The organism is Ruegeria sp. BK1, assembly GCF_056535645.1.
In genome coordinates, this window is the sequence record NZ_JBQFIS010000002.1 from 57,672 (window position 1) to 114,825 (window position 57,154).

General features: G+C 56.8%; 53 protein-coding genes and 1 pseudogene (2 of these 54 only partly in view). 33 read left to right on the forward strand and 21 right to left on the reverse strand.

Going from position 1 to position 57,154, the window contains the following annotated elements:
* Positions 1–801 carry the 5' portion of a sugar ABC transporter ATP-binding protein gene (locus tag ACR3E7_RS18780; RefSeq protein WP_480503949.1) on the reverse strand. 705 nt of this gene lie to the left of the window's left edge, so only the first 801 of its 1,506 coding nucleotides appear in the window; the start codon lies at positions 799–801; its stop codon lies beyond the left edge, outside the window.
* 127 nt (positions 802–928) lie between these two features.
* Between ACR3E7_RS18780 and ACR3E7_RS18785 the strand changes: the two genes are divergently transcribed.
* From ACR3E7_RS18785 to ACR3E7_RS18795, 3 genes are all read left to right on the forward strand, one after another.
* A complete protein-coding gene (locus ACR3E7_RS18785; protein ID WP_480503950.1) occupies positions 929–1,978 on the forward strand; it encodes a LacI family DNA-binding transcriptional regulator in 1,050 nt (349 codons plus the stop codon).
* A gap of 419 nt (positions 1,979–2,397) precedes the next feature.
* Positions 2,398–3,081, forward strand: a complete 684-nt coding sequence (locus ACR3E7_RS18790) for a DUF1989 domain-containing protein (RefSeq protein ID WP_480503951.1) — start codon at positions 2,398–2,400, stop codon at positions 3,079–3,081.
* 197 nt (positions 3,082–3,278) lie between these two features.
* Positions 3,279–3,533 carry a hypothetical protein gene (locus tag ACR3E7_RS18795; RefSeq protein ID WP_170771785.1) on the forward strand — a complete coding sequence of 85 codons (255 nt, stop codon included), beginning with the start codon at positions 3,279–3,281 and terminating at the stop codon, positions 3,531–3,533.
* A gap of 53 nt (positions 3,534–3,586) precedes the next feature.
* On the opposite strand, the gene ACR3E7_RS18800 is transcribed toward ACR3E7_RS18795, so the two are convergent.
* Positions 3,587–4,798 (reverse strand): DUF3179 domain-containing (seleno)protein, encoded by a 1,212-nt coding sequence (locus ACR3E7_RS18800; RefSeq protein ID WP_480503952.1) that lies wholly within the window; start codon positions 4,796–4,798, stop codon positions 3,587–3,589.
* Between the two features lie 391 nt (positions 4,799–5,189).
* Positions 5,190–5,432 (reverse strand): annotated as a pseudogene (locus ACR3E7_RS18805) (IS5/IS1182 family transposase); the annotation flags it as partial.
* Between the two features lie 101 nt (positions 5,433–5,533).
* On the opposite strand from ACR3E7_RS18805, the gene ACR3E7_RS18810 reads away from it, so the two are divergent.
* A complete protein-coding gene (locus ACR3E7_RS18810; RefSeq protein WP_480503953.1) occupies positions 5,534–5,875 on the forward strand; it encodes a TniB family NTP-binding protein in 342 nt (113 codons plus the stop codon).
* A gap of 912 nt (positions 5,876–6,787) precedes the next feature.
* On the opposite strand, the gene ACR3E7_RS18815 is transcribed toward ACR3E7_RS18810, so the two are convergent.
* On the reverse strand, positions 6,788–7,483 hold the full coding sequence (locus ACR3E7_RS18815; RefSeq protein WP_480503954.1) for a superoxide dismutase: 696 nt from the start codon (positions 7,481–7,483) through the stop codon (positions 6,788–6,790).
* A gap of 155 nt (positions 7,484–7,638) precedes the next feature.
* Positions 7,639–8,565 carry a LysR family transcriptional regulator gene (locus ACR3E7_RS18820; RefSeq protein ID WP_480503955.1) on the reverse strand — a complete coding sequence of 309 codons (927 nt, stop codon included), beginning with the start codon at positions 8,563–8,565 and terminating at the stop codon, positions 7,639–7,641.
* Between the two features lie 248 nt (positions 8,566–8,813).
* Here ACR3E7_RS18820 and ACR3E7_RS18825 point away from each other — a divergent pair, with 248 nt between their 5' ends.
* From ACR3E7_RS18825 to ACR3E7_RS18840, 4 genes are all read left to right on the forward strand, one after another.
* On the forward strand, positions 8,814–13,151 hold the full coding sequence (locus ACR3E7_RS18825) for a CHRD domain-containing protein (RefSeq protein ID WP_480503956.1): 4,338 nt from the start codon (positions 8,814–8,816) through the stop codon (positions 13,149–13,151).
* A gap of 67 nt (positions 13,152–13,218) precedes the next feature.
* Positions 13,219–14,970, forward strand: coding sequence for a type I secretion system permease/ATPase (locus ACR3E7_RS18830; RefSeq protein ID WP_480503958.1), 1,752 nt, complete (start codon positions 13,219–13,221; stop codon positions 14,968–14,970).
* A complete protein-coding gene (locus ACR3E7_RS18835; RefSeq protein WP_170771769.1) occupies positions 14,963–16,261 on the forward strand; it encodes an HlyD family type I secretion periplasmic adaptor subunit in 1,299 nt (432 codons plus the stop codon). The genes ACR3E7_RS18830 and ACR3E7_RS18835 overlap by 8 nt, the downstream gene beginning before the upstream one ends.
* A 49-nt stretch (positions 16,262–16,310) precedes the next feature.
* On the forward strand, positions 16,311–17,210 hold the full coding sequence (locus tag ACR3E7_RS18840; protein ID WP_480503959.1) for a LysR family transcriptional regulator: 900 nt from the start codon (positions 16,311–16,313) through the stop codon (positions 17,208–17,210).
* Positions 17,211–17,596: 386 nt separating this feature from the next.
* Here ACR3E7_RS18840 and ACR3E7_RS18845 read toward each other — a convergent pair whose 3' ends face one another.
* Positions 17,597–18,748, reverse strand: coding sequence for an enolase C-terminal domain-like protein (locus ACR3E7_RS18845; RefSeq protein ID WP_480506619.1), 1,152 nt, complete (start codon positions 18,746–18,748; stop codon positions 17,597–17,599).
* Between the two features lie 48 nt (positions 18,749–18,796).
* Positions 18,797–20,068 (reverse strand): replication initiation protein, encoded by a 1,272-nt coding sequence (locus tag ACR3E7_RS18850; RefSeq protein ID WP_170783229.1) that lies wholly within the window; start codon positions 20,066–20,068, stop codon positions 18,797–18,799.
* A 579-nt stretch (positions 20,069–20,647) separates the two neighbouring features.
* Between ACR3E7_RS18850 and ACR3E7_RS18855 the strand changes: the two genes are divergently transcribed.
* Positions 20,648–22,033, forward strand: a complete 1,386-nt coding sequence (locus ACR3E7_RS18855; RefSeq protein ID WP_480503961.1) for an AAA family ATPase — start codon at positions 20,648–20,650, stop codon at positions 22,031–22,033.
* Positions 22,026–23,093, forward strand: a complete 1,068-nt coding sequence (locus tag ACR3E7_RS18860; protein ID WP_480503962.1) for a ParB/RepB/Spo0J family partition protein — start codon at positions 22,026–22,028, stop codon at positions 23,091–23,093. The genes ACR3E7_RS18855 and ACR3E7_RS18860 overlap by 8 nt, the downstream gene beginning before the upstream one ends.
* A gap of 248 nt (positions 23,094–23,341) precedes the next feature.
* Here the strand turns inward: ACR3E7_RS18860 and ACR3E7_RS18865 are convergent, their stop codons facing one another.
* The 4 genes from ACR3E7_RS18865 to ACR3E7_RS18880 form a co-directional block, all read right to left on the reverse strand.
* The gene (locus ACR3E7_RS18865; RefSeq protein ID WP_480503963.1) at positions 23,342–23,896 is read right to left on the reverse strand and encodes an aromatic ring-hydroxylating oxygenase subunit alpha; all 555 of its coding nucleotides are present in this window, start codon (positions 23,894–23,896) and stop codon (positions 23,342–23,344) included.
* 9 nt (positions 23,897–23,905) lie between these two features.
* Positions 23,906–24,169, reverse strand: a complete 264-nt coding sequence (locus ACR3E7_RS18870; RefSeq protein ID WP_480503965.1) for a hypothetical protein — start codon at positions 24,167–24,169, stop codon at positions 23,906–23,908.
* Complete coding sequence (locus ACR3E7_RS18875) at positions 24,166–24,756, reverse strand: TetR/AcrR family transcriptional regulator (protein ID WP_480503966.1); 591 nt, start codon at positions 24,754–24,756, stop codon at positions 24,166–24,168. The genes ACR3E7_RS18870 and ACR3E7_RS18875 overlap by 4 nt, the downstream gene beginning before the upstream one ends.
* Before the next feature lie 288 nt (positions 24,757–25,044).
* Positions 25,045–25,677: a TetR/AcrR family transcriptional regulator gene (locus tag ACR3E7_RS18880; RefSeq protein WP_480503967.1), complete on the reverse strand. Its 633-nt coding sequence runs from the start codon at positions 25,675–25,677 to the stop codon at positions 25,045–25,047.
* A gap of 126 nt (positions 25,678–25,803) precedes the next feature.
* Between ACR3E7_RS18880 and ACR3E7_RS18885 the strand changes: the two genes are divergently transcribed.
* Genes ACR3E7_RS18885 through ACR3E7_RS18910 form a run of 6 tightly spaced genes read left to right on the forward strand, consistent with a single transcriptional unit; the run spans position 25,804 to position 31,282 of the window.
* Positions 25,804–26,856, forward strand: coding sequence for an extracellular solute-binding protein (locus ACR3E7_RS18885; RefSeq protein WP_480503969.1), 1,053 nt, complete (start codon positions 25,804–25,806; stop codon positions 26,854–26,856).
* A 2-nt stretch (positions 26,857–26,858) separates the two neighbouring features.
* Entirely contained in the window at positions 26,859–27,704 is an 846-nt protein-coding gene (locus ACR3E7_RS18890; protein WP_170789365.1) for an ABC transporter permease, read from the forward strand.
* The gene (locus ACR3E7_RS18895) at positions 27,701–28,474 is read left to right on the forward strand and encodes an ABC transporter permease (RefSeq protein ID WP_480503971.1); all 774 of its coding nucleotides are present in this window, start codon (positions 27,701–27,703) and stop codon (positions 28,472–28,474) included. The genes ACR3E7_RS18890 and ACR3E7_RS18895 overlap by 4 nt, the downstream gene beginning before the upstream one ends.
* Positions 28,471–29,520 carry an ABC transporter ATP-binding protein gene (locus tag ACR3E7_RS18900; protein ID WP_480503972.1) on the forward strand — a complete coding sequence of 350 codons (1,050 nt, stop codon included), beginning with the start codon at positions 28,471–28,473 and terminating at the stop codon, positions 29,518–29,520. Before ACR3E7_RS18895 ends, ACR3E7_RS18900 begins: the two co-directional genes overlap by 4 nt.
* Positions 29,520–30,254, forward strand: coding sequence for an MBL fold metallo-hydrolase (locus ACR3E7_RS18905; RefSeq protein WP_480503974.1), 735 nt, complete (start codon positions 29,520–29,522; stop codon positions 30,252–30,254). Before ACR3E7_RS18900 ends, ACR3E7_RS18905 begins: the two co-directional genes overlap by 1 nt.
* 26 nt (positions 30,255–30,280) lie before the next feature.
* A complete protein-coding gene (locus tag ACR3E7_RS18910; RefSeq protein ID WP_170789369.1) occupies positions 30,281–31,282 on the forward strand; it encodes an alcohol dehydrogenase catalytic domain-containing protein in 1,002 nt (333 codons plus the stop codon).
* On the opposite strand, the gene ACR3E7_RS18915 is transcribed toward ACR3E7_RS18910, so the two are convergent.
* Positions 31,272–32,930: an amidohydrolase gene (locus ACR3E7_RS18915; protein ID WP_480503976.1), complete on the reverse strand. Its 1,659-nt coding sequence runs from the start codon at positions 32,928–32,930 to the stop codon at positions 31,272–31,274. The two genes, ACR3E7_RS18910 and ACR3E7_RS18915, sit on opposite strands and share 11 nt — an antisense overlap.
* Before the next feature lie 15 nt (positions 32,931–32,945).
* Positions 32,946–33,728 (reverse strand): carbon-nitrogen hydrolase family protein, encoded by a 783-nt coding sequence (locus ACR3E7_RS18920; RefSeq protein WP_170789371.1) that lies wholly within the window; start codon positions 33,726–33,728, stop codon positions 32,946–32,948.
* Between ACR3E7_RS18920 and ACR3E7_RS18925 the strand changes: the two genes are divergently transcribed.
* The 9 genes from ACR3E7_RS18925 (at position 33,727) to ACR3E7_RS18965 (ending at position 41,316) form a co-directional block, all read left to right on the forward strand.
* On the forward strand, positions 33,727–34,767 hold the full coding sequence (locus ACR3E7_RS18925) for a LysR family transcriptional regulator (protein WP_480503977.1): 1,041 nt from the start codon (positions 33,727–33,729) through the stop codon (positions 34,765–34,767). The two genes, ACR3E7_RS18920 and ACR3E7_RS18925, sit on opposite strands and share 2 nt — an antisense overlap.
* A gap of 93 nt (positions 34,768–34,860) precedes the next feature.
* On the forward strand, positions 34,861–35,823 hold the full coding sequence (gene speB, locus ACR3E7_RS18930; protein ID WP_480503979.1) for an agmatinase: 963 nt from the start codon (positions 34,861–34,863) through the stop codon (positions 35,821–35,823).
* A gap of 22 nt (positions 35,824–35,845) precedes the next feature.
* Entirely contained in the window at positions 35,846–36,922 is a 1,077-nt protein-coding gene (locus ACR3E7_RS18935; protein ID WP_170755829.1) for an ABC transporter substrate-binding protein, read from the forward strand.
* 72 nt (positions 36,923–36,994) lie between these two features.
* Positions 36,995–38,053, forward strand: a complete 1,059-nt coding sequence (locus ACR3E7_RS18940) for an ABC transporter ATP-binding protein (RefSeq protein ID WP_480503981.1) — start codon at positions 36,995–36,997, stop codon at positions 38,051–38,053.
* Positions 38,054–38,063: 10 nt separating this feature from the next.
* Positions 38,064–38,903: an ABC transporter permease gene (locus ACR3E7_RS18945; protein ID WP_480503982.1), complete on the forward strand. Its 840-nt coding sequence runs from the start codon at positions 38,064–38,066 to the stop codon at positions 38,901–38,903.
* Entirely contained in the window at positions 38,900–39,685 is a 786-nt protein-coding gene (locus ACR3E7_RS18950; RefSeq protein ID WP_170789375.1) for an ABC transporter permease, read from the forward strand. The genes ACR3E7_RS18945 and ACR3E7_RS18950 overlap by 4 nt, the downstream gene beginning before the upstream one ends.
* 7 nt (positions 39,686–39,692) lie before the next feature.
* Positions 39,693–40,280 (forward strand): nitrile hydratase subunit alpha, encoded by a 588-nt coding sequence (gene nthA / locus ACR3E7_RS18955; RefSeq protein ID WP_170789376.1) that lies wholly within the window; start codon positions 39,693–39,695, stop codon positions 40,278–40,280.
* Between the two features lie 9 nt (positions 40,281–40,289).
* Positions 40,290–40,952 (forward strand): nitrile hydratase subunit beta, encoded by a 663-nt coding sequence (nthB, locus tag ACR3E7_RS18960; RefSeq protein WP_170771719.1) that lies wholly within the window; start codon positions 40,290–40,292, stop codon positions 40,950–40,952.
* Positions 40,939–41,316 carry a nitrile hydratase accessory protein gene (locus ACR3E7_RS18965; RefSeq protein ID WP_170789377.1) on the forward strand — a complete coding sequence of 126 codons (378 nt, stop codon included), beginning with the start codon at positions 40,939–40,941 and terminating at the stop codon, positions 41,314–41,316. The genes nthB and ACR3E7_RS18965 overlap by 14 nt, the downstream gene beginning before the upstream one ends.
* A gap of 185 nt (positions 41,317–41,501) precedes the next feature.
* Here ACR3E7_RS18965 and ACR3E7_RS18970 read toward each other — a convergent pair whose 3' ends face one another.
* The 7 genes from ACR3E7_RS18970 to ACR3E7_RS19000 form a co-directional block, all read right to left on the reverse strand.
* Positions 41,502–42,710, reverse strand: coding sequence for an iron-containing alcohol dehydrogenase (locus tag ACR3E7_RS18970; protein ID WP_480503984.1), 1,209 nt, complete (start codon positions 42,708–42,710; stop codon positions 41,502–41,504).
* A 5-nt stretch (positions 42,711–42,715) separates the two neighbouring features.
* The gene (locus ACR3E7_RS18975; protein ID WP_480503986.1) at positions 42,716–43,165 is read right to left on the reverse strand and encodes a hypothetical protein; all 450 of its coding nucleotides are present in this window, start codon (positions 43,163–43,165) and stop codon (positions 42,716–42,718) included.
* A 212-nt stretch (positions 43,166–43,377) separates the two neighbouring features.
* Positions 43,378–44,637, reverse strand: a complete 1,260-nt coding sequence (locus tag ACR3E7_RS18980; RefSeq protein WP_480503987.1) for a TRAP transporter large permease — start codon at positions 44,635–44,637, stop codon at positions 43,378–43,380.
* A 1-nt stretch (position 44,638) separates the two neighbouring features.
* Positions 44,639–45,073 (reverse strand): TRAP transporter small permease, encoded by a 435-nt coding sequence (locus ACR3E7_RS18985; protein ID WP_480503989.1) that lies wholly within the window; start codon positions 45,071–45,073, stop codon positions 44,639–44,641.
* A gap of 43 nt (positions 45,074–45,116) precedes the next feature.
* Positions 45,117–46,115 carry a TRAP transporter substrate-binding protein gene (locus ACR3E7_RS18990; RefSeq protein WP_480503990.1) on the reverse strand — a complete coding sequence of 333 codons (999 nt, stop codon included), beginning with the start codon at positions 46,113–46,115 and terminating at the stop codon, positions 45,117–45,119.
* A 484-nt stretch (positions 46,116–46,599) separates the two neighbouring features.
* Positions 46,600–48,324 (reverse strand): phosphoenolpyruvate hydrolase family protein, encoded by a 1,725-nt coding sequence (locus ACR3E7_RS18995; RefSeq protein ID WP_480503991.1) that lies wholly within the window; start codon positions 48,322–48,324, stop codon positions 46,600–46,602.
* A complete protein-coding gene (locus tag ACR3E7_RS19000; RefSeq protein WP_480503992.1) occupies positions 48,321–48,962 on the reverse strand; it encodes a phosphoenolpyruvate hydrolase family protein in 642 nt (213 codons plus the stop codon). The genes ACR3E7_RS18995 and ACR3E7_RS19000 overlap by 4 nt, the downstream gene beginning before the upstream one ends.
* Before the next feature lie 189 nt (positions 48,963–49,151).
* Here ACR3E7_RS19000 and ACR3E7_RS19005 point away from each other — a divergent pair, with 189 nt between their 5' ends.
* Genes ACR3E7_RS19005 through ACR3E7_RS19040 form a run of 8 tightly spaced genes read left to right on the forward strand, consistent with a single transcriptional unit; the run spans position 49,152 to position 56,258 of the window.
* Complete coding sequence (locus tag ACR3E7_RS19005) at positions 49,152–50,018, forward strand: branched-chain amino acid ABC transporter permease (RefSeq protein WP_480503993.1); 867 nt, start codon at positions 49,152–49,154, stop codon at positions 50,016–50,018.
* On the forward strand, positions 50,015–50,983 hold the full coding sequence (locus ACR3E7_RS19010; RefSeq protein ID WP_480503994.1) for a branched-chain amino acid ABC transporter permease: 969 nt from the start codon (positions 50,015–50,017) through the stop codon (positions 50,981–50,983). The genes ACR3E7_RS19005 and ACR3E7_RS19010 overlap by 4 nt, the downstream gene beginning before the upstream one ends.
* Before the next feature lie 27 nt (positions 50,984–51,010).
* Positions 51,011–52,249 (forward strand): ABC transporter substrate-binding protein, encoded by a 1,239-nt coding sequence (locus ACR3E7_RS19015; protein WP_480503995.1) that lies wholly within the window; start codon positions 51,011–51,013, stop codon positions 52,247–52,249.
* A complete protein-coding gene (locus ACR3E7_RS19020; RefSeq protein WP_480503997.1) occupies positions 52,240–53,013 on the forward strand; it encodes an ABC transporter ATP-binding protein in 774 nt (257 codons plus the stop codon). Before ACR3E7_RS19015 ends, ACR3E7_RS19020 begins: the two co-directional genes overlap by 10 nt.
* Complete coding sequence (locus tag ACR3E7_RS19025; protein ID WP_480503999.1) at positions 53,003–53,719, forward strand: ABC transporter ATP-binding protein; 717 nt, start codon at positions 53,003–53,005, stop codon at positions 53,717–53,719. The genes ACR3E7_RS19020 and ACR3E7_RS19025 overlap by 11 nt, the downstream gene beginning before the upstream one ends.
* An 11-nt stretch (positions 53,720–53,730) precedes the next feature.
* Positions 53,731–54,939, forward strand: coding sequence for a Tm-1-like ATP-binding domain-containing protein (locus ACR3E7_RS19030; RefSeq protein WP_480504000.1), 1,209 nt, complete (start codon positions 53,731–53,733; stop codon positions 54,937–54,939).
* Between the two features lies 1 nt (position 54,940).
* On the forward strand, positions 54,941–55,801 hold the full coding sequence (locus ACR3E7_RS19035; protein ID WP_480504002.1) for a phosphoenolpyruvate hydrolase family protein: 861 nt from the start codon (positions 54,941–54,943) through the stop codon (positions 55,799–55,801).
* A 58-nt stretch (positions 55,802–55,859) separates the two neighbouring features.
* Positions 55,860–56,258 carry a cupin domain-containing protein gene (locus ACR3E7_RS19040; protein ID WP_170783197.1) on the forward strand — a complete coding sequence of 133 codons (399 nt, stop codon included), beginning with the start codon at positions 55,860–55,862 and terminating at the stop codon, positions 56,256–56,258.
* 215 nt (positions 56,259–56,473) lie between these two features.
* Here ACR3E7_RS19040 and ACR3E7_RS19045 read toward each other — a convergent pair whose 3' ends face one another.
* Positions 56,474–57,154 carry the 3' portion of an ABC transporter permease gene (locus ACR3E7_RS19045; protein ID WP_480504003.1) on the reverse strand. The gene runs 108 nt beyond the window's last position, so only the last 681 of its 789 coding nucleotides appear in the window; its start codon lies beyond the right edge, outside the window; it ends in the stop codon at positions 56,474–56,476.

Here is a 57,154-nt window from a genome sequence, read left to right on the forward strand (position 1 = left end):
GTTCAGGCCAGACACCTCAAGCAACGTTGCACCCGGCGGCATGTCTGGTTTCATCACCTGCCGAGTCTTGCGGCCGACGATCATATAAACCAGTTCTTCGGGTGTGGTGTGGTCAATGCTACGCAGCCCAACCATCTCTCCGTCTCGTAGTACGGCAACCCGATCAGCAATCTGAAAAATCTCATCCAGCCGATGCGACACATAGATCATACCGACGCCTTGTTCCTTCAGCGGGCGCAAGGCTTCGAACAATCGTTCGACCTCATCCGCAGGCAGGGATGCGGTTGGTTCATCCAACACCAGATAGTCGCAATCAACGGCCAAAGCGCGGGCAATCGCGACCAGAGACTTCTCGGTCCGCGACAAGTCCTGAACCCGCGTAGTCGGGTCGAATTCACATCCCACCTTGTCCAGCGCGTCCTGTGCAAAGCTCTCCACGGATTTCCAATTGATCAAACCGCCCTTTCGCGAATAGCCCAGAGCAAGCGCAATGTTCTCGGCCACGGTCATCCATTCGATCATGCCGAGATCCTGATGGATAAACGCCACGGACTGACGCTCGCCGAACCCGCCTGGACGATGTTCGTAGGGTTCACCGTTGATCAAAACCCGCCCTTCATCCGCTTTGTGAATTCCGCCGAGGATTTTGATGAGGGTCGATTTCCCGGCTCCGTTTTCTCCCAGTAGGGCAACAATCTCTCCGCGTTCGACATTCAGTGACACGTCGCGCAGCGCATAGGTACCTCCGAAATGCTTCTTTATCCCGTCAAAGAACAGATTGTTTTGCGCTGTGCCGGGCACGGCTGTCTCCTCCTAGGCTTGGGTCACCCTGATGCTCCTCAACATCGTATTGAGTTACCCGTAACGTTACGCTAGCATTCGCACAGACCCGCCCATTGTCAATAAAAAAGAGTTACCCGTAACGTAAATGAGCAGCGACACTGATAAATCAAGTAAAAACAATAAAGTAAGCCTTGCCGAGGTGGCAAAGGCTGCGGGTGTGTCTAAGATGACGGCCAGTCGAGTCCTGCGCGATGAAGGCGGGTTTTCGGAAAAAACGCGCGCTAAGGTTATGGCCGAGGTGGACAGGTTGGGCTACCTACCGAATCGGCTAGCGACGGTTTTTGCGGGCGACAAGAAGTCCACTTTTGTCGGGGTCAGCATCCCTGAACTGGGCAACGAAATATTTGCGCAGGTTCTGGAAGGCATCGACCGAAAACTTGGTGCATTTGGCCACCAGACGGTGCTGGGACTGACCGAGCATGAAATCGACCATGAGGAAAAGTGGATTGAGACCGTATTGTCCTGGCAACCTGCCGGGCTGATCATTACCGGTCGCTCACACAGCCAGAAAGCGATCCAGATGTTGCGCGGTGCTGGCATTCCTTTGGTCGAAATCTGGGACTTCAATTCCAGCCCTTTGGACATGTGCGTCGGGCTGAACCACTTTGACAGCGGCTATAGCATGGGTCGTTATTTGGCCGGAATGAATTACCAAAAATTCGGCTATGTCGGCACGTCTCATGACGTGGCGAACGCGGCAACCGCACGCCTTAACGGCTTCTCTAAAGCCATCGAGGATGCAAACGGCCGACTGGAAAAACAACTGCTCCTAAAAGATACGCCGGGGTTTTACACCGGGTTCTACGGCACCGAGCAGCTGCTTGCCTCGCATCGCGATATCGAAGTCATATTCTATCAGAACGACAACATGGCGATTGGCGGGCTTCACTATGTCCAGAAAATCGGCCTGAGCGTTCCGGAAGATATCGGCGTCGCCGGATGGGGCGATTTGCCAATTTCGGCAATACAACCTTATCGGCTGACATCAATCGCAGTTCCCCACCTTAAGATTGGCCAGATCGCAGCCGAGATGGTTCTGGCTCAGATCAACGGTGAACCAGCCAAGTCCACTACGGATGTCGGGTTTCGACTTATTCCAGGGAGCACAGTAAGGAAGTCGAGATCGGCTGAGTAAACACCGAAGCGGTGCGAGGAATGTATGCCAGTAATCGGCCCTCTACTTCCGTTGATCGGCGGGCATCGTCGAGGAGGCGCAGCGAACCAAAGGAAATATTCGCAGCACGCATGCTATCAAAGCGAAGGTGTGAGTGAACTGAAGTCTAAGCCCGAACCAGCGGGGCTATGGTGTTGTTCACAGCTTTGAAGGCTCCAACGTGGCATAGTGCCAAGCCTCGCTATTGCCCCTCAAACCACAGCAAAATTGCGCTCCAGTTCTTTACTGCCTTAGTCAACGCCTGAATCTTTCTTGAGTTAAGAACAAAGTACCCACCGGTAGCAGTAAGAAGCAAAATGTCAGGCAACCGGAACGCGAACTAAATAGCACTTCGCAGCTGAATGAATCGGTCTTATTGTTCCTAGAAAAGGGGGATTGACGTGAGCAGAGCCGATATTTCGATCCCGGACGGGTCAAACCAGAGCCTTGATATCGCCATCTCAGCTGACGGGGCTGCGGAAGTGGGGCGAACCTACAAAATACCTGCCCGATGCGGTATCGCTGTCAGGCTTGCGCGGGGGCAGGTTCTAAACATCGTAAATCCAAGTGGTCATCAGGTCTGTGACTTCTTCGCCTTCGCTGCCGAGAACCTAAACGAACATCTTTCGATGCCGCATCTGCACACTTCGATTGCATCAATCTTCCCAAAGGTTGGCGACGCCCTTGTCAGCAACCAGCGGAGGTCTTTGCTGACTATCGTCGTGGACACTTCGCCAGGCGTGCATGACACAGTTATCGCCTGCTGTGACCACGCGAGGTACCGCGAACTGGAATGTGAAGGGTATCACGACAATTGTGCGGACAACCTGCGCATGGCGCTTATCGCTATCGGGCTGAAAGCGCCGCTCATCCCCGCCCCGTTCAACATCTGGATGAATGTGCCGCTCAAACCGGACGGATCAACCAGTTTTGAAACTCCGGTCGCGCGGGCGGGCGATCGAATATCTTTGCGGGCCGAAGCCGATCTGGTCGCCGTGATGTCGGCCTGCCCTCAGGACATGACGCCTGTAAACGGCGAAGGGGTTGCGCCGGACAAGCTGGAATTCTTTGTGTCAGCGGGCTGAACCGACAGCGCAGAAAAACTAGTTCTGAAGACGAGTTGTCAAAGCATAGGCGAGCGCCGTCCGAAATATCGGGTGAAGTATTAGAGCACTTTGTGGCCACACCTCGCGAACGGGGGCCTCGTGCAAAACACAGTATCCTGTGAAACGCGCGATATCTTGAAATCTGTTTCAACGATCATTGTGTTAAGGTGACAGAGATGGTCGAACTTATCGCTCTCTTAAGTATTTATTACAAATGCACGGCTCTTGCTGTCGATGACAAATTGACTCAATCAGAACGCTTTGCATGCAATAACGCCTATCAAGAAGCCAAACGGATATTTGTCCATGATAGTTTGGACAGCGAAGAAACGCGTTTGACAGCGCAGCAGAACATCCTTGCCTACAGACGCTTCAAGAGTTGGGAGTTTGAAAACGCTGATCTGGTTCGTGAGTTGCGAGCCGCGGAATAAGAAGCGACCCAATTGAGGATGAAGGCGTTTCAAAAGACGAACCAAAACACCCGCTACCGTTGCCACAATTCTGTATCGGGGTGGAATTGAGACCAAGCAAACCAAAAGGCTTGGTGGCTGCCAAGGTCTGATCCGTCTTTGCCTACGGCCCTAATCCCGCCGGCCGTAATTTCCAACCGAACGTTTTCGACAACAATCTCCTCTCCGCGTTGCAAAGCCAAAAGCGCGGTGCTTCTTTGAAATGCAACAGGCTTGCCCGAGGCTGTCACCACACCAATGATATCCTCGTGAACGGGCAAACGCGGGTCGACATCACCGATCGGAAAGATGGGGCCGTTTGCGTCTCGTCCGTTGCGGAAATCGGGATCGCGACCCAACGCATAGCGCTCAAGCAAAACCGTGGTATCCGGATACTCCGCTTTCCACGTGCCCCAGTCGGTAGTGATGACTGTGGCTTGATCAAGCTGCAAGCCTTTTTCGGCCAAGGGACCCGTTACGGCGTGACCCAAGAACGTGTCAAACACAGAGTAGGTGTTCAGGTCGTACATCACTTTGTTGGATCGGTTCAGCAACCCCGAAGTCCGCAGAATCGGGCGCTCGATCCCCTCGGGCAAACCGTCGGTAAAATAAGCCTGCGCAGCCCCACACAAAGTGCAGTACGGAATACCGAGATCGCGACCACCCAGAGTGTCGTTTACCATCTCGCGCACTTCCATAATATGACGCGGATAGGCCCGATGTTCGCCATTTATAGAAATGCCAAAAACGACGTCGTCGTCTTGCAACCAAGTTGCGTCTTCGGCACTGCTGGTCTGTGGGTTGTCGGCGGCGGGGATACAATTGCATCCATTGTCAGTCGTGTCATAGGGGCGGTCATCAATAAGCACTCCGCCCCAGGATACCATCCTCCAATCGATGTCGCCTTCGACAAAGATGCGTTCCCATCCGGGTACGATATTGGTGAAAATCGACCGTTTGTACGAAAGATATTCAGGCGGTGCGGGAATGTCCCACGCAATAAGATGGTCCGTCAAATCACCCCAGCTGTTATCCAGCCTGATCTCTTTCCCCAAGAGCGCTGAGGCGGCAGTCGTCAGTTCTGTGTTCAACTGTTCTGAGGGCACAAATCGCATCAAATCGCTGATGATCCACGCCAATCGCGGGTCACCAGAAGATGCGATTTCAGCTAGTGCAAGCTTTTGATTTTCATCCCATGTCGACAGAACAACGCTGTCAACGAACGCAACCCGAAGCGCAAATTGCATCGCAGGGCTCAGCGGGTCCGTCGGCCGATCTGGTGGGTGGCCGAACTCTTCTATCACGTATTCAGGCAACTGCTTTGCCGTTTGTGCCTGCAACGGCTCCGAGTAAATAAAAGTCAAAATAAGAAACGACGCTGCAAAAAGAAGGCACCCAAAAGCATGGCTTTTGCGTGTCATCAACAAAGCTTTTTGATCAATCGTCTCCATAACCCCACCCATTGTCTGAGCACATACGCGCCTGAATGTCGTTGTTTCAGCAATACGACCCTGCGTGGCGCCCCGCGAAAGGTTGGACGATCTGCGCACGCAGGCAAAATCACTTTTGCGCCAAGCTTTGTGAACCGAGGCAAGCGGGCCAATCCAAGGCCCCAGCAGAGCCTTCAATACAGCGCGCCAATCTGCCAAACATGATCTTGATCCGATTGCGTCTCTTGTCGTATCGGACGGCAGTGTTGCGCTGTTTGCGACCCGGGACGCTCGCGCCAATCCCTATTTCTTTCACCGTTTCTCTGATCCAATCGGCACGATAGCCGCGGTCACCCAGCACCCATTCGACATTTGACAGACTGCTGATTAATGCTTTCGCACCAGTTTTGTCGCTGACCTGACCCGCGAAGACAAATAGTTTCAAAAGGCGTCATTCGCCCTTGTGCTTAAACCAATGGCGCACCATGGCTCATCTGTCACAAACCGCATGTCACTTTGCGTTCATGCCACCCTTGGTGCGCCCGATCTGACATGTTCAACGCTCGTTTCGAACGCGATGAATCACGCAGCAAATCGAAGTCAATTGGTCCTGAGCCTAGACAGCCCCGGATGGCAGGCCTCATGGTTTACTGCAGCTCAGAGATAGGAAAGACCATGATCGCGAAGCGAATGGAAGACCTGTACCAAACAAGATACGAAGCAGATATTGGCGTCACCCTTACACCGATCCTGTCAATACAGGCGCCTCCTGCACTCGATAATGGGCGCCTTGGTCAGCACGTTCTGGCAGCGATCGGCGCCCATGTGCGGGCGACACACGGTGTCCAAACTGGGCGCGCGTGCCCTCAGCCATTTGCGCGACATAAGCTCTGAAGACGATCATGATCGACGAAGTCCACAACTAGCTCGCGGGCGGCTGTCGCGAGCAACGGCGTTTCCATTCGAATGTGTATCCTGCTCAGACAGTTTCACAACTGTCCGACTTGCACGCAAAAAGTCCCTGGTATCTCTCTGCGTCATTGGCGCTACGCTAGGTCTATGACCTGTAAGTCCTGTGCTACTTGCTTATTACCTCTCAGCACAGCGTCAGGCGAAGAGTTTCAAGTTCCCATGCGGTTGAAAGTCCGAGCTTTGAAAGGCGCAACCTGGTTGGAGCAACTATATTGCCTCGGAAGTCAGCAAGTTGGTCGGTGAGTGGACTTGGCGCTACAGGTCGTATGGGTAGAACTTCGTCACGCGAGGTTCTGCTCCAAGTCTGGCCATGACCAGTTTGCTATGCTCGCTGCTGTGCACCTAGTGATGACGCGACCATTGGCGACTGTATCTATTGCGATGTGTCTTAGTCCCACGGCAGGTTTGGCATTCGCTGATCGACGCAACTTATTCGATCAATTCGTTCACCTTTCATGCAGTTCGCTAGCCCCGGCAAAAGATGATCGCACATTTCAGAAGACCCGGTTGCCAGCACGAAACTCTGAGAACCTAACGAAACCCGATTTTCTGGCAGCGGTGAAAAAGGCAATCGAACAAATCGGTGTAAAGGCGGATCGCACCTTCGAAATAGGTCGCCGGTGGCCTGTGGATACCCGTGAATTAAGGGAAAAAACCGGGCCAAATGCCCGGCAATGTGTCTGCGACTAGCAATCTAGGTGTCGCGGCTAAATGCGTGAACGGCCATATTGATGCAAATATGGCCGTTCAATTGATGATTAGTTCGGTTAAGACACCCGCCACAAGGCACAGCAATCAGGAGGATCGCCTGCTTTTGGCAGTCCGCACAAAAAACTATGCGTTGGCCAGGCGGGCGTTCACGTATTCCCAGTTGACGATACTTTCGACGACAGCAGCAACGTATTCTTTGCGGCGATTGCGGTAGTCGACGTAGTAGGCATGTTCCCAAACATCGATACCCAAGAGTGAGACCATGTCGTGCACAAGCGGGTTTTCACCGTTTGGCGTCGACAAAACGACTAGTTTGCCCGAGTTGTCTATGGCCAGCCAGCCCCAACCAGAACCGAATTGTTTGCTGGATACATTGACCAACTGCTCGCGGAATTCTTCAAAACTTCCGAAATCACTCTCGATCTTTTTCTGCAGGCTGCCGGGCACGCCGGTGCCGCCCGGAACCAGCATTTTCCAGAATTCGGTGTGGTTCCAGTGCTGGCCTGCATTGTTTAAAACGGTCTGATATGTCCCGCGATCCGCAGCCGCGGTCTTGATGATATCTTCCAGAGACTGGCCCTCAAGACTGGTTCCGGGGATCAGTTTATTCAGGTTGCGGGCATAACCGGCAGCATGTTTGCCGTGGTGCAGCTCCATCGTTTCTGCTCCAATTACAGGCTCCAGCGCACTGTGGCTGTAATCAAGGGACGGGAGTGTGTAGATTTCGGCGGCATTTGCTTTTTTTGCAAAAGCCGGGGCTGCGGCAACCAAAAGACCCGAGCCGGCAGATGCAAGAAAACCGCGACGCGTGAGAGACATTTTTCGATCCTTTCCATTGCCTGCCGATTGAGCCGACAGATGTCTCAAAAACACCTGTCTGAGGCTTTTATTCGAAAGAGTTGGTGTACAAATCGCCGCACAGCTCGTTTGGGACAAGGCGATTGCGGATCACGGTAGGCCGTCTACCGCGCGGGTTACTCAGGTTCTACAACCTTGCTGCACAGGTCGACCAGAAATTCGAGCGTAGTCTGGACATGTGGATAGGGGGCGATGTCGCTATGGGTCAGAACCCAAAGATCCAGTGATTGCGTCAAAAAGCCAGGCAGGGCTTCGATCAAATCTGGATTGTCCCCGGCCATAAACTTCGGCAGCGCGGCAAACCCCAGTCCGCTTTTGACTGCAGAGAGTTGAGCGTTTACGTTATCTGTTCTGGCCGCAATATTGCACTGATCCGTTATTTTTCGGAACTCGGTTTCCTGGACCGTGTTTCCGAGTGCGCCAGTGGCGACGACCACGTTATGCCCCAGAAATTCGTCCAGCGTATGGATCGGCTCAAGGTCGCACAGGTATTCCCGTGACGAGTAAATACCAAATTTTACTGTCCCAAGCTTTACCGCATTCACTCTGTACGCTTCTGGCTTACCCAGACGAACGGCAATGTCAGCCTCGCGGTTGTGCAAATTTACCTTCTGATTGGACAAAAGGAGGTCGATCTTGATGTTCGGATTCAACGTGTGAAATTCGATCAGTTTGGGCGCCAGCACCGACGCACCGAACCCTTCGGGCGCAGCGACCGACACCCTGCTGCCTTTGAAGTCACGATGCCCGCGCGCCACTTCGCCCATATGGCAAAGTTCCGTTTCAATCCGTTGCGCGATTTTCAGAATATCCTCGCCAATTGGTGTAAGCGCGACGCCCGTTGTCCCGCGATCAAACAGCGGCAGGGACAGCGCTTTTTCCAGGTCTCTCAACTTTCGCCCGACCGTTGCCGGGCTTTCGGACAATTGCGACGAGGCGCCTGCGATGCTTCCTGATCTCGCGACCGAAACGAGGAAGCGCAACAAGTCCCAGTCCTGTACCGGAATCTTTTCTAATGCGTCTGTCGCCGCGTTGTTGCTCATCTGTCCACACCCTTATTCTTTACTTACTTTTTCACAATTCAACAGAAAAAAAACCGTCTTCAACTTTACTTGTTGTTTCGTGATTGGAAAAAAATTTCACAATTTTTTCTGAGACTTAACGTTTTATCCGAGGTCCCTTCTCAATTGATGATCCACCCTTCATTTTTGAATGGTTGAGACGAGTTTTCCCAAGCTCAGGTAACGCCGCGTGAGCGCATCAGCGTTTGCTTATTAGCTTGGAGTGTAAAATGAACCCTGATGAAATAATGATCCCGATTATCGAGGGCGACGAGAACGACAATATGCTGATGGGAACGCCCGAAGACGACATTATCAACGGTCTGGGCGGCGATGATCAGATTGAAGGTCTCGGAGGCAACGACGTTCTGACTGGCGGTTTGGGCAATGACATGTTGGATGGTGGCGAAGGTATCGACACCGCAGCCTTCAATGACATTGACGTGCCCGTCGACGTTGATCTGGTCGCAGGTGAAGCAACGCGTGAGACAGGATTCTCGGTTTCGATCGTAGATCAGCCTTTCGTAAACTTTGGTGATCCTGAAGACAGCCTGGTTGACGAAGCGCTGGCCGGAAATCTGTACTACAACATCCACACAGCCGATTTCCCCGGCGGTGAGATCCGTGGTCAGTTGGTGGTTGACGAAAACAACCTGGATCAGGACGGCAACGGTACGCTGACTCTGACCGCAGTACTGGATGCTGCACAAGAGCCCGGCCCGCTGTCGGATTCGTTCGCAACAGGTACAGCCAGCGTCACTGTCACTGTTGTTGACGGTGTCGCAACCTACTCGTCCGAACTGTCGGTAACCGGCCTGGCCGTATCCGACCTGCTGACCCCGATCCCAGGCGTGATTTCGGCGATCCACCTGCACAACGCACCCGCCGGCCAGAACGGCCCGGTTGTGCGCGACTCGCTGGTTGATGCCGGTGGCGAACTGGCAAGCGCCGAAGAGGTTTCGGAAAACCCGTCGGGTGTTCTGAATGTCGAAGAAGTGACCACTCCGGATTCGGAAACTGACACTCTGACCAGCATCGAAAACATCATCGGTTCGGATGACCCTGACAACCTGATCGGTGACGAGAATGACAACGTTCTGACCGGCGGTCTGGGCGATGACACGCTGGATGGCGGCGAAGGCATCGATACTGCAGCCTTCAATGACATCGACGTTCCTGTCGAAGTTGATCTGGGTGCAGGCACAGCAACACGTGAGACAGGGTTCTCGGTTTCGATCGAGGATGCACCTTTCGTGAACTTCGGTGATCCTGAGGACAGCCTGGTCGACGAAGCGCTGGCTGGAAACCTGTACTACAACATCCACACCGAGGATTTCCCCGGTGGTGAGATCCGTGGTCAGTTGCTTGTTTCTCAAAACAACTTGGACCCTGAAGGGAACGGCACACTGGTTCTGACCGCACGGTTGGACGCAGCTCAAGAGCCCGGCCCGTTGTCGGATTCAGAAGCAACCGGCTTGGCGACCGTGACCGTTACTGTTGAAAACGGTGTCGCAACCTACTCGTCCGAACTGTCGGTAACCGGTCTGGCCGTATCCGACTTGCTGACCCCGATCCCAGGCGTGGTTTCGGCGATCCACCTGCATAACGCGCCCGCCGGTCAGAATGGCCCGGTTGTGCGCGACTCGCTGGTTGACGCTGGTGGCATCCTGGCAAGTGCCGACGAAGTCTCCGAGAACCCCTCGGGCGTGACCAACATCGAAGAAGTGACCTTTGCTGTATCTGAAACCGATAGTCTGAACAGCATCGAAAACGTCATCGGATCGAATGACGGTGACGTACTGATCGGTGACGCGAACGACAACGTGTTGAACGGCCTGGACGGCGACGATGTTCTGAGCGGTCTGGGTGGCAACGATACTCTTAACGGCGGTGCAGGGGATGACACTCTGATCGGTGGCGGCGGTACCGATATCATCGATGGCGGCGAAGGCTTCGACACCAACGACTTTTCGAACATCAACGTGGGCGCCGCAGATCCGACGATCGCAGGTGTTCGTGTCACGCTGGCTGCTGATGGCAGCGGTACGGCCGAATACAATGGCGGTGGCGGAAATGGTCCTCTGATCCAAGAAACCTTTACCAGCATCGAAAACATCACCGGTTCGTCCAACGATGACGAGATTGTTGCGACAGGTGCTGCTCCGAACACCATCGACGGTGGTGCGGGTGATGACTTCATCGCTGGTGGCGGTGGTCTGGATGACCTGAGCGGTGGCGAAGGCATCGACACCAACAGCTTCCAGGGCATCGGTGCCGAAGTGATTGCGGATCTGGCAACAGGAAGCGCATCTTACGCGCCAAATGAAAACGTCACGATCTTCGAGAACTTCGACGGGTTCGAAAACCTGGATGGGTCTGCCAATGACGACCAGCTGTTTGGTGACAGTGGCGCCAACACCCTGACCGGCAATATCGGCAATGACCTGCTGGTTGGCCGTGGTGGCAACGACATCCTGCGAGGCGGAGAAGGCAATGACGTCCTGCAAGGCGGCGGCGGTAACGACATCACCGATGGTGGTGAAGGTATCGACACTGCTGATTTCCAGGACATCGGGTCTTCGGTCACAGCCAACCTGGCGAACGGTACTGCGACCTATGCAGCGCCGAACGGCAATGCGGTTGCGGACCAGCTGATCAGCATCGAAAACCTGACCGGGTCGGTCAACGACGACTTCCTGACTGGTGACGATGGTGACAACCTGTTGGCAGGCGCCGCTGGTGACGACGTCATTAACGGCGGTGCGGGCAACGATATCATCCGCGGCGATGCTGTCGGTGAAGGCGAAGCTATCACGGTGTCGGTGACCAACACACTGGGTGAAGGCGGAACCTTCCTGACACCCGTCTGGTTCGGTTTCCACGATGGCGCCAACTTTGATCTGTTCACAGTTGGTGAAGAAGCCAGCCTGGGTCTGGAACGTCTGGCCGAAGACGGCAGCGTCGAAGGTATCGCGGCTGAATTCAACCAGCAGGTTGGTGACAACGGTGTTGATGCGACAATTATCGGCGGCATCGGTGCTCCGGGACCGATTGATCCGGGTGAAACGGCCAGCTTCACGCTGAACGTCAATCCTGATCAGGTTGGGCAAGGTTTCTTTACTTGGGCAACCATGATCATCCCTTCCAACGACGCCTTCCTTGCCGTACCGGATGACGCGCTTGCTGATCCCATCTTTGACGAAGAAGGCAACTTCATTGGCCCGATTGTCATCGAACGCTTTGGCAACGATGTTCTGGATGCGGGAACCGAGGTCAACAATGAAGAAGGTGCAGCCTTCCTCAACCAGACCGCGCGCGATCAGGGTACTGCCGAGAACGGCGTCGTGGGTGCGCACCCGGGCTTCAACGGCTCGGAAGGCAATCCGGATGGAGAGCCTGTCAACATTCTGGGTGGAACAACCGCTGCCAACACGATTGTTGACCCGATCGAAGGGGACTTCACCCGCAACAATGGTGAAGAGCAGCTTCTGCGGATCGTGATCGACATTGCAGAAGGTGGCAATGACGAACTGTTCGGTGGTGCCGGCGACGACATCATCGATGGTGGCCGTGGCGACGACATCCTTGATGGTGGTGCCGACAACGATACCCTGATCGGTGGGTCTGGCCGCGACACGTTCACGTTCCGTCGTGGAACGGGCTTCGACGTCGTGGCGGACTTCTCGGCCAGCATCGAAGACGGTGACTTCCTGGATGTGTCAGACTTCGGTGTCACGCAGCTCGAAGAGCTCAGCATCACAGCCGATGGTGAGAACACCGTAATCGACCTGGGCAATGGTGATCAGATCACTCTCGAAGGGGTTAGCCCCGATGAGCTGGTGGCCGAGAACTTTATCTTCGCTGAAGAAGAAGTTGTCGCTCCGACCAATGGTGATGACGATCTGGTTGGCGGCGTTGGTGACGACGAGATCGAAGCTGGCAACGGCGACGATATCGTTGAGGCCGGTGCTGGCAACGACGTGGTCGACGGTGGCAATGGCGATGATGATCTGGACGGCGAAGCCGGAAACGATCAACTCATCGGCAGCAACGGCGACGATGATCTGGTCGGTGGTCTGGGTGACGACAACCTGGATGGCGGCAACGGTGATGACCTGCTGGAGGGCGGCGATGGTGCCGACACTCTGGACGGTGGTCGCGGTGACGACATCCTGGACGGCGGCCTGGGCAACGACATGATCGAAGGTGGTCGTGGCAATGACGTCATTGATGGCGGCGAAGGTGATGACGACATTTGCGGTGGTACCGGTGATGACATCATCAACGGTGGTGCTGGCAATGACCGTCTGGAAGGGAACCGCGGTGCGGATACCTTTGTCTTCGAAGCTGGCTTTGGCGACGATGTCATCGCTGACTTTGAAGCCTTTGCCAACGGCGACACACTGGACCTGACCTCGGCAGCGTTCGACCTCGACGACTTCGAGGATCTGGCCGCAGTCGCGTCGCAGGACGGTGATGACGTTGTCATCGACCTGGGTGCCGAAGGCAGCATCACGCTGCTGGGTACTCAGCTTGCCGACCTGAACGAAGACAACGTTCTGGTTTAACCCAAACACGGCGGCGGCCCAGACGGTCGCCGCCGTTCCATTCCTTTATGTCAGAAAGAGGGCCACCATGTCCCATAGTCCCCTCAAACGTACCGAGCTTGAGCAAGCGTTCCGTGCTGCTCGCCCGGGTCTTTTTGCCACCGGTGTCATCAGCATGGCGATCAACCTGACGATGCTGACCGGTCCTTTGTTCATGATTCTGGTTTATGACCGGGCATTGCCCAGCCAGAGCTACCAGACCTTGCTGGGTCTGAGCGTGCTGATGCTGGGGCTGTATTCTGTGTTTGGCCTGCTGTCCCTGGTGCGGTCCCGCATTCTGGTGCGTATCGGCAACCGACTTGGCAACACGTTGGAAAAACGCGTTTTCGAGGCGCAAATTGAACGCTCGGTCAAGGAAGGCGGCGCCAAGGGGCGCGATGCCGTGGGCGACTTGGGCACGTTGCGCGACTTTATGGGCGGCTCGACCCCAGCAGTTATTTTTGATGCCCCCTGGACCCCGATCTATCTTGGCTTTGCCTATCTGCTGCATCCTTGGCTGGGCTATGCCGGTCTTGCCGGTGTGGTGTTTTTGCTGGCGGTGGCCATGCTCAACAACGTGCTGACGCAGCGCGGCGTAGCACGTGCCAACCAGTTTCAGGTCCGCAGCAATCGAGTCCTGAACGACGTAAACCGCAACCATGAAGTCGCCCACGCGATGCGGATGCGCGATGATCTGTATGATCACTGGCACGGTCTAAACGGTCAGGCACAAGTGAAACAGAGCCAGATCAGCGACATGGCGTCGACACTGTCATCCATCTCGCGGACCGTGCGCTTGATTTTGCAATCCGCCGTTCTGGGTTTGGGTGCCTATCTTGCCATTTCGGGTGATCTGAGTGCCGGTTCGATCATTGCGGCCTCGGTTCTGGTTGGGCGCGCGCTTGCACCTGCCGAACAGGCGATCGGCAGCTGGCGGCAATATGTTCTGGCCAGCGCTGCGCGCAAGCGTCTCGACAGCTTGCTGGAAGACTATCCTCCTGCCAGCCCATCGGTTCAACTGCCGCAACCGCGCGGTGTTCTCGAGCTGAAAAACGTCTTTGCGACCACCCCGAACGGCGGTGCAACGGTACTGCGAAACGTCTCCCTGTCGCTGGACCCTGGTGAGGTGCTTGCGGTTATCGGCCCCAGTGGATCGGGGAAATCCACGCTGGCCCGTGTGATCGTCGGTACGTTGGAACCCAGTCGGGGCAGCGTGCGGCTTGACGGCGCGGACATGAGCTATTGGAACGCCCTGCAACTGCGCGACTCTGTCGGCTACATGCCGCAGACGGTCGAGCTGTTCGACGGTACGGTCCGCGAGAACATTGCCCGTTTCCAAGCCGATGCCAGCGACGCCGATGTTGTCGCAGCGGCCCAAGCGGCAAATGCGCATGACCTGATCCTGAAGCTGCCCGATGCCTATGACACGTCTCTGGGCGAAAGCGGTAGCGCGCTGTCGGGTGGCGAGCGTCAACGGATCGGTTTGGCCCGTGTTCTTTACAAGAATCCGTCCCTGATCGTGCTGGACGAGCCGAACTCGAACCTGGATGCGGCTGGTACGGCGGCTTTGTCGATGACGATTGATCGCCTCAAAAGCGAAGGACGAACCGTTGTCATGATCGCGCATCGTCTTGGTGCCTTGAATCAGGCGGACAAGGTTCTGGTAATGGATGGCGGCACGGTCTCGGCCTATGGCCCGCGGGACGAAATCCTTCGGACCTACTCGGAAAACCGCAACAAGAAAGCCAGCGCAGACGCAGAGACTGCTGCGCCAAAACGTGAGGGTAAGACCAATGCGTAACGCAAAGACAGCTCCGGCAGACGGAATTGGAAAGTGGGTTCTGCTTGGAACCGCGATTATGGGTCTGATGGTAGGCGGGCTAGGTTATTGGTCCGTTGCGACCCGCATCGACGGCGCGATCGTTGCCCCCGGCATGGTGGCGCTTGAGACGGATCGCCAGACGGTCCAGCACCTTGAAGGTGGCATTATTTATGAGATCCACGTCTCGGAAGATGATGCCGTGAAACAGGGGCAGGTTCTTGTCAGCTTGGACACGACGCGCGAACAGGCGGAACTGAATGCGCTGAGCAGCCAGATTGCAACTCTGACCGTTCGCAAGGCGCGGTTGCAAGCTGAATTGGCCAACCTGGACTTCCTGTCTTTCGCCTCGGAATTTGATCACAGCGAAGATATTCGCGAGATTTTCGAAAGCGAAGCGCAGCTTTTTGAAAGCCGTGCGATGGCAAAAGCTGCCAATATCGCTCAGCTTGAAACCCAGAAGGACGCGCTGTTGGCTCAGGTGGCAGGCCTGCGCAGCCAGATCAAATCGCAGGAAGCCAACCAGAGACTGACCCAGGAAGAGCTTGAGACTGTTTCGGTCTTGAACGACAAAGGTCTTGCAAACGTGACACGACTGCTTCAGGTGCGCCGCGCTGCGTTGGATATCGAAGCAAGCTTGTCCACGAACACAGCTCAGATCGACAGTGTCCGGGCCCAGATCGCCGAGGTCGAAAGCGCACTGATCAGCAATGCGGCCACATCCCGTGAAGAAGTCTCGACCGAACTATCCGACGTATCTCAGCGGTTGCGCGAAGTCTTGGAACGTAAGACAACAGCTCAGGACCGAATTGCTCGCAGCCAGATATTGGCGCCGCTGGACGGTCGGGTTCTGAACCTTGGATTCCACACTAAAGGTGGCGTTGTCGCGCCCGGGCAGGCGATCATGGATATCGTTCCGGTCGCCGAGCAGCCCATTCTTATGGCGAATATTCCCGTCACCGAAATTGACAGGGTCGTTCCCGGTCAAGACGCGCGGGTTCGTCTGACCGCGTTCAATTTCAACCAGACCCCAGAGTTGAATGGGTCAGTGAAATGGGTGTCGGCTGACACGTTGTCAGACCCTGCGACAGGCGCTGTTTACTATAGTGCCGAGGTAGAGATTCAATCCGAGGAATTTGCCAAGATCAAGGACAACGAGTTGGTTCCCGGTATGCCGGTGGAAGTACTGGTTTCAACCGGGGAACGACTGGTCATCTCATATCTGTCGCGGCCCATTCGGGATGCCATGTCCAAAACGTTCCGGGACGAATGAAACGGTAATTCCGCCCGAGAGGGCGGAATTTGTTTAGCAGGCAAGAACAATGAGAATCTCACTCGAGGCAATTGAGTCGTTTGCGATCCTGTGTAAGGTCAAGTCCTATTCGAAGACGGCTAAAGAGCTGGGTCGATCTCAGCCAGCCATAAGCAACAGGATCCGATCGCTTGAAACTCTGGTCGGGGTCAACTTGTTCGAAAATGGTGACCCCAATCTAGCGTTGACGGAAAGCGGCCGCGAACTTCTGGATTGCAGCGAGAAAATACTGCAAAACATACATCGCATACGGAACATCTCAGACAGTAGAGGCAGCCAGCCTGTTCGCATCGCGTTTTTGTCAACGATCGAAGCTTTCCTGAATCCCTACAATTTATTTCACACGGCCCCCGATATCGCCCGGTCCTCGTTATTTATAGAAATGCAAAACTATGATGACCTCGAAGATCAAATTCGTTTCATCGAGGGGAATGTCGCGTATTCGGTCGTTCGGGACGAAAACTTGCCGTCACTCCGGAAAAGCTGGCCATTCACTATGCGCTGGATCGCCAGCTCTGATTTTCCATTAGAGAATTTCGGGGGCAGCACTCAGCTTCCGATAGTAGAGCTTTCTGAATTTGTTAGGTTTTCCAATGTCTTTTATTCAAAACTCGAATCCTTGGGCGTCGGATATAAGGTCGTATGCCGCGCGGCGGGCATCAACTCTTATCTGAATGCGATTTCTGCCGGTCTTGGCATCGGTTGCATCGGCGATTTGTTCGTCGTGCAAAAGATGAAATCCAGAAACCTGCGCTTTCTTGATAAAAGTTTGGGAGATTTTGGGCGCTTCCATTTGGGTAGGTTCAACGTTGGAGATCTTTCCTACGACGCCGCAAAAGCGACGGGTATTTTTGACAAAGCAATCGACAATCAAAACCGGGTAATGCGGGAGTTTTTGTCTTCGATTTGAGCTGAAGTGTCCCCATCGGATTGGAAAGGACCTTCTCGCATGATTGTGTTTCACACTTTTCACCGGTGACCTTGAAGTACATCTTTCGAACAAGCTGAATGCAAAGGCCGTTTTCAAGGCGGCATTGCCCTTATGTGCGCAAAATAAACACAAAATGACCACTTCACCGCCAACCCAGCAAAACTGGACAATCGCAGCACCTGATTGCTTAGCACCGGCATCGTTGAAGCGTAGGATTTTTCAACATCGAAAGCCCCTTAAAGCCCAAGGCACAGACGAAAGTTTGTCGGTATTACATCGCGGGTTCCAAGTAGCGGCCACCTAACTTCGAACGCAAATCAAAAGTCCGTTCCGCGCAGATTGCTAAATCTAGGCTTGGGTCGACGTTAACCTATGGCGTATTGTGCCACTTTACCCTCGTCCCATTCCAAACCCATTCCCGGGCGATCGGGCGGGGTTACTTTGCCGTTGACCACTTCGTATGGGTCTTTGAGGATTGGATTCGCCCAATCGACCCACTCCAACCAATGTGCGCCCGGATCCGCACACATCAGATGCGCGCTAACCTCGGGGAAAAGATGCGACGATACCGGCCATCCTGCGGCGCGTGCAAGGCTTGAAGCCTCGAGCCAACCCGTTACCCCACCGATTTTCATGGCGTCTATCATGACCAAATCAAGCGCCCCCGCGCTTGTCGCTCGCGCCATGTCACCCGGCCCCCAATGGTTCTCACCCCCTTGAATAGGAATGATAGAAACTGCACGCAGTTCGGCCAGCCCATCATAATTGTCGAACGCAATCGGCTCTTCGATCCATCCCAACTTCTGCCCGGCCAAGGCGGTTAGCCGCTGTTTTGCCTCAGCTACTGACAGCCCCTGGTTATAGTCAGTCACAATTGTCGTCGCTTCGCCAACCGCGGTCCGCACTTCGTCCAAAACAGCCAGATCAGTATCTACGTCGGGATAACCCAGCCGAACTTTCAAGGCTGAGAATCCACCCTCTGCCAACAAGTCCAGGGCCTCGCCCGCAACCTTACTGGGCCCAATCAAGCCCATTCCATTCGAGTTGTAAGCAGAAAGAGCTTTCGCAGCGCCGCCCAGAACCTGATACAAAGGTCTGCCAATAGACTGCCCAACAGCGTCCCATGCTGCCATGTCAATCCCGGCTATGGCCATCAGTGTAACCCCCTCGGCCCCCAGCAGTTTGAACTGCCCCAAGATACGCGTGTGCAGTCCACGCGGTTCCGCAGGAGTTCCTTCCACTACTGGCGCCAGATCGCGCAATAGAGCCGCCGTGGCTTTTAAGGCAATCGGAGAATACGTGAACAGGTAACTGCGGCCAACGGACCCATCACTTCGTTCGAGATCAATCAGCACCAAAGGGGCCATCGTAACCTGCCCGGTCATCACAACGACAGGGCGTCGCAATGGAACCAATACAGGGCAGATCTTCAGCTTTGTGATGGTGATTTCTGACACAACAACCAAGCCTTTCTTTTGCAGATTTGGAAGGCCACAGCGACCAGTTCTTTCGTTCACCAAAACCTACGCACAGAGCCGCTTCATCGCAATCACTGACCCCGAGCCTTACACCTGTTCCTCAAACGCTCCGGGTTCCAATTCATCCCAGAACGCAAAGATAGCAGTCGCGTTCAATCCGGATCGCCACCCATGCGCGCGAAAATGCTCGCGATCCAGATCATCTGACAAGCCCGATAGAAAGAGCCTTTTATCTGCGTCGCGTTGCGTGGGGTTTCGCCGCGAAACCAAATCTTCAACCACCGACAGTTTCCGCGCCCGTTCCGTGCGCTCGGCCGCGCGACTTTCATATGCCTGATCTTCTTGTGCCTGATCAGCCTTTCGCTTCCGAGCGGCCTCCAAAATCTCGGGGCTGGGATCGGAAGGTACGGGCTTATCCGGAACTTTGTAGTCATCGCGCAAAGCCGCAGACAGATACCCTATCGTCGACTTTACGCCCTGTTGCCGTTCATTCATGTAATCCAGTTTTTGCTGAACATAGTCCTCACCATGTTCGGCGATCCATTGTCGGGCCAACCGATCCGCGACCCCCTGTTTACGCAGTTTTTTGTAAACCGGAAGATTACGGACCCCGTCGCCGTCATCAATTTGGAACATGGCCATCTGCGGATTTTCCCGGATCAGAAACCGAATATCCGTGACCGCCCTGCCCTTTTTGCGAAACTCTGGTTCAATCACGATGTCCGAGCTTTTGTTCACCTCGGCCACTGCTGGCTTTATGATCTTGGCGTTCAAATGCTTGAAGCTGCCGTAATAGTCGCTGCCATCCACGCCCATCAGTTTGCGAAATACATCCAGCGCCCACCATCCCGTCGACCCGGTGCGTACAAAACGGTAGCAATTTTCGTATAAGGCCAAGCCATGGCCTGAGCTGAAATTACGTTGGATATGTACATTGATCAGTGCATAGATCTTCGGATCGAACAGCTTTTGCGCCAACGCCGGAGAGTAAGCGTATTCGCAGATACCATTCTTGAGTTTGGCGAAACTCAAAAGCGACGAAACACCCCATTCCTGCCGCCCTTCTTCATCCAGCATGTCCCATTCGGCCACCGTCTCGGCAAGGGCGCGCAAGCTGGATCTGAGTGTGTCAAAATCGTTGGAATTATATCCGACCATCATGGCCAGCGTCCGCGCATCAATCGTGTGGGTCGCAGCTGATGTCAAAGTGTCGTAGGCATTTAGCAGCAATACATTTGACAGTTTACGCTGTAATAATGTGAGCTTGCCGCTGATATGAATAGCGGCAACGTTCTTTTTCACGGTCTCACGCCGCAGCGCGCCCGTGAGAGTATCCATATTGACCTGTGTCTCTGGCATTTTCCTGCCTGACTGCTCGTTTGCGTTAGTCTGTCACGAAAGGTACCTTGATTTCAATTCTTATTGGGTGCCCAAATACAGGATGAGATACGTCCTGTAGACAGGTACCTTACTAGGTTGAACGGCGTGTCTTTCAGAGTTGATCTAAGGAATAGAACAACAGCGATCATCACGTGACGCTGAAACTAGGGGCTAAACGGCAATAATAGACTCCTTTTTCAGCCATTTGTGACGTCCCGAGAATCGGCGCTCTTGTTCCCGAGAACGGCAACCTTTCATCCCGCATTTGGGTTCCATTGATCCCGTATACAGGCACCCAACAGCCTGAATTCGGGCACCCAGTTGCGTCTACCCTGTTGATAATAAATAATATTACAGCTGCAAAGTTTCTAAATACCCTAAAGAATCAAAACTATTTGTCGCTGTTTTTTTCTCGAATCCTACAGGTTTCGTAGCGAAACTGATTCCACAACCGCCTAAAACCCGAATAATTTTCAAACAAGGATAGCCCAAGAACAGAATGTACGTTAGATTGATGAATATACGCTGATAAGGCGAACATTTTCTGAGGCACCGACAGTGAACAAACCTGCACAACCTAGCCTGCCCCCCTATCTGAATCTTGATCCAGAGGCTGCGGCTGACCGATTACCGGATCCTATTGGGACTCAGCGATTCGCGAAAGCCGCCGCTTTTTGCGCCAAAGGTCGTGATGATCTTGCCCGTCGTGGATACGCGCCCGATGGTGAAAAACGCTTGCGACGGTTTTCCACATGGGAAATCACCAAATATCTCATCCCTGTCGCTCCCGCCCATCTCCGGCGTGTACTCAAGGCCAATCCAGAACTCCCCCAGGGCGAGGGAGAGGGCGGGTCCAAGTGGTTCACGTTGGAAGAAGTGCTGGCCCTACGCAAGTTCTTTGCCAGCGAAGGGGTCAGCACTAAAGAATACCTGCCCTATCGTCCCGAAGGTCTGCCCGCCAAGGTGGTTTCGGTGGCCAATTTCAAGGGTGGCGTTGGCAAAACCAGCACCGCCGCGCATCTGGCCATGTCAGCCGCGTTGGACGGCTACAAAGTTCTGGTGATCGACTTGGATAGCCAAGGCTCGATGACTTCGATTTTGGGCGGCAATGTTGCAGATGAATGGCAAACCGTGTTTCCGCTGATCGCCAAGGACTATGCGCGTGCTGTTCAGCAGGAAAATCAGGTTCGTGCCGCAGCTGAGCAGCCGGAAATTCAGCTGGATGAAACGTTGCGAGAGGCGCTGACCATTCAGCCGCATGACGTCATCCAGAAAACGCATTGGCCCAATATTGATCTGATCGGTGCGCAGTTGAACCTTTACTGGGCCGAGTTTCAGATTCCCGTCTGGCGTATGGGATTGCGCAGTTGGCCTCTGTGGGATGGATTGACCAACTTTTTGAACGATGACGGTGTTCTGGATGCGTATGACGTCATCTTTCTGGACACACCCCCTGCCCTTGGCTACCTGACCATCAATGCGCTGGCCGCGGCCGATATCTTGCTGGTGCCGCTTGGGGCGTCTTTTCTGGAGTTTGATTCAACCGGCCGGTTCTTTGACATGCTGTATTCGACATTTGCCAGTATCGAAGATGGCGAAAACGCAGCCCACCGCGCTGCTGGATTGCCTGAGATGAAGTTCGAATGGGACGTGGTCCGCGCGATCATTACGCGGTTTGATGCGAGCCAACAGACCGATATGGCCAATGTGATTCAGGCCTATTTCGGCGATTTCATGAACGCTTATCGCCAGGATTATACCGCTCTGGTCGGGCAGGCCGGCGAGCAAGTGAATGGAATCTACGAAGCGGATTACCGTGAATTTAACCGAGAAACATATGTCCGCGGACGCGAGACATTCGACAGAACCTATGCCGAGTTCAAAGAGCTTTTGATCGGATGCTGGTGGCGGGACGCCCAGATGGAGGAGCAGGCAGATGGCTAAGCGCAGAAGATTGACCGCACCGGACGCCACCGCGTTGCAGGAGATGGAGGAGGGTTTCGCCGCGAAACCGCAATCCAATCCGTTTGAGACCAACTCACTGACGCCCCCAATTGCACAGGTTGCGGCCGAGGCCGCAGCCCTCTCGGGCATGGCCGCTGTCACGGATCGCGCTGCCTTGGCTCAGGATCAGGGCGATGCTGAGCGTTGGCGCGTGGCGCAAAGTGACGGGTTGGTTGCACATAAGGTTGCTCTGGATGAGGTCGAGCCCGACTACATTCGGCGCGATCGACTGGACATCAACGAAGAGGAAATGGCGGAGTTGATCGAGTCCATCCGCGCGCATGGTCTTCGCACACCGATCGAAGTCACCGGGCTTGAGGACGGGTACGGATTGATCTCGGGGTATCGGCGGTTTGAAGCGTTTCGGCGTTTGGCTGCGACGGATTCGAATTTTGCAGAGATCCCTGCATTCATCCGCGATGCCGGAGCGGGGCAGGGTGCCTATGTCTCGATGGTGGAAGAAAATGAGTTGCGCTCGAACCTAAGCCACTATGAGCGGGGGCGCATTGCGGTGTTGGCTGCAGGGCAAGGTGTGTTCGACTCGGTTGAAGACGCGGTCAATGCCTTGTTCTCGACTGCGTCCAAAGCCAAGAGATCTAAGGTTCGCAGCTTTGCGGTAGTGCATGAGGCCCTGGGCGACCTGCTTCAGTTTCCGACGGAACTGACGGAGAAAGCGGGCCTCCAATTGGCGGCAGGGTTGCGCAACGGTGCTCAGGCACGGTTCCGTGAGGCGCTAGACGGGGCCGAGGTACTGGATGCCCGATCGGAATGGAAGCTTCTGGAGCAGGCGGCAAAGGACGCGCCCGTGCAGCCTGTCATCAAGTCCCGAGGGGGACGTCCGCAACAGGTCGAACGCATTGACCCTGTGGCCTTGGCAAATGGAGGTTCGTTAAGCGCCGAGGTCGCACCGGGCGAGGTGCGTATCCGGGTAGAAGGGCGAAGCCTGGATCGTGAGGCCGTTGAAGTGCTGCTGCGTCAGCTTGCAGATCACATCGGTTAGTTTCGCTGCGAAACCCGCGTTTCAACGCTCGTTTGAAGCGATGTCTAGGGTGTCGGGTTTGTCTTGGGTGGGGCAGGGAAGGATTCTTGAGTGTGGTGTCAATGTGTGCTTCATTTGAATTGATCAAACTACCGGCAGGGCAGGGCTTATGACCCGACGGTGTAGTGACATCGACTTTGTTCACGGAAATCACCAGTAGAAAGTAGTGCGCAAAAAGATTTATTAATGAGTATTAAGTTCCAGAGATGCTAGAATACAGGACTATGCCGGAGGACTCTGTTGCAGCAGATCCCGACCAACTCTTCAGGCTTGTGTGGACCGAGCAAGGGATCAACTTCTCCGAACCACTCTGCCAAAGTCGGTGCGTCTGGGTCGGGGTGCACAAACATCATGCCGCGCCAGACATCGACACTTGCAGGCTTTAAACCAAGGCAAGACTTATCGACACCATTAGGGAACTCGGACACCTCATCAGGGACGGAGATCAGGTTGCCTTCCAGGTCATAGGTCCAGTCATGATACGGGCAGGTCAGCGCCTTTTGCGTTTTTCCAACTGCGCGGATCAGTTGGGTGCCCCGATGACGGCAAATATTGTGAAAAGCGCGCAGACGGTGATCACGCCCCATGACAATGAACAGGTTGTTCAGGCCTGCCTGAACGGAAATGTAGTGCCCCGGGCCCTCGACATCCTCGACCAATCCCGCGAACCGCCAGGTGCGCGAAAAGATTTGCCGCTGTTCCCGATCGAACCAGTCCTGCGAGGTATAAGCCGAGACCGGCAGGTGGTGGTACATTTTGGTCATGTCAATTCCTCAGGCAAGCAGGTGGGCGTATTGCGGAAACAGGCTGGCGGCGATCATCATCAGTCCCGACAAAGCCCACAGGCAAACTATAGCCCAGTAGAGCAAAGGGTCGTCATCTCGGTTGATCTCGAAGACCAGAAAGGCTTGCCGGTTCAGAACGGTTGGGACGATCCACCAAACAAAAAGCAGCCCCCATACCCAGTAGAGCTCTAAGACGGTGGTGATCAGCAGGATAGGCAAAGCAATGTAATTCGCCGTTCTGGCATGGCTCATGGCGTTGCCTCCAGAGTGGAGGCCAGCAAAGAGGCAGCCAGTTTCAATTCCGCACGCCAGACTTTGGGTGGGTCCAGCGGCGACAGGGCGTCCATACTGACAAAGATTGCAGAAATTCCCTGAGTCACGGCGCGAATGTGTGTATCTGGCGCGTTAGGGGTCGCACGCCTTAGGATATCCTCGGCCACATCGAAAAACTCCGTAAGGCTGTCCATCAGATCTTGCCTCAGATCCGGACGATCCGGAACCGCGACCACCAATGCCTGATAGGCCAGCATCAACCGTGGATCGGTCCCGCTATCGTCGGCAAACAGGGCGTCTACAAGGTCAGACGGCGTTGCTCCGCCTGGCAGCGCCTGTCGGAGTCCTTCCAGCGATTCATCAAAACCTGCAATGACGTAGCCGGCCAAGGCGGTTACCATTTCGTCCTTGTTTCCAAGGTAGTGACGCAGAAGCGGTCGTTTCACGCCAGCCATCTCAGCGATCCGCTCTTGTGTCGCACCGTCAAGCCCGAACCGCGCCACACATGTGAGATAGGCGTCCAGAATTTCCTGAGATCTTTGGTCTTTTAACGAAGGTCGCGGCATATTGGCCCCATAAATTGTCACTGATGACAAATAACTATGCACATTAGTTTGTCAATGGTGACAATTTAACTTTTTCGTCTCAGGAAAGGTCGCAATTTTCAGGCTGACACATAGGAAGCGACGCTAAGCGTGTGAGGCTTGCCTTCCACCAATCTCCGCATCGCGTCGGGGTCCAAGGGCAACGACTTCAGAATGCTGCCGAGCCACTTAAACTTCTGCCTGGCTTCTATTCATTGGAACCTAGCGACAATGACCAAAAAAACCTTTGCGAACAACAGGCCTTAAGTCTTAAACCGATGGTGAAGCATCTGCGGAAATGAGGTTCGCGACTGGAACAATCTGTGCGGTTATTTGATCTCTAAGCTGAGTGAGAGTCATCTCATCCTGTTTGATGAATTCGATAAACGCCTGATTTAATGCACTGAAGACAAGCGCGCCCAAATCTGTTGCCACCAGGTTTCGGCGAACTTTTCCTCGATCCTGCAGAACCGCAATCAATTCGGTTACTTGCGCCACCAACCGACGATCCTGTTCCGCATAGCGCCGACCGCTTGGTGTGTTGGGGTGTTCAATAGAATGGGCAATCGCCGTGCGCCACATTTCCTTTGAGAGGTATTCAAGCGAGTGATCGTAATACTGGAAAATCAACGCCAGTATCGCATCATCAACGCGCTGCGGAGGGTCGGTCAGGATGGGCGCGCCTGCGGCGATGACCTCTTCGACTTCCATCGCAACAGTTGCAATCAGAATGTCGCCCTTGGTTTCATAGTAGTTGTAAACTGTGCCGACAGACACTTCGGCCATTTCTGCCAATTCTTCGATTTTCACGGATCTATACCCGTGCGACCGGAATTTTATGGATGCAGCTTCGAGGATGCGACGCTCGCGCGCTGCTTTTTGCCGCTCTCTTAATCCTGCCATTTGGAAAAATGACCTCGTGTAGCACAAATCCAAATTTAGAGTTGACTAAAAAGATGAGGCTGTTCAAGTTTTTTCGAACAGACCCACTCAAAAACCGGGCGACCCACAATCAACAGGAGATGAGGAATGCAAACCGGACGTAAAATCCTTGGTGTGTCGGCACTGGCCCTGATGGCTGGCAATGCCTGGGCCGAAGGCGAACTGAATGCTCTGGTGTGGTGCGACCATACCGATCCCGAACTGATCGCTCCGTTTGAGGCGAAGCATAACGTCAAGGTCAATCTGCGGGAATACGAGGGAACGGGGGCGGCACTTGCACTGCTGGAGCAATCCAGGCCCGGCGACTGGGACGTGCTTGTGGTCGACGGGATCGATGTGTTCCGCGCAGTCGAGGCCGGTGTTCTGGCCCCGCTGCCCGAGGGCGCGGTCTCGACTGCGGATTACTTCCCCGAAGTTGTCATGGCCGAAAACAACACAGTTGACGGCGTGACCTATGCCGTGACCGAGAAATTTGGCTACAACACGATCTCGTACAACTCGGCCAAGGTCGATCCCGCTGATATGGAAAGCCTGAGCACTGTCTGGTCCGAGAAATACGACGGGCGGATTTCGATCTATGACTACTACCTGCCCGTGATGGGGCTGGCCGCCATTGCCGAAGGCATTGCAACGGACGCAATTGGCGCGGGAGATTTGGCAAAGATCGATGGTGTCCTTTCAACCATGCGAAGCCGAGCTGCCTCGGTCGCGGGGGTGGTTGCGGCGCAAACAGCACTGGCGACAGGCGAAGTAGATATCGTTGTGGGTGGGGGTGAGTGGCTGACGGCCGTGCTCGCCTCGGAACAGCCGGAACTGACATGGACCATCCCCAAGGAGGGCGCGGTTCGCTGGGCGCAATCCATCGGCGTGGTCGAGGGGGCCAGTAACCCCGATCTGGCGGTTGAGTTCATCAAGTACATCACCAGCCCCGAAGGGCAGGCCCGTCTGGCGACGTCTTCGTGCTTTTGGGGAATGCCCGCAAATGCCAAGGCCGGAGACGTTCTGACCGACGCACAAAAAGACATCCTGCGCTGGGATCAACAGCCTGACTATCTGGCGTTGACACAGCTTTACCCTGCACCGAATGCAGATCTGGACATCGAAATGCAGGATCTGTGGCTGGAAACTCTGCAGCAGTGAACATGTCCAAGGACCAGGTCCGCGGCTGGGGCTTTGTAACCCCGGCCCTGCTGTGGACCATCGCCTTTTTCATCGTGCCTTTCGTTGTGATGGGCGCGATGAGCCTTGCTTCGCTTGAAGGGCGAACGCTTGTTTGGGATCTGTCACTGGCCAACTACGCCGAGCTGCTTGAAAAGAAATATCTATGGCGGGCGATCCTGGTTTCGCTGGAAATCACACTGACGGTGACGGTGATCTCGGTCGTGCTGGCTTATCCGCTGGCCTGGATCATTGCCTTTCGTGTGTCACCGCGCTGGCAGCGACTTGCCCTGCTGCTGGCTATCCTGCCGTTCTGGACATCTTATGTGGTGCGATCCTATGCGTGGCTGCTGGTACTGGCGCGTGAGGGTGTGGTGAACGAAACGCTGATGTGGATCGGAGCCATCGCCGAGCCGATCACGCTGGCCAATACGCGCTTTGCTACGGTGACTGGCTTTGTACATTTCTTTGTGATGCTTCTGACCCTGACGATCTATGCCAACCTGATCCAGCTGTCCCCGAACTATCGCCGGGCCGCAATGGACCTTGGCGCCAACGCGTTTCAGACCTTCCAGCACGTGATCTTGCCGCTGACTCTGCCCGGTATCGTCACCGGAGCATTCTTGACCTTTGTCCTGTGTATCGGCGACTACGTCACGCCGCAGATTCTGGGCGGCAACACCGAACTGACCGTGCCACAGGTCATCATGGTGCAACTGGGACGGCGTGCGGATTTCCCGCTGGCTTCGGCGCTGGCCATTGTCTTGATGAGCATCGTTGCGCTGGCCTATCTGCTGTCAGCCCGCTGGTTAAGGCTTGACCGGTTATGATGCGCTTTCTGCCCTGGGCGTACCTGATCGCCGCTTTTGTCTTTATCTACCTTCCGGTGGGCGTGCTGGTCCTGTTCTCGTTTCAGGAAGGATCGCTGCCTGTGCCACCGTTCAACGGGCCGTCCCTGCAATGGTACCAAACCATTCTTGGGGACGAGGATTTGATGGCAGCGCTGCGCAATTCGATCCTTGTCGCGTTCGGGTCGTCTGCGGTTGCCGTGGCGCTTGGGTTTCTGGCGGCATACGGGCTTGCGCGGCACCTTCTGCCGGGATCGGCCCTGATCCGAGGGCTGCTGATCGCCCCCTTGACGGTCAGCTACCTGATCGTCGGGCTGGGCCTGCTGATCTTTCTGACGCGCTCGGGCTTTGGCGTTTCGCTTTGGACCGCAGCGATCGGGCATGTGGTCATCAACTTGCCGCTGGCTTTCGCCATCATCTATGCCTCGATGGGAGCGCAACAGCAAAACGCCGAACGCGCCGCCCGTGATCTGGGCGCGTCCGAGCCCAAGGTGATCGCGTTGGTGACAGTACCGATGTTGCTGCCCTCGATTGCGGCGGCCTTTTTCTTGTCGGTCACCCTCAGCTGGGATGAGTTTATTATCTCCTTCCTGCTGACCCGCTTTGACGTCACCTTGCCGGTTGAAATCTGGTCGCTGCTCAGGTCGGGCCTGTCGCCGCAACTGAACGCAATCGGCAGCTTTGTCTTCTTGATTTCAGTTGCGGCTGTGCTGCTGCTGGAACTCACCATCTTTCGGAAAGGCCGCCAATGACCGCGTCTGTCACGTTTTCGGGTCTCAATCACTGGTTCGGTCAGTTTCAGGCGCTGTCCGGGATCGACCTGCAGATCGAGGCCGGTGAATACGTGACTCTGCTGGGCCCGTCCGGCTGCGGTAAGACCACTCTTTTGTCGATCCTAGGGGGGTTTCTTGAGCCTACCCAGGGCCGCGTCCTGATCGGCGGTCAGGACATGACCCGTGTAGCACCGGTCAAACGTCCCACGACCACGGTGTTTCAGGATTATGCCCTGTTTCCGCACATGTCCTTGCGCGACAATGTTGGCTTTGGCCTGCGTATGAGCGGTATGGGTCGGAAAGACCGCCACGCACGCGCCGAACAGATGCTGGATCTGGTTGGTCTGAAGGATGCCGCGCTCAAACGTCCTCATGCCTTGTCCGGTGGGCAGCGACAGCGCGTCGCCCTAGCGCGGGCCCTGGCGGTCAATCCGGACGTTCTGCTGCTGGACGAACCGCTGGGCGCGCTGGACCTCAAGCTGCGGCGATCCATGCAGGATGAGTTGAAAAGCATTCAGCAACAGATCGGCACAACCTTTGTCCACGTCACCCATGATCAGGAGGAAGCAATGGCGATTGCGGACCGGATCGTGGTAATGAGCCGTGGCCGGATCGAAGATCATGGCACCCCAGATCGGGTCTACCGCCATCCGGCAACCCTGTTCACGGCGGATTTCATGGGCGAAAATAACCACATTTCAGGTGTGAAATCCGGGACGGGTTTTGAAACGCCGTTTGGACTATTGCCAACCCTGAACGCCCCGGCCTCGACCAAAGCCGCAATCTGCCTGCGTCCCGAGGATATCCGCGCCGACGATCAAGGATCATTCCCGATGGGGCAGGCCACGGTGACTGCGGCGGCGTTTTTCGGAACCTATTGCCGGGCGCACCTGTCGCCGGCCTGTGCCCCGGACCTGAGCCTGACGGCCTATCTGGCCCCTGACCGCCCTTGGGCGCAGGGCGATGTGGTATCGGTGTCCGCAGATGTCGAGAATTTTCGCCTGTTCGAACCGGAGACCCCCTGATGCAACGCGCGCAACCGCAGGATTGGTACCGCACAACCCGCAAAGGTGAAGACGTTACCCTGATCGATGAGCCTTTCATCACGCCTTTCTATCGCTGCAACATGTGGCATGTACGTGGGCGCGACCGCGATATGCTGGTCGACAGCGGCATGGGCGTTGTGTCACTGCGGACATGGGTGCCTCTGGTGACCGAACGTGCGTTGACGGCGGTCGCAAGCCACACCCATTTCGACCATATCGGCTGTCATCATGAGTTCGAGGATCGCGCGGTCCACAGGGCCGAGGCCGATATTCTGGCCAACCCGACGCGCGTGGCGACGCTGGCCGACCCCTACGTGACGGACGAGATTTTCGACTGCCTGCCGCCCTTGCCCTACCGATCCGACACATATGCGGTCAGCGATGCGCAGGCGACGCGACTGCTGGACGATGGCGATATCGTCGATCTTGGGGACAGGCATTTCGAGGTGATCCATACACCGGGTCATTCACCGGGCGGAATAGCCTTGTGGGAGGCCGCAACGGGCATCCTGTTCTCGGGCGATATTGTCTATGATGGCGAGTTGATCGAAGACACCTATCACAGTAATGCTCAGGACTATTACCGCTCGATGGTGCGCTTGTATGATTTGCCGGTGGAAACCGTGCATGGGGGTCACTTTCCCAGCTATGGCCGGGATCGCCACCGCGCAATCATTCGCGCGTGGTTGGAAGGAAAGTACACGGCGCCATGACTGGCCTGCCCACCAGGATGAAAGCGGTGATCAGTACGGGGCCGGGTGCGCCGCTGGTCGTGACCGAGGTACCAGTGCCCATAGCAGGTCAGGGTCAGGTTCTGGTCAAACTGGAAAGCTGTGGGATTTGCCACAGCGATCTGCATCTGCGTGATGAAACGTTACCCAACGACGCTTATCCCAGAGTGTTTGGGCATGAAGGGATAGGGCGCGTTGTGGCTGTGGGTGCAGGTACTTTCAAGGCTCCGACTATTGGCGCGCGTGTCGGGTTGCCATGGCTTTACGACACCTGCCTTGCCTGCAAACCTTGCCGATCCGGGCTTGAGAACTATTGCCCAACGCAACAAGCGCGGGGCGTTGAACAGGATGGGGCTTTTGCAGAATATGCGGTGCTTGAGGCCCGCTTTGCCTGCGAAATCCCCGATCAGATCGACCCCATCACAGGCGCACCGCTGCTGTGCGCAGGGCTTACTGCATGGAGCGCGCTGAAACGCTCCAAGCTTGAGGCAGGCCAAAATGTTCTGATCATCGGGGCAGGGGGTTTGGGGCAATACGCTGTCCTGATCGCCAAAGCCCGTGGCGCGCGGGTGATCGTCGTGGATCAGGACCCTGCCAAGTTGCAGACGGCGCAAAACCTGGGGGCGGACTTGGGTATCCTTGCCGGTCCCGAAGCAGGCGCGGCTGTACGGCAGGCCGGAGGTGCCGATGTGACGCTGAACTTTGCGCCAACCCCTCGGGTCTGGCAGACAATCAAGGACGCTGTGAACCCGCTGAGCGATATTGTGGCTGTGGCTCTAGTGGATGATCCGGTTGATCTGTCGATGCTGTGGCTGATCGACGGGGGGCACAGGGTTTACGGTTCCTCTGTTGGGACACGGCAGGATTTGTTGGACTTTCTGAACTTTGCGGCGCAAAACCCTTTGGCAGTGAATGTTGAAACTGTACCGTTGGATCAGGTAAACCATGCGCTGGATCGGCTGCAAGCGGGGGATGTAGCCGGCCGTTTGTGCGTGGATTTCAGTCTGTAGCCAAGTATGTCACGACCCCGTTGCAGATCGTTGCCGCAATGGCAGTGCCGCCTGCGTTGCTGTCCGTCAGCATCCGGTCCAGCACCACTATATCAGCCAGCAAGCCGGGCGCCAGACGCCCAAAATGATCATCGCGGCGGCAGGCATAGGCCCCTTCGCTGGTATAGGCGGCAAGGGTGTCTTCAAAACTCAGACGCTCGTCCTTTTGATCGGCGTCCCAGACCTGCCGGGTCAAGGCGATGTCGATCCCGGTCAAAGGTGGCAGGGCTGCAATCGGCCAATCGCTTGAAAAACAGACACGCGCGCCCGTCTCTTTAAGCGTCCGCCACGTGTAGGCGTCGGGCCATTGGTCCCTGCCGATGATCGAGGCCAGAGGCTCCAGCGGGAAATCCCCGCATCCCGGCGGATGCGGCGGCATGAACGAGGCGACCACATCAAGCGCGGCAAAGCGGGGCCGGTCTGCAGGGTCTAGCAACTCGATATGTTCTATCCGGTGCCGATTGCCCTGCGGGCCGTTGGCAGAGCGGGCGGCCTCATAACCATCCAACACCGCGCGCACGGCCCCATCCCCAATGGCATGAACCGCGATCTGGAACCCGCGCTTGTCCAGTTCCACCGCCAGATCGGAAAATCGGGCCGGGTCATGCAGCGGCGCACTTTTGTGGCCGGCTGTATCGGGGTAGTCCCGCACCCGGTATCCGGTGTGCGCATCCAGCGTGCCGTCCATGAAAAATTTGACCCGGTTGCACCACAGCATCGGGCTGTCCAGCTTACGCCGCATCTGCTCGGCAATCTCGATGTTTTCGACGGGTTCGCCGGGCGTGAAGTGATAGGGAAGCTCAAGCCGGCAACACAGATCGCCCTCGGCCTCGATCTCTTGTAAAAGACTGGCCTGATAAAGGTTGCCGTCCATATTGATGATTGTCGTGATACCGTGCTGGGCGCAGAATTTCAGCCCTTCGCGCATCAATGCCTTGTCGGCCTCGCGCTGAGCTTGCGTCACTTCTTGGGCCGGTTCGACCCCCTCTAGCCCCAGAACCTCGCGCCCACCATGGGGGCCACGCGCCTGTATTGTGGCAACGGCCGGAGGCTCAATCAGCGTGCCAGTGGCCATCCCGTCCGCGTCCAGTTCAATATGCGAACCCGGCCCCAGATCGCGCCCCCGTAGCACATCAGCAGCCTGCAGCGCTGCAGTATTTGCCCAGCCGTTGTGAAAATCCGCGCTTTGCAGCAACAGCGGGCGATCGGGGCATATCGCGTCAAGAATATGCCGGTCCGGATTTTGGCCACCGTCAAAACTCGCATAGGCCAGACCCTGTGCCACAAGCAGGTTGTAATCAGGGTTTTGTGCGGCAAATTCCTGAATGGCGCGGGTCAGTGCTGCGGTGCCCGTGATCGCCTCAAGCCGCAATACCTTCAGGGAATAGGCGCCGAAAAACAGATGCATATGGCTTTCGACAAAGCCCGGCAGAACCGTTGCGCCCTCGGCGTCGACGACCCGAGTGTCGACGGTACATAATGCCTTGATCTCTTCCGTTGATCCAACCGCTGCGACCCGATCCCCCGACACGAATATCGCCTGCTGTCGCGGGCCACTGGGCTCCATCGTGCGCAGATCGGCATTCACGATTGCAAGCGAAGAGGTCATGCGCGCGGCTTTCGACTAAGGGTGGGCTAGATTCAGTGCCACGGTGTCTGACAAATAGGGGTTCTCGTCGCGCGATTGGGCATAGGCATCTGGATCAATCGAGGCCGAGATCACCTGTCCGCCCTCAGTGGCAAAACCCAGTTGCTGACCGTCTGGGGCCACGATCGAGGACATGCCCTGATAGGCATAGCTTTCGTCAGAGCCTGCGTGATTGGCATAGACAACAAAAACCTGATTTTCGAAGGCGCGCACCGGTACAACCTGTTGCGTGATGAACGCTCCGGCTGGGCCTTCGGCCATCGCTGTTGGCACAATGATCACTTGCGCCCCGGCATGCGCCAACCGACGCACGTTTTCAGGAAATTCGATATCGTAGCAAATCAGAAAACCAAAGGTCAGACCGGCCATTGTGGTCATCACCAAGGACCGCTCGGGCGTCTGGAATATACCTTTTTCATAGGGGCCATACAGACAGTTTTTGCGATAGATCAGCGGACTATCAGGGTCATCACGGTCGATGATCATGGCGCTAATATAGCGGGCGTCGCCCTCGGCCTCTGGGAAACCGGCGACTAGGCTGACGCCGCTGTCGCGTACGGCTTGGGTCAACCGTTGCACCCATGGCCCATCTTTCGGTTGCGCCAGATCGCGCAGAACTGCACCGCGCCCGTATCCGGTGATGGCCAGTTCGGGCGCAACCAGCAGATCGGCATCCGAATCGTGCAGGGCCTGTTCGATTTGGGCTAACCGATCCTCGGTGCTGCCTCCGGCTTGCATCTGAAATGCGGCGATCTTCATGGCACACGTCCCTATGTTCCGGCGCGGTTCGATCAAATTTTCAGCGCCTGCAGCTGTGACGGTATTCAGCACGCCAGAATTTGCAAATAGTGCGTTGCAAAACGATACATTTCTCTGGCTCAATGCAAGGATGAAAATCACAGGCTCAGATATCCATCTTTTGACTGTTTTTGACAGTGTTGTTCGGAACCGGGGATTCTCGGCGGCGCAGGTTGAGCTGGGCCTTAGCCAGCCCACGATCTCGAACCACATCACTGCGCTCGAGGAACGTCTGGGCGTGCGTCTGTGCCAGCGTGGACGGCGCGGGTTTTTGCTGACTGAAAAAGGGCGGATGGTGCATCAGATCGGTCTTGCGCTGATGGACTCTCTGGATCAGCACTCGACCCATCTGGCCGAGTTAAAGGGCAACCTGGTAGGACGGCTGAAACTGGCCGTCGTGGACGCCACCACAACCGATGAGGCATTCAAACTGCCCCAAGCAATCAAGCAGTTCACCGAGGCCGCTCCCGCCGTGCGCATCGACCTTGCGATTTCCGAGCCGCAAGATATTCAGCAAGGCGTATTGGACGGTACGTACCATATCGGATTCGGAAGTTTTGATAATGTGAGCAATGGCTTGCATATAGCCGATCTGTATTGCGAACATCATGCGCTTTATTGCTCGGACACCCATCCGTTGTTTTCGGCACCCGCGGACGCCCTTGGTGACGATGCTATTTCTCACCACGCTTGGGTTCATCGCGGGTATTGGAACCAGCAAAGGCAAAAGACCCAGCATTCCTCGGATCGAGACCTTTTTGTGCAAGAAATTGAAGCGCAACTGATCCTGATCCTCAGCGGGGCCTATATCGGGTTATTGCCGCTGCATCTGGCCGCTGACTGGGAAGGTCGGGGGCGGTTGCGTCGCTTGCCCAACAGCAGCCGCGACTACTCTTGCGACATGCAGATTGTCACGCGATCCGGTGCGGCACCCAAGGTAAACACGCTATTCATCCAGATCCTTCGGCAGATGTACCAAGGGGATTACATTGCAAGATGAAAATGTAAGAGTTTGTGGAACGCTATTTTTTGACCCAATTGGGCGGCGTACGGTCCAAGAGACCCTTGTATGACTTCAGCCGCAGGACCCTCAATGCCAGACACGACCGCGCCGCGATACAATCAGCCTTTGGGTGGCAACGACATGCCCCGTTTCGGAGGCGGCACGACAATGATGCGCCTGCCAGCGCAGGAAACCGCCGCCGGGCTGGACGCTTGTTTCGTGGGTATTCCGATGGATATCGGCACCTCGAACCGGACGGGTACGCGTCACGGGCCACGTGCGATCCGGGCCGAAAGCTGCATGTTGCGGCCCTTCAACATGGCCACGGGCGCGGCTCCTTTTGCCAACATGCAGGTTGCCGATATTGGCGATGTGGCGATCAACACGTTTGATCTGAAGAAAACCATGGACATAATCACCGGCGCCTATGATCAGATTCTCAGCCACGATGTCGTTCCGGTCACACTGGGCGGAGATCACACGCTGACCTACCCGGTGCTGCGCGCGATCGCCCGCAAACATGGCCCGGTGGCCTTGATCCATGTGGACGCGCATTCAGATACGAATGACGAAATGTTTGGCGAAAAAATTGCCCATGGCACTCCGTTCCGCCGTGCGGTCGAAGATGGGCTGCTGCAGAATGACAAGGTGTTCCAGATTGGCCTGCGCGGGACGGGTTATGCGCCTGACGATTTTGACTGGGGCCGCAATCAAGGCTTTACTGTCATTCAGGCCGAGGAGTGCTGGCACAAATCCCTGACCCCCCTAATGCAGGATATCTGCGCGCGGATCGGGGATGTGCCGACCTACCTGACCTTTGATATCGACAGTCTGGACCCGGCCTATGCGCCCGGAACCGGGACGGTCGAAATGGGCGGGCTGACCAATATTCAGGCGCTCGAAATCGTGCGCGGTTGTGCCGGGCTGAACCTTGTCGGAACCGATCTGGTCGAGGTCTCGCCGCAATATGATGTCAGCGGCTGCACTGCGCTGATCGGGGCCAACTTGGCCTATGAAATGCTTTGCGTCCTGCCCAAGAACCGGGCCAACTGAACAAAACCAACAGGAGATCACAATGCCAACCACCCTTTCACGCCGCCGATTTTTAGGTACCGCTGCCGCAACCGGGGCTGCCGCGCTGGCCGCACCCGCCATCGTGCAAGCCGCCCAGTCACTTAAGGTTGGAACCTATGGCGGGTTCTTTGAAGACAGCTTCAAGCAGTTCATCTTCCCCGAATTCACCAAGGCCACCGGGATCGAGGTGAACTCGGTCGCCGTACCTACCGGCGAGACATGGCTGGTGCAGATCAAGAACGCTGCCCGCGCCAAAACCGCCCCGGCGGATGTGTCGCTGATGGCGGGTATCCCGCGCAGCCATGGGGCGGATCAGAAAGTGTTCAAGGCGCTGGACGACTCCAAAATCCCGAACCTGTCGAACATGCCTGACAGGTTTAAGGACCGCTATGACGACGGTACCCTGTACGGTGTCGGCGCGGTGTCGTGGTACATCACGCTGTGCACGAATTCGGACGAAATCCCCGAAGCCCCGGACAGCTGGGCCGCGCTGTGGGATGAGACCTATAAGGATCAAATCGGTCTGCTGGGACTCGCGTCGAACTCGCATATGCTCGAGGTAACGGCGGCCACTTTCTTTGGTGGTACAGATATTCTGGACACCAAGGACGGTATCCAGCAGGTGTTCGACAAGCTGTCTGAACTCGTCCCTAATGTGCGGCTTTGGTACAAGGACGAAGGCGCGTTCCAGCAGGCGCTACAAGATGGTGAGATTCCGATGGGTCAGTACTATCACGATGTGGCGGGTCTTGCCGCTGCCGAAGGTTTCCCGGTGGTCTCGACCTTCCCGAAAGAAGGCGCGGTTGTGGACTCGGGCTATTGGATCGTGCCCGAACACGCCCAGCCGGTGGATGAGATTCACGAGTTCATCAACTTTATCTCGGCGGCCGAAACGCAGGCCCTGTTGTCGCGCAACGTGGGCACCGCGCCGGTCGTCGACCCTGCGCTGACTGATTTGACCGAAGAAGAACTGGCGGCCGTCAGCAGCCCCAAAGCGCCGATCGTGCCGCGCTATGACATTTACAAGGATCACGCGGACTGGATTTCCGACACCTGGAATCAGATGATCGCGGGATAACACCACTCACGACACTGGCCCGTCCCGCGCAGGTGGGGCGGGCCGCTTCCTTTGTTGAAAGAATAGACCCTTATGCCCGGTTTAAGCATCGAAAACGTCACCAAGAAATTCGGCACCGTGACGGCCGTCAAAGATGTGAACCTTCAGTTCAATACCGGCGAGATGATCTGTTTTCTAGGCCCGTCTGGCTGTGGCAAGACCACTCTGCTGCGGATGATCGCCGGGCTGGACGAACCCACGCAAGGCACGATCCGGTTCGAGGATCAGGACCTGACCGGCGTGCCCGCACATCAGCGCAATATCGGCATGGTATTTCAGTCTTTTGCGCTGTTTCCGCATCTGAATGTGGGCGAAAACATCAGCTATGCGATGCGCATTCGGGGTCATTCCCGGTCGGAATGCGAAGACCGCGCGCGGCAGTTGCTGGATATGGTTCACCTTCCGGGGCTTGAGGATCGCAAGATCTCGCAATTGTCGGGGGGTCAACGCCAGCGCGTGGCCATCGCGCGCGCCTTGGCACTGAACCCGCAGGTGTTCCTGCTGGATGAGCCGATGTCAGCGCTGGATGCCAATCTGCGCGAGGTCATGCAGATCGAGCTGCGCAAGCTGCAGCAAGAGCTAGGGATCACTACCGTCGTCGTCACCCATGACCAGACCGAGGCGATGACGATGGCCGATCAGATAGTGGTCATGGGCAAGGCGCAGGTGCTGCAGACCGGCACCCCGATGGAGATTTACAAGACTCCGGTCGACAAGTTCGTGGCCGGGTTCATCGGCACCAGCAACCTGCTGCCTGCCAAGATGTCAGGGCCTGACAGCGTGCATGTGAACGGGGCCGCTCTGAACGTGGGCGGCAACACAGGTCATTTTGCCCAAGGCGATGACGTTCTTCTGATGACCCGCCCGGAAGAGGTGTTCGTGCATCACCCCTCAGATGTGGATGTGGCCAATTCGGTCACCGGCACAGTGACATTCGTGCGCGATATCGGCGCCACGATCGAGATTTTGGTGGATTGCGCCGGGCACGAGGTGATTTCGGTCTTGACGCCAAAGGACTGGCCCAATGTGAAAGTGGGCGATCAGGTCCATGTTGAAATGCCCGCTGCGGCCTGCAGCGTGCTGGCGGTTTAGGAGGGAGAAGATGCAATCGAGCGCGCTTTCCCGCTATATTGGGCTGATCCCATCCTCGGTGATGATCGGGGCGTTTTTTGTGATCCCCTTCGTCCTGATCTTGCTGACCAGCGTGTCCACGCCAACCGATGACGGAGGCTATGCCACCGGCTTTGACCTGCAGCATTTTGAACGCTTCCTGACGTGGTTCTACATCGAACGGGCGCTGTTCTCGGCAAGTCTGTGCGCGCTGATCGCGGTTCTGAGCCTGTTGATCGCGTATCCCTTCACCTATTTCCTGACCACGTTCCCACCGCGCTCGCAGACCTTTTGGTTGATCTACATTCTGGCGCAGCTGTCCCTGTCCGAAGTGCTGATCGCGTTTAGCTGGCAAATTCTGCTGTCCCGCACCGCAGGCGTGGCCAATATCCTTGTCTGGTTTAGCGTGATTGAGAAAAGCTTTGCCATGACCCCCTCCGCAGGCGCAGTGGTGGCCGCGCTGGTCTACCTGACCGTGCCGTTTTCGGTCCTGCTGCTGTTTCCCGCGCTCAGCCGGTTGGACAAAAGCTTGATCGAGGCATCGCGCACGTTGGGGGCCTCGCCTTTGCGGACGTTTTTCACGGTGATCATTCCCGTTACGCGGCCTGCGATCATCTCGGGCGGGGTCACGGTATTTGTGCTGACGCTGGGGGCCATCATCGTGCCGCAGGTTCTGGGCAAGCCCGAACACTGGACGCTGTCAGTGCTGATTACGGATCAGGCGATATTCAATTTCAATATGCCCTTTGCCTCAGCGCTGGCGGTGGTGTTGCTGGTTCTCAGCGCGACGGTGATCTGGCTGGTCACGAAATTCTCGGGGAAAAAGGCATGAGAGCGCTGCGCAGTATCTATCTGGCGCTGTTTGCGCTGTATCTGATCGGACCGATCCTTGTGATCGCGGCCGTGTCTTTCAACGCCAAAAAGTTTCTGGCCTTCCCGCCGCGCGGCTTTTCCTTCCGCTGGTATGCCGAGGTTTTCGTGGCGAATGACTGGTTCACGGCTTTGAAAAACTCTTTGTTCATCGCCTTTGCCTCGGCCAGTCTGTCGGTTCTGATCGCGATGCCGGTGGCATATTGCGCGTGGCGCTATGGCCTGCGCTATGCCAAGGCGCTGCTGGCGCTTGGGGTGGCACCGTTCATCCTGCCGCCTGTGATCATGGCGCTAGCCTTCCTGCTGTTTTTCACCGGGATTGGGCTGAACGGGTTGATGATCAACGTCATCATTGCCCATGCGGTCTTCCTGCTGGCGCTGCCTTTGGTCACGATCTCACTGGGGTTGGAAAGCGTCGATCACGCGCTGATCGAGGCCAGCCAGACCATGGGCGCCTCGAACGCCGTCGTCTTCCGCACGGTGATCCTGCCGATTGCTGCCCCTTTTGCTTTTGCGGGGTTTGCGTTCTGCTTTGTCCTCAGCCTGAATGAATACATCATCGCGCTCATGACCGTGGGCTTCTCGGTCGAGACGCTGCCGATCAAGATTTTCAACGCCCTGCGCTATGGGTACACGCCGGTTATTGCGTCGATTGCGGTGATCTTCATGGTGATCAATATCGTGATTTTTGCCCTGATCGCGCGGTTCTCGAACCTCGCTCGTATTCTCGGCGCGATGGAGTAACCGAGCCATGCCCCATGATCACGATCCACTGGAAGAAGGCCCCGCCTTGCGCGTGCGCGCGTTGGAAGAGTTGATGGTGGCCAAAGGCCTGGTCAAAGCGGAAACGCTGGACAGTATCGTTGAATATTATGAGCGCGAAACCGGCCCGCGCAACGGCGCGGCTGTGGTGGCGCGGGCGTGGACGGACCCAGAGTACAAAGACTGGTTGCTGCGCGACAGTTCTGCGGCGATCAATGCGATGGGGTTCAGCGGGTTCCAGGGCGAACATATCCGCGTGGTCGAAAACACGGATGCGGTTCACAACGTCATCGTTTGCACCTTGTGTTCCTGCTATCCGTGGCCGGTTTTGGGCCTGCCGCCCACATGGTACAAAAGCCCCGCCTACCGGTCGCGTGTGGTGCGCGAACCCCGTGCGGTTCTGGCGGAATTTGGTGTCAGCCTGCCCGATGAGGTGCAGATCAAGGTTTGGGACAGTACGGCCGAGATCCGCTATCTGGTTCTGCCACGCCGCCCCGACGGGACCGAAGGGCTTTCCACCGAAGAACTGGCTGATCTTGTCACCCGCAACGGCATGATCGGCACGGCTTTGGTTTAGGGGCAGGGGATGGACGGCATTCATGATATGGGCGGGATGCACGGGTTTGGCCCGGTGCCCTGCGATCAGGACCGGGCGTTTGACCACGACTGGCAAAAGCGCGCTTTCGCCCTGACCGAGGCTTTGGCGTGGTCCGTACCTTTCTGCGCCGATGAACACCGCGCCGCGATTGAACGTATCGCGCCGGAAGACTACTTGCGGCTGGACTACTTCGAAAAATGGACCGTGGCCGCCACCGCGCTGGTACAGGCGGCAGGTCTGGTTGATCCGCAGGAAGTCGCATCGGGCCGCAAACGGTTCGACATTGCATTGGTCGACCACCCAGCGGTTGGCCCGGCTGACATACTGGCGGCTACCAAAGCAGGGGCTGAGATGACATTTCCCCCAACCACCGCCGCGCCACGCTTTACCGTTGGCCAGTCGGTGCGCGTTCTAGCCAATAGCCCCGCCGGCCATACGCGGGTGCCGCGCTATGTGCGCAACCACGTGGGACAGATCACCTTGAATGCCGGAGTTTTCCAGTTTGCCGACACCATGGCCGTAGGGCAGGGACCTAGCCCACAGCATTGCTACTGTGTTGAGTTCTTGGCGACCGACCTATGGGGCAATGACGCGGACCCGAAGGGTCGTGTATGCCTGGATCTTTGGGAGAACTACCTTGAACCCGCTTGACGCGCATCAACAGGCAGCAGCCCAGCTACGCAGCTCTATTCCGGGGCTAAGTGAAGATAACCCGTTGTTCAGGGCTCCCTGGCAGACAAGGGTCTTCGCCCTTGTTGTGGCTCTGGTCCAACAGGGGCACTTTTCCTGGACCACTTTTCAATCCCGATTGGCAGCGTTGGTGACAAAGACCGAAAAGCAGAAACATGCAACCTCGGCCGCGGCGGTGGAAGGCCTCTATTTCAATTGCTGGCTGCAGGCGATTGAAGAAACGCTGGAAAGTCAGGGGATGTTGAGTGCCCGAGACATCGACCAAAGGATTGCAGTAGTGCGTGAAACCGTCAAAGAAATCAGAGCTGCGCAATCTGGATCCTAAGGCCCCAAGACAACCTCACCTGCTCAATATCGAGGGTACTGGGGTAAACCGGTCGATTTCGGTACCTGCCTCAAAAGACCGGTTGGTAAAGTCACTGATGCCGGGCTAAAGCGCAGCTTCGGGTTCCGCCGAAATCTGCCCCTCCTGCACCACGGGTATCAGTAAAAATCTTTTCGCTATTGGTTTCAACTGAATGTCAGGTCACGGTTTCCGGCTAGCACGGACTGTAGAACCCGGGTGACTTGTGACCGCCGCATGACACGCGGAACGGCATAGGATGAGCGCGCTTCGGCCAGCGCATCGCTGGAAATTACACCGAAGTCCTTTGATTGGAGGTCGGTCAGGCTGGCGGGAATTCCAACGCGGTCCGCTAGGGCATCGAGACGGGAAATGAACTGCTCGGCCAACAGGTCTGTGTCGTTTGAAGCGCTGGCAGTCAGTATTTGTTCCAGCTGAGCAAACCGCGCGGCGCAGGTCTTTTTGTTGAACCGCAACACACGCGGCAGAATGACCGCGTTGGCCAGCCCATGGGGCGTATTGTAGTGCGCACTGATCTGATGTGAGATTGCATGCACATACCCCAGGCTGGCCTTGGTAAAGGAAAAGCCAGCCAGGAACGATGCCGCCGCCACCATCTCACGCGCATGTTCGTCATGACCATTTTCATAGGCAATCGGCAAATATTCAAACAGCAGCTTGATCGCCATTGCCGCATCGCGGTCGGTGTCGTCAAACCGATTGCGCGAGGTATATGCCTCGATCGCGTGGGTCAATGCGTCCATACCGGTGGCGGCAGTCATGGGCGCTGGAAGAGATTTCAGCAACCCGGTGTCAAAAGCGGCGGCAATCGGGATGTATTTCGGATCAACAAAGAACTTTTTCTTGTGCGTTTCGGTGTCCGATATCACCGCCGCGTTTGTCACCTCGGAGCCGGTGCCTGATGTGGTCGGTACCACATAGAACGGCAGCAGCGGCGCGTCGACTTTCAAAGTGCCGGTCAGCTTTTTCAGGGACTTACGACTGGTGCTTGCGGCCGCAATCACCTTTGCAGCGTCAATGGCTGAACCGCCACCCACAGCAAATACGGCATCGCATTTGTTGTCGCGGCTGGCTTTCAGCCCCGCTTCAACTACGGCGAATGTGGGGTTCGGGATGATGCCGTCGAAGGTTGTCACGTGACAACTCCGGCCCTTCAGAAAGGTGATCAGGTCATCCAGCATTCCGTTTTGCAACAGAAAGCTGTCCGTAACGATCAAAGGACGCCTCTGCCCGTTAGTCACCATCAAGTCGGCCAGTTTGCGGGCTGCATCCGGGCCTGAAAACGTTAGTGGTTTTTGCGGCGCGTAGAACGTGGACAGCGCCCGCAATGCGATACGAATAGGAGCGTGAAGCATGACAATCACCTTCCGTTAGCAACTAGTTTTTGGGTGGCCCGACCCTTTGCACGGTTGGGGAGAGAGCGAAGGGATGCGCAGAGGATCGGAGCCAATTCTGCGGGTTCAAGGTTTCTGAACCGACGCAGGTGAAACTTGACGAGCAGTTTAAAGGTCTTGCTGTCCCAAGATGTGCCAACGAACGTGTTGCCGTCCAATTTGCATTCGCGGACAGCATCATTGGCATTTGAGAAGCTCGGGCCTTTCTCTTTGCCGTGACAATACCCCACCCCAGATGACCTGACGCCGCCAAAGGGTATGTCATCAACGGTCACTTGGGTGACAACGTCGTTGATGCAAACACCGCCCGAGTGGGTCTCGTGGGACGAGGCAGGAACATTCCGGTAGGTCGCCTGCAGCTCGGCAGGGAGATCGGAATCTGCATGGTCAAGTTCAACGACGTTCCGAACAGACATGGGGGTGTCTCACTCACGACTCAATGGAACAAGCACTGGCTTGAAACGTGCTACTAACATGGGGATTGGTCGGGCTTGAAAACATGTTCCAAGAGGACAAGTTTCTATCAATTTCGGACATGCGATTCACTGTGTTTCAAACGTGAACAGACGGTAAGAAACGGAAAATGCCCAGCCAGCGGGTCGGGCATTCCTTTGATAGTGACACCTGTCTACGAGACGAAATACAACGTCAATTCGGGAATGAAGGTTACAAGCAACAAAGCGATCAACATCAGGATGATGAAGGGGATGACCGACAGGCTTACCTCTGCGAACCGTTTCTTGAATGCCCCTGAAGCGACCAGAAGATTCAGCCCGATTGGCGGCGTCAGTAGGCCGATCTCTAGGTTGATGATCATGATGATACCCAGCTGAACCGGGTTGATCCCGAAATGCGCCGCAGCGGCCAGCAGAACCGGACCTAGCAGCAAAATGGCTGAAACAACGTCAATCAGGCACCCGACCAGCAGCAGCGCTGCGTTCAGTGCCAACAGGAAGGCCACCTTGCTGGTGAAAACGGTTTGCAGCCAGTCGGCAAAAGCCGCCGGAAACCCCTCGATCGCCAGAACCGACTTCAGCGAAAGCGCGACCGCGACGATCGGGAACAGAGTACCCAGCATTACCGCGGTCGAGACAAACTCTTCGAAGAAATCTTTGGATGACAGTTCGCGGTAGACGATGAGTTCAACGAGAATGGCGTAGCCCACGGCCACGGCTGCAGCTTCGGTTGGTGAGAAATAGCCCGAGTAAATCCCGCCGAGCAGGATCACGGGGGTCATCAGTGCAAAGATGCCCTTACGAACAGCATCCCACAGCCGCTTGACCGAGAACGTCCCGCGCGCGTTGTTCAGGTTTGTGCCCATCGAATACAGCGCGAAGATAGCGGTCAGCAGAATACCCGGTATGATCCCGGCCAGAAACAAGTCGGCCACATTGGTCTCGGTCACGATGCCATAGATGATCAGCGGGATCGACGGCGGGATCAGAATGCCCAGCGTCCCCGCCGAAGTGACAGCCCCAATTGAGAATTTTTCGGAATACCCTGCCTCTTTCAGGGCCGGGTACATCACCACCCCAACGGCCAGCAAGGTCGCAGCGGAGGAGCCGGACACAGCCGCAAACAGTGCGCAGGACAGGACCGACGCCATGCCCAGACCGCCTGGCATCCAGTCGGTCGCGGCGCGGACCATGGCGATCAGGTCACGGGCAATCGAGCCGCGCGACATCAGCTTTCCCGCAATGATATACATGGGAATGGCCAGCAGAACCTTATTGTCCATCGACGACCACAGGTCCTCGATAACATAAAGAACGTCTCCCCCGGCCCAGACCAGCTGGATATAGGCCGTGACGATCAGCAGGATCAGCACAACGTTCTGGCGCAGTGCCAGCATCGCGATGACGATCCCCAGAAGAATGATGCCGTCCATGTCAGATCTTCCTCAGTTCGGTTTTCACCATCGGGTCCCAGGCAAACACCAGATGTTTCAAAGCCGAGGACGCCAGCGCGTATGGCACAATGATTTGAACCGGCCAGAGCAAGATGTTGACCACCGGGACACGGTCGGCGAATTCCTTCGATTCCATGACGAACTCGACCGCGAAATAGGCGAAGACGAGCAGCAAAATCCCCGAAATCAGATCACCCAGCCGGTCGACAAAGGCGAATTTCAGGATGCCGTCGGCAAACTCGGGTCGGAAATGGGCGCCGCGCCCGGTGGCAAGGGTCAGACCGACCATTGCCGCCAGAATGCTGCACAGAACCGCAGTTTGCTGCGCGCCCCACAGAGCTTGCGATAGCAACTCGCGCGCGATCACATCCGCCAGCAGAAGCAGGGTTGTGGCAGCATATGCTGAAGCTGCCACAATGGCTTCGATCCTCATCAGAAACCGAAGTAGACCCATTGGATTAAGACCCGCAGGCTTGCTTGGCGGCTTCGATCTGCTCAAGGATCGAAACAGCTTTGGGGCCTAGTTGTTCAGCCAGTTCCTCGCGCAGCCCATCGGATGCGGCGCGCCAAGCAGCGGCTTCTTCGTCTGTCAGGTGTGCAACCGGAACACCTGCTCCTTCAAGTTGACCCAACAGAGCGGTTTCAGCACCCAGGATCGTGGCCGACAGGCCGGTGCCGCCCTCTGTGAAAGCCGACAGCCATTCTTTCTCTTGATCGCTCAGCTTCTTGTAGCTCCGGCCTGACACAGCAACAGTGCCGATCAAACGGGTGTGGTTGCTGACAGTGACATGAGGGGCCACTTTGTGGGTCCCGATGGCGATGCCGAACACGCCGGGTAGGAATGCCGCCTTGACGTTTCCGGTCTGCAAGGCCGGGATCGTGTCAGAGGTGCCCATCGGCACACCTACCGCGCCAAGTCTACGTGCAAACAGTTCATCCGCCGTGGTTGCAGCCACGCGGACTTTTTGACCTTCCAACGCATCAGGAGTTCTGGCCGGTTCCTGCGAGAAAACCAGGTAATTGCCAACCTCCATCCAGGTCAGCGGCTCAAGGCCCGAATCCTGCAGGCTTGGGCCCAAAATCTCGCTCAGATGATTGAAGGCGACACAGCTGCCCTGTTCCGTGCTGTCATAGAGAAATGGCGAAGACACAAGATCCAGTTCCTGTCCAATTAGGGACAATGGAATGTTGGACACCATCACCAGATCCACACGACCCTTCATACCTTGCCGCAGGATTGTCTGTTCGTCGCCCAGCTGCGCATCGCCAATGACTTCGATTTTCAGTTCGCCACCTGACATCTCGGCGATCTGATCCGCAACACCCTGCGCCCATTGGCCCCAAGGCGATGACAGTGGCGCAACGGTTCCAAGTTTCAATACTGTTTCTGCCTGAGAGGCGGTACTGGTCAGGCCGGCTGCCAGTGCAATTCCGGCGACAAAAGATTTGAGTTTCATATTTTCCTCCTCACGTTTTGGTCGCGGCGGTTGTCTTCCACCGACACCGGGGTTTCCGCGTCAAGCCGACCCCTGCGTTTCTAATTCCGTTAATGAACGATTTGGCTTTTTCAAAAAATGTCGCGACTGGCCAGATAGTTGTCCTAAGCGGACATCTCGTTTTTTGACGCTAGGTAATATTGGGAAATGTGTGTTTCACGCTGAATTGCTTTTGCTCCAGTTCACCTGAGCAGGAATGGCCTTGTTGTGCAGCACCGGCTTTGTCCGGCCTGCATTGGATTAAGTACGTCCTAAGGTGTTCATGATTTTTGAAACGGACCTCCCTCCTGTCCCCAAGAAGGTAGTGGCATTCTTCCGTCCAAAACCGCACTCGCAGCGATTGTCATGCACTGGCTATGAGGCCTGAACTTAGGGAGACAAAACTCAGACGGATCTCCGATCCGTTTTGATGAAAGAATTGGATGTTGCAGAGCAACCTTCCGAGCTATCCCTGCAGCCCGTGTTTCTTGATTTTGTTGTAAAGCGTGCGCGTGGTCATACCCAATTCTTCGGCGGTCTGCGCGCGACGGAAACCATTTCGCGTTAGGGCCTCGGCAATCCAGTCCCGCTCGGATACCGCGGCCCGAACCGGAGTTTCCTCTCTCGGAGCTTTCGAAATCCCCGTAGTTCTTTGGCGAAGGAAGTCGATAGCCTTGAGGTCAATCGTGGACCCTCCGGATTTGCGAATTGCACGCTGGACCGCGTGCTGAAGCTCGCGCACATTCCCGGGCCAATCGTGTTCGAGCATCAACCGCAGCGCAGCGTTTGAAAACTTCGGAGGCTCGCCGCTCAATTGCCGCCCCAGATATATGGCCAGTTCAGGGATATCATCCACCCTCTCGCGCAAGGGCGGCAGGGTGATTTCGTGACCGGAGACTCGATAGTAAAGATCCTGACGAAACGCGCCCATCTCAATCAGGCCAGGGAGGTCTTGAGTGGTTGTCGAAATGATCCGCGCTTCGGCCCGCCTGAGTGTATGATCCCCAATCCTCTGCACAGACTTCTCGTCGGTGAATTTCAGGATTTTGCCCTGATGCGCAGGCTGCAAGGCGGAAATTTCGTCAAAGATGAGCGTGCCTCCAGACGCTAGCTCCAAAGCGCCACGCTGAGTGCCCGTCGTTCCCAATGCGCCGGGGGCCTTGCCCAAAAGATGCACACCGCCTTCTTCGTTGTCCAAGGCGGGGCAATCCACAACAACGGGCTGACGCCGCGCTGCGGGCCCTGCCTCGTGCAATTTGAGGGCAGCGCGGCTTTTGCCGGTTCCCGTTTCGCCGATCAACAGGATCGGGATATCCTCATAGGCAAGATCATCAAGCTCTTCTCGGATCAACTGCATGGAGTAGGAAGATCCAACCAGTTCATGTTCAGTGGTTGGCGCACCGGTTTCGATCCGTGACAAGCTGGGAATGGCGGTGAACCCCTTTGTCACCTCATTCAACGTCTGTTCCACTGGCAGCCGGTCCAGCGTCGAGCCGGCCACGAAACCCTGCACACCGCAAAGTCGCGTAATCGCCAATGCTTCTTCGGGCGAAGTGATGGGTCCGCCATGGCAAAGCTTGTCCACCGAGGTGGGAACTCCTTCGAGAACGCGGTCAATTTGGGCGGCAGCTTTCTCTAACGTCAGGTGTGTGTTGACCCCGGTGCCACCGCTTGTGAATCCGATATTTACGCAGATTGCCGTCGCCCCGGCGTCGACCATTTTACGGGCTTGAGCGTTAGTCTGGACGTAAGCGAACACCCCTAACCCAATATTTGTTGCTTTCTTGACCATTGTGATTTCCCGGTCCAGCCCCAAGCCTTCCCGCTCGATCGCGGCGCCCAGACGTCCGTCGATCAAAGTTGTCGACGGGAAGTTGCAGATGCCGGAAAACCCCAGCGCTTTGGTGCGCCGCACCAGTTCCGCAATGTCGAGATTAGGATCGCTGACCGAAAACCCGGCATAGATCGGCGCGGTACACCGCCCCAGCATTTCGCGTTCGGCAAATTCAATTACCCACTCATTGGCCGCGCGGACCGGAAGGAAGCTGGTCAGGGAGGATGCCCCTTGAACCCGAAACCGTCCAGCATTTAGGGCCAGCAGGTAATCGGCCCCCGCCTTGTCCGCTGCCTTTGCGGTCAGGCCAGACCCGACCACGGCGGCGAACAGAAAGTTCTTGTCGCGCGCGCTCATGCTGCGGCCTCGTGCCGGACCAGCCCGTCCACGTTCAGTGTACCAAGGGGGACCGATCGTTCATGCCAGTCCGAGGTATAGGCATAGATAGATACTTGCGGAACCTCAGCCCGGATCGTGTCGATGATGCGCTGCAGCGACCCGAGCACCAGCGCGCCGCTTTCCGCGGTTTCCACCTCAAGCAGTCCGGGATGTAGCACCAGATTATCCAGCCCTGCCTTCAAAGCGGCGCGGGCTTGCGCGAGCGAAAGGAAGAACGCCAAAGTTTGGAACCCGGCCCGTTGGGCACGGGCCAGAAAGTCATATTCGAACTCGGGCGAGGCCGGGATGGTCGACATGGATTGCCTCAACGACCCGTCCAGCAGGATAGAAGATGGCCAGTTGGTGATGCCGCGATAGCCCAGTTCGTACAACTGAGCAAACAAAGCCGCCTGGGACCCGAACGGGTCGCTGGCCAGCAGTGCGGCCCAACCGCCCTGACAGGGGGTTTCGCGGACGGCCCTGTTATGATCCAGCCGCGGCATCACAAATGCCAGATCAGCTTGCATGGCGGTCAGGCCGTTCAGAGCAGGGCAATAGATTCGGTTATCCGAAGGGGCAGCGGTAGACTGCGTACCGGTGAGCGTGAGAGTTGTCATGGACCTATTTAGGAAAGAATTTCCCTTATTGAGAAGTAATTTCTTATATTTTCTTATATTTCCCAAAATAAAAAATGAGGATTTGGAATAAGACATTGAAAAATAACATTTAAAAATTGATCTCCAAAACCTCTCGTTTCTGTTTTTACCCCGTTTTCTGCGCCATGCTGCCCCTCAACGGGAGGAACCATGACACTATTTCTGATCGTCACCTTGAACGGGTTGACGCTAGCAGCGCTCTACTTTTTGGCGGCCAGTGGCTTCAGCCTGATCTTCGGGCTGATGCGCACTGTGAACATGGCTCATGGGGCATTGCTGCTGCTGGGCGGCTATGTCGGATACAGCATTGTCGATGTTACCGGGTCGTGGGGACTGGGTGTCATCGGCGGTGGTTTGGCCGCAGGTCTGGCCGGTGCCATCGTGCAAGCGGGGATTCTGGGTTGGATGCAGGGGGATGAGCTGCGTCAGACTCTAGCCTCGATTGCGATTTCAATCATCATGGCCGATCTGATGCTGTGGTACTGGGGCGGACTAACCTATCAAGTAGAGCTGCCTGATGCACTGGCTGGAGGGCAGCGTCTGCCGGTTCTGGGTGTGGGCTACGCCAATATCCGCTTGGCGCTGATGGGCTTTGCGCTGGTTGTGGGGATTGGACTGTGGTTCCTGATCCAGCGGACTCGTTTCGGTGCGGTGATCCGCGCAGGTGTGGATGATCAGGACATGCTGCGGGCGCTTGGCTATCCGATCAACCGCATTTTTGTTCTTGTCTTTGCTTTGGGCGGTATGTTGGCCGGAATGGCTGGGGTCGTCGCTGCCAGCGCGCTATCGATTGCACCGGGAACGGATCTGCAATTCCTGCTGTCTTCGCTGGTAGTGGTGATCGTCGGCGGTATGGGCTCGATCGGCGGGGCTGCGCTGGGAGCGCTGCTGGTCGGATTGGCCGAACAGTACGGGCTGGCCTATGCGCCCACCTACGGCGTGGTGTTCACCTTTGCGATCATGGTTCTGGTGCTGGCGGTCCGACCGCAGGGTCTGCTGGGAAAGGCCGAGCTATGAAACAGGCGCTGACCCTTATCCCGCTGCTGATCCTGCCCTTCGTTTTGAACGATTTCTGGCTGACACAAGTTGCCACACGATCACTGATCCTGGGCATCATGGCGCTAAGCCTGAGCTTTCTGGCCACCTATTTGGGCGTCGTGTCCTTTGCGCAGGCCACCATGGCCGGGATCGCGGGTTATACCATCGCCTTTTTCGGACCGAACAGCGTGGGGATCGGCGTGCAGTTACCGTTCTGGGTCTCGATCCCGCTGGCGCTGCTGCTGGCCGTGGTGTCCGGGGGTCTGATCGGCCTTATCGCTCGTCGGTCACGGGGTATCTATGCCATCATGATCACGCTGGCGATTGGGGTCGCGTTCTTCTACTTTACCCGCCAGAACTATACGCTTTTCAATGGCTGGACCGGCTTCTCCGGCGTCCGCGCGCCGCAGATTGCTGGCCTCAGTCTGCGCGATCCGCTGCCCTTGTACTTATTGTCTCTGGGCGTCGCTGCGCTGGCGCTTGCACTGGTCAGCGGCTTTGTCCGTTCGCCGCTGGGCCTGACCATTCAAGCGGTGCGTGACGCGCCGGGACGGGTGCTGGCGCTGGGGATTTCCGTTACCACACCCATCGTTGCGGCTTTTGCCTTCTCGGGCCTGCTGGCCGGAGCAGGGGGCATCCTGAACGTCTGGTATCAGGAACGCATCTCATCCTTTTCAGTCGGCCTTGGGCCCATAATCGACATCCTCATCATCTCGGTCATCGGCGGCTTGCGCCATCCAGGCGGGGCGTTTGTGGGGGCGGTGGTCTTTGTCCTGCTGGACACCTTTGCCGTCGACCTGATCGACCGCGAGCGGTTCAACACACTGATCGGCGTCGTGCTGCTGCTCATCGTGATCGTAGCCCCCGGTGGGCTTCAACAACTGGCAAGCGACTGGATGGCGCGGCTGCGCCGTCCCGAGGCTCCAAAGAAATCAACTGTCTGAGCAAACTCATAGGGAGGAACCTGAAAAATGAATAAGCTCAAAATGGCTGCATCCGCGCTGGCGCTCTGCGCAATGGCGATGCCTGCATCTGCCGAAGACGTCAAGATCGGCGTGATCTCAATTCTCGAAGGCGCGTTTGCTGCTTTGGGTCAGGATGGGATCCGCGGTGCGGAACTGGCGGTGCTGGAAACCGGTGGAGAGGTCGACGGCAATAAGATCGAAGTCATCACAATGTCGTCCGACGCCAGCCCCGACAGTGCTGTGAACGCAGCCCGCAAACTGATCGAGCAGGACGGCGTGGATATCATCGTTGGCCCGCTGTCGGGGTCCGAGGGTCTGGCCCTGCGCGATCTGTCGAAATCCTATCCCGGCGTGACCTTCCTGAACGGATCGTCGGCGGCACAGGATACAACCCTGCGCGACAGCTCTGACAACTTCTACCGCTTTGGCGGCGACGGGGCTCAATGGATGGTGGGCGTGGGCGACTATGCCTTTAACGACATGGGCTACAAATCCGTGGCTGTGATCGCCGAGGATTACTCTTTCCCCTACACGCAGGTTCTGGGCTTCATGACCGAGTTCTGTGAAGCAGGCGGCAAGGTGCCCGAGAAGTTCTGGACGCCGATTGGCAACAAGGATTACTCCTCGGTCGTCTATTCGATCCCGCAGGATGTTGATGCGCTGTTCGTGGCGCTGGGTGGCGCGGATGCGGTCAACTTCCTGACGCAATACAGCCAGGCGGGCGGCGACAAGCCGATCATCGGCGGCTCGATCACCATCGACCAGTCCATTCTGGACAGCAAAGGCCCGTTCAAAAAGCTGCTGGTGGGTGCGCCTGCGGGCACCCCGACCGTTGGTGATTATGACGGCGACGAATGGAAAGCCTTTACCGCCAGCTACACCGAAGCCTTCCCCGATGGCTTCTCGGCCCCCTCGATCTTTGCGCATCACTATTACATGAGCGCAAAGGCTGCGATGCTGGCGCTGGATGAGGTTGATGGCGACTTGTCCGACAATCAGGCGGCCTTCCGCGCGGCGCTGAACGATCTGACTTTCACCACCCCCACCGGCGGCACCATGCGGCTGGATAAGAACCGCAATGGCGTGATCGACAACTTTGTCACCGAGGTCTACGAGCGTGAGGATGGCACGCTTGGCAACCGCGTGGTCAAGGTTGTGCGCGATGTGGATCAGCTGCTGGGACAGGACGAAGAGGTATTTCTGGCCTCGGGTCCGGTCAGCCGGGACAACCCCTCGTGCCCGTAACCCCCTCGCATAACACCGCCAATGCCCTGGAGGTCCGGGGCATTGGCAAACGCTTTGGCGGGTTCTGGGCGATGCAGGATATCGACCTGATCGTCCGCCCCGGCGAGCGGCGCGCGATCCTTGGGCCGAACGGGGCGGGCAAGACCAGCCTGTTCAACGTGCTGACCGGGGATACCAGTGCCACGACCGGCCAGATCACCCTGTTTGGCGACAGCGTGACGCGCGAGCCGATCAACAAGAGAATTCAACTTGGGCTGCGGCGCACCTATCAGCACGCCCATCTGTTCAACGGCCTGACCGTGCGTGACACGCTGTTTCTGGCCGTGGCCGGGCTGCGGGGCAGTTGGCGGCAGGTATTGCCCCTGCGCGCCACTGACGCACGGCTTGCCGAGGCCGAACGTTTGGCCGAGATCGCAGGCGTGGCGGATGTGCTGGACCGCGAGACCTCGGAACTGAGCCACGGTCAGCGGCGACAGCTTGAGATTGGGATCGCGCTGGCCGAAAACCCGAAGATTTTGCTGCTGGACGAACCGGCGGCGGGGTTGTCGCCAGCCGAGCGGCCCAAGCTGAGCGCCTTGCTGATGTCACTGCCCAAGGATGTGACCGTGGTGCTGATCGAACACGATATGGATATCGCGCTGCAGACTTCGGAGAGTGTCTCGGTTCTCTATAACGGGCAGATGTTGGCCGAAGGGTCGCCCGACGACATCATGCGCAACGAGGATGTGCATCGCGTCTATATCGGAGGCGCCCATGGCCACTGATCTGCTGGAAATCCGCGGGCTGGACCTGCGCTATGGCTCAAGCCACGTCTTGCATGGCGTCGGCCTGAACGTCTCGGACCGCCCTTTGGGCATCCTCGGGCGCAACGGGATGGGCAAGACCAGCCTGTGCAATGCAATCATGGGTCTGCATCCGCATTCGGCCGGGGAAATCCGGTTCGATGGGGTGGATATGACCGGTCTGCCGCCCGAAAAACGTGCGCAGATGGGGATCGGCTTTGTGCCGCAGGGGCGGCGCGTCTTCCGGTCTCTGACGGTCGAGGAACATCTGCGGATCGTCGAACGCAAGGGCGTTGCGTGGTCGATTGAACGGGTTTACCAGACGTTCCCGCGCCTGAAAGAACGCCGCCGCAATCTGGGCGACCGTCTATCTGGGGGCGAACAGCAGATGCTGGCGATCGGCCGTGCGCTGCTGCTGAACCCGCGCCTGATGGTGCTGGATGAGCCGACCGAGGGGCTGGCCCCCGCCATCGTCTCGGACGTGATTGATCTGATCGAGTTGATCGCAGGCGAAGGCATTGCGGTGTTGCTGGTCGAACAGAACATGCACGCGGCTTTGGCCGCCGTGCAGGATGTGGCCATCATGGTTGGCGGAGAAGTGGTCGAGCGGATGACGGCGCAAGCGCTGGAAAGCGACCCGGCGATGCAGAAACGCCATCTGGGGCTGGAACCCGGGCAGTCGGGTTAAGGGAGGGAAGGATGACAAAAAGAGCTTACGTGATCGGCACCGCCGACACCAAGGGGCCAGAACTGCGTTATGTGCGTGACCTGATCGACGCGGCGGGGATGGAAACCGTACTGGTCAATGTCGGCACCAAAGGCGGCGAGACCGGCGTGGATGTGACCGCCGCCAGTGTCGCCGCCTGCCATCCCGACGGGCCGGCGGCGGTGTTCGTGAATGATCGCGGGCAGGCCGTGACCGAGATGTCGCGGGCATTGACCGCCTTTGTCCTGGGCCGCGACGATCTGGGCGGCATCATCGGGCTGGGCGGCTCGGGCGGCTCGGGGATCATTGCTCCGGCCATGCAGGCTTTGCCGATTGGGGTACCCAAGGTGCTGGTTTCCACCCTCGCGTCGGGTGACGTCTCGGCCTATGTTGGTGCATCGGATGTGAACATGTTCCATCCTGTAACAGATGTATCGGGGTTGAACCGCGTCTCGCGCCGATTGCTGGGCAATGCGGCGCACGCGCTGGCAGGGATGATGGCGAATGAAGTCCCCGAAAACACCGATGATCGCCCCGCGTTGGTTCTGTCGATGTTCGGTGTCACCACCCCCGCCGTCCAGGCCATCACCGAAGGACTGGCCGATGACTACGACTGCCTGGTCTTTCATGCCACCGGCAGCGGGGGCCGGTCGATGGAGCAACTGGTCGATCAGGGTGACGTTGCCGGGGTGCTGGACATCACCACCACCGAAATCTGCGACCTGATCGTGGGTGGGATGCTCAGTGCAGGTGAAGACCGGCTCGACAGCATTGCCCGCAGCAAACTCCCTTATGTTGGCTCGTGCGGCGCGTTGGATATGGCGAATTTCTGGGCACCCGATACGGTGCCCGCACAGTTCAAAGGGCGCAATTTCTATCACCACAACGCGCAGGTCACGCTGATGCGGTCCACAGCGGAAGAATGCGCACAGATAGGCGTGTGGATCGGCAACAAGCTGAACGCTTGTGACGGCCCGGTGCGCTTCCTGCTGCCCCTGCGGGGCGTCTCGGCGCTGGATATCGAAGGTGGAGCCTTCCACGACCCGGCAGCCAATGACGCACTGTTTCAGGCTCTGCGCGATACGGTGGCACAGACCCCCGACCGACAACTGATCGAGTTGGACATGCACATCAACGATCCCGACTTTGCCGAGGCGGCGATCGCCAATTTCAAAGAAATCTACACCAAGAAGGATACCTGATATGGCAGTCACGGGACGCGCAGACATCCTCAGCCGCTTGCGGGCAAAGATAGCCGCTGGCCAAGTCATCATAGGTGGCGGTGCAGGCACCGGCCTGTCCGCCAAATGCGAAGAGGCCGGCGGCATCGACCTGATCGTCATCTACAACTCGGGTCGCTATCGCATGGCCGGGCGCGGATCTCTGGCGGGCTACATGTCTTACGGCAACGCGAATGAGATCGTTGTCGATATGGGGCGCGAAGTTCTGCCGGTCGTCAAGGACACCCCTGTTCTGGCAGGGGTAAACGCCACCGACCCATTCTGTCTAATGGACAAGTTTCTGGATGATTTGGGGGCAATGGGTTTCGCAGGTGTGCAGAATTTTCCCACGGTGGGCATCATCGACGGCCGCTTCCGGCGCGAACTTGAGGCCACCGGCATGTCCTATGACATGGAGGTCGAAATGATCGCCAAGGCCCATGAGCGCAACCTTCTGACCACGCCATACGTTTTCAGTTCTGACAACGCTGCCGAAATGGCGAAGGCGGGCGCGGATGTCATCGTCGCACATTTCGGTCTGACCACGGGCGGAACCATCGGGGCCGGGGACAGCGCACCGGATATAGCCGAATGCGCGCGGCTTTACGACGAATGGGCCGCAGCAGCGCGCACTTATCGCGACGACCTGATCTTTATCTGCCATGGCGGCCCATTAGCAGAACCCGAGGATGCACAGAAGTTCCTGGACCTCTGCCCGGACTGTCATGGCTTTTACGGAGCATCATCGATGGAGCGTCTGCCCACCGAACGGGCGATTACAGCTCAGACTGCAGAATTCGGAAAGCTGCGGCGGGGGGTTGAACGCTCTAAAGGGGTCGCATGACGACAAGACACCAACTTGCAGAACTAGTGCGCAATCAAAACACGACCGGAGAATAGGGATGATCGGAAAATTCATGCTTTCGGCGGATACGCCGCAGGAAACGCTTGATTGGGGTAAGTTGAAGTGGATGAGCAGTCCGCCCGCTACAGGCGCCGGACAGCTTACGGTGATTGAAGTCAGCCTGGCTCCGGGCCACGGCCACAATTTTCACAAACACCCCGATCAGGAGGAAGTTATCTACTGCGTCGCGGGTGAGGTCGAACAGTGGCTTGGCAAGGAAAAGCGGGTGATGGGACCAGGGGACTCGGTCTTTATTGGCGCGGATGTGGTCCACGCCACGTTTAACATTGGCGATCACGAAGCGACTCTTCTGGCAATTCTGGGACCATGTGTCGGAGATATGGGGTACGAGATCGAAGATGTCGCGGACAAGGTGCCTTGGAACGGTCTGCGTTAGATTGCAGAAAAAGCGCCTAGGATTTTCGCACAAGAGTTCAGCCTTATCACTTCTGGACTTGGTGAGCAGGTCCAGAAGCTGGGTGGTGAAGGCCCACAATGCGAGATCATGTTTGGCTGCGTTAGCGGCTGGCACCTGTCGCGAAGCGGTACGACGTTTTCCTCACAGCAACTGCCCTCGACGCTTTGATCGTCTGTTGACTGTAAGCCATGAGCCTAGCGTCGTTCCTGCCCGGTCCCAAGCACCTTGACCTCCAGCCAGTGGAAGGCAACTGCGATCAGGCCAGCGACCAGAATGTAGAATACCGCCAGCAACAGCAGTGGTTCATAGATGATGAACGTGTCCGAACGCACCCGCGATGAAACTGCATAAATGTCGACAACAGTGATGGTCGCCACCAGAGGTGTCGCCTTCATCTGCAAGATGGTTTCGCCGCCCAAAGTCGGCAACACATTGCGGATTGCCTGTGGCAACCAGATGCGGCGGAACATCGTCAGTCTGGGCATGCCGAACGACTTGGCGGCCTCTAGCTGCCCCTTGGCAACACCTTTGAAGGCCCCGCGCATAACCTCGCCCTCGTAGCCTGCATAGGACAGGGTCAACGCCAAAACCGCATAGGGCCAGGCCTGCCGCAGATACGGCCAGAGTTCAGACGAGCGTATCCACGGGAACTGAGGGAACAGTGACCCGAGACCGTAGTACAAAAGCCAAAGTTGAAGCAGCAAGGGCGTGCCGCGAATGATGGTGCAAAACGCTTTGGCCGGGGCAGCAAGATACCAAGGTCCAACAGCCTGCGCCAACCCAAGAGGAACCGCAAGACAGAACCCAAGTACGACCGTGACGACCAGCAGCCAAATTGTCGTCCAAATACCTTGCAAGGCCAGCGGAGCGTATTT

Bases quoted from the DNA above. Each gene is read 5' to 3' on its own strand.
- ACR3E7_RS18785 (WP_480503950.1), top strand. From the start codon at position 929: ATGAGCAGCGACACTGATAAATCAAGTAAAAACAATAAAGTAAGCCTT.
- ACR3E7_RS18795 (WP_170771785.1), top strand. From the start codon at position 3,279: ATGGTCGAACTTATCGCTCTCTTAAGTATTTATTACAAATGCACGGCT.
- ACR3E7_RS18800 (WP_480503952.1), bottom strand. From the start codon at position 4,798: ATGCAATTTGCGCTTCGGGTTGCGTTCGTTGACAGCGTTGTTCTGTCG.
- ACR3E7_RS18810 (WP_480503953.1), top strand. From the start codon at position 5,534: ATGTTCAACGCTCGTTTCGAACGCGATGAATCACGCAGCAAATCGAAG.
- ACR3E7_RS18815 (WP_480503954.1), bottom strand. From the start codon at position 7,483: ATGTCTCTCACGCGTCGCGGTTTTCTTGCATCTGCCGGCTCGGGTCTT.
- ACR3E7_RS18820 (WP_480503955.1), bottom strand. From the start codon at position 8,565: ATGAGCAACAACGCGGCGACAGACGCATTAGAAAAGATTCCGGTACAG.
- ACR3E7_RS18825 (WP_480503956.1), top strand. From the start codon at position 8,814: ATGAACCCTGATGAAATAATGATCCCGATTATCGAGGGCGACGAGAAC.
- ACR3E7_RS18830 (WP_480503958.1), top strand. From the start codon at position 13,219: ATGTCCCATAGTCCCCTCAAACGTACCGAGCTTGAGCAAGCGTTCCGT.
- ACR3E7_RS18835 (WP_170771769.1), top strand. From the start codon at position 14,963: ATGCGTAACGCAAAGACAGCTCCGGCAGACGGAATTGGAAAGTGGGTT.
- ACR3E7_RS18840 (WP_480503959.1), top strand. From the start codon at position 16,311: ATGAGAATCTCACTCGAGGCAATTGAGTCGTTTGCGATCCTGTGTAAG.
- ACR3E7_RS18850 (WP_170783229.1), bottom strand. From the start codon at position 20,068: ATGCCAGAGACACAGGTCAATATGGATACTCTCACGGGCGCGCTGCGG.
- ACR3E7_RS18860 (WP_480503962.1), top strand. From the start codon at position 22,026: ATGGCTAAGCGCAGAAGATTGACCGCACCGGACGCCACCGCGTTGCAG.
- ACR3E7_RS18865 (WP_480503963.1), bottom strand. From the start codon at position 23,896: ATGACCAAAATGTACCACCACCTGCCGGTCTCGGCTTATACCTCGCAG.
- ACR3E7_RS18870 (WP_480503965.1), bottom strand. From the start codon at position 24,169: ATGAGCCATGCCAGAACGGCGAATTACATTGCTTTGCCTATCCTGCTG.
- ACR3E7_RS18875 (WP_480503966.1), bottom strand. From the start codon at position 24,756: ATGCCGCGACCTTCGTTAAAAGACCAAAGATCTCAGGAAATTCTGGAC.
- ACR3E7_RS18880 (WP_480503967.1), bottom strand. From the start codon at position 25,677: ATGGCAGGATTAAGAGAGCGGCAAAAAGCAGCGCGCGAGCGTCGCATC.
- ACR3E7_RS18885 (WP_480503969.1), top strand. From the start codon at position 25,804: ATGCAAACCGGACGTAAAATCCTTGGTGTGTCGGCACTGGCCCTGATG.
- ACR3E7_RS18890 (WP_170789365.1), top strand. From the start codon at position 26,859: ATGTCCAAGGACCAGGTCCGCGGCTGGGGCTTTGTAACCCCGGCCCTG.
- ACR3E7_RS18895 (WP_480503971.1), top strand. From the start codon at position 27,701: ATGATGCGCTTTCTGCCCTGGGCGTACCTGATCGCCGCTTTTGTCTTT.
- ACR3E7_RS18900 (WP_480503972.1), top strand. From the start codon at position 28,471: ATGACCGCGTCTGTCACGTTTTCGGGTCTCAATCACTGGTTCGGTCAG.
- ACR3E7_RS18905 (WP_480503974.1), top strand. From the start codon at position 29,520: ATGCAACGCGCGCAACCGCAGGATTGGTACCGCACAACCCGCAAAGGT.
- ACR3E7_RS18915 (WP_480503976.1), bottom strand. From the start codon at position 32,930: ATGACCTCTTCGCTTGCAATCGTGAATGCCGATCTGCGCACGATGGAG.
- ACR3E7_RS18925 (WP_480503977.1), top strand. From the start codon at position 33,727: ATGGCACACGTCCCTATGTTCCGGCGCGGTTCGATCAAATTTTCAGCG.
- ACR3E7_RS18920 (WP_170789371.1), bottom strand. From the start codon at position 33,728: ATGAAGATCGCCGCATTTCAGATGCAAGCCGGAGGCAGCACCGAGGAT.
- speB (WP_480503979.1), top strand. From the start codon at position 34,861: ATGCCAGACACGACCGCGCCGCGATACAATCAGCCTTTGGGTGGCAAC.
- ACR3E7_RS18935 (WP_170755829.1), top strand. From the start codon at position 35,846: ATGCCAACCACCCTTTCACGCCGCCGATTTTTAGGTACCGCTGCCGCA.
- ACR3E7_RS18940 (WP_480503981.1), top strand. From the start codon at position 36,995: ATGCCCGGTTTAAGCATCGAAAACGTCACCAAGAAATTCGGCACCGTG.
- ACR3E7_RS18945 (WP_480503982.1), top strand. From the start codon at position 38,064: ATGCAATCGAGCGCGCTTTCCCGCTATATTGGGCTGATCCCATCCTCG.
- ACR3E7_RS18950 (WP_170789375.1), top strand. From the start codon at position 38,900: ATGAGAGCGCTGCGCAGTATCTATCTGGCGCTGTTTGCGCTGTATCTG.
- nthA (WP_170789376.1), top strand. From the start codon at position 39,693: ATGCCCCATGATCACGATCCACTGGAAGAAGGCCCCGCCTTGCGCGTG.
- nthB (WP_170771719.1), top strand. From the start codon at position 40,290: ATGGACGGCATTCATGATATGGGCGGGATGCACGGGTTTGGCCCGGTG.
- ACR3E7_RS18970 (WP_480503984.1), bottom strand. From the start codon at position 42,710: ATGCTTCACGCTCCTATTCGTATCGCATTGCGGGCGCTGTCCACGTTC.
- ACR3E7_RS18975 (WP_480503986.1), bottom strand. From the start codon at position 43,165: ATGTCTGTTCGGAACGTCGTTGAACTTGACCATGCAGATTCCGATCTC.
- ACR3E7_RS18980 (WP_480503987.1), bottom strand. From the start codon at position 44,637: ATGGACGGCATCATTCTTCTGGGGATCGTCATCGCGATGCTGGCACTG.
- ACR3E7_RS18990 (WP_480503990.1), bottom strand. From the start codon at position 46,115: ATGAAACTCAAATCTTTTGTCGCCGGAATTGCACTGGCAGCCGGCCTG.
- ACR3E7_RS18995 (WP_480503991.1), bottom strand. From the start codon at position 48,324: ATGAGCGCGCGCGACAAGAACTTTCTGTTCGCCGCCGTGGTCGGGTCT.
- ACR3E7_RS19000 (WP_480503992.1), bottom strand. From the start codon at position 48,962: ATGACAACTCTCACGCTCACCGGTACGCAGTCTACCGCTGCCCCTTCG.
- ACR3E7_RS19005 (WP_480503993.1), top strand. From the start codon at position 49,152: ATGACACTATTTCTGATCGTCACCTTGAACGGGTTGACGCTAGCAGCG.
- ACR3E7_RS19010 (WP_480503994.1), top strand. From the start codon at position 50,015: ATGAAACAGGCGCTGACCCTTATCCCGCTGCTGATCCTGCCCTTCGTT.
- ACR3E7_RS19015 (WP_480503995.1), top strand. From the start codon at position 51,011: ATGAATAAGCTCAAAATGGCTGCATCCGCGCTGGCGCTCTGCGCAATG.
- ACR3E7_RS19025 (WP_480503999.1), top strand. From the start codon at position 53,003: ATGGCCACTGATCTGCTGGAAATCCGCGGGCTGGACCTGCGCTATGGC.
- ACR3E7_RS19030 (WP_480504000.1), top strand. From the start codon at position 53,731: ATGACAAAAAGAGCTTACGTGATCGGCACCGCCGACACCAAGGGGCCA.
- ACR3E7_RS19035 (WP_480504002.1), top strand. From the start codon at position 54,941: ATGGCAGTCACGGGACGCGCAGACATCCTCAGCCGCTTGCGGGCAAAG.
- ACR3E7_RS19040 (WP_170783197.1), top strand. From the start codon at position 55,860: ATGATCGGAAAATTCATGCTTTCGGCGGATACGCCGCAGGAAACGCTT.